The sequence below is a fragment of the Oceanobacter antarcticus genome, from assembly GCF_044962685.1.
GTDB lineage: Bacteria > Pseudomonadota > Gammaproteobacteria > Pseudomonadales > Oceanobacteraceae > Oceanobacter > Oceanobacter antarcticus.
Map to the genome: position 1 here is coordinate 115,152 of NZ_JBBKTX010000010.1, position 45,322 is coordinate 160,473.

Annotated in this window: 40 protein-coding genes (1 of these 40 running past the window's edge); 26 read left to right on the forward strand and 14 right to left on the reverse strand. The window is 52.7% G+C overall.

Annotated features, from left to right (window positions below; translation table 11 throughout):
* The 7 genes from WG929_RS09845 to fliQ all read left to right on the forward strand — a co-directional run.
* Positions 1-991: the 3' portion of a flagellar hook-length control protein FliK gene (locus WG929_RS09845; protein ID WP_416205896.1), read on the forward strand. It extends 290 nt beyond the left edge of the window; 991 of the gene's 1,281 nt are visible here — the last part of the coding sequence; its start codon lies beyond the left edge, outside the window; it ends in the stop codon at positions 989-991.
* Between the two features lie 369 nt (positions 992-1,360).
* The gene (locus WG929_RS09850) at positions 1,361-1,894 is read left to right on the forward strand and encodes a flagellar basal body-associated FliL family protein (RefSeq protein WP_416205897.1); all 534 of its coding nucleotides are present in this window, start codon (positions 1,361-1,363) and stop codon (positions 1,892-1,894) included.
* Between the two features lie 9 nt (positions 1,895-1,903).
* Complete coding sequence (fliM, locus tag WG929_RS09855) at positions 1,904-2,872, forward strand: flagellar motor switch protein FliM (RefSeq protein ID WP_416205898.1); 969 nt, start codon at positions 1,904-1,906, stop codon at positions 2,870-2,872.
* A gap of 82 nt (positions 2,873-2,954) precedes the next feature.
* Positions 2,955-3,425 (forward strand): flagellar motor switch protein FliN, encoded by a 471-nt coding sequence (fliN, locus tag WG929_RS09860; protein WP_416205899.1) that lies wholly within the window; start codon positions 2,955-2,957, stop codon positions 3,423-3,425.
* Positions 3,400-4,017 (forward strand): flagellar biosynthetic protein FliO, encoded by a 618-nt coding sequence (gene fliO / locus WG929_RS09865; RefSeq protein WP_416205900.1) that lies wholly within the window; start codon positions 3,400-3,402, stop codon positions 4,015-4,017. The genes fliN and fliO overlap by 26 nt, the downstream gene beginning before the upstream one ends.
* Positions 4,018-4,139: 122 nt before the next feature.
* Positions 4,140-4,817: a flagellar type III secretion system pore protein FliP gene (gene fliP / locus WG929_RS09870; protein WP_416205932.1), complete on the forward strand. Its 678-nt coding sequence runs from the start codon at positions 4,140-4,142 to the stop codon at positions 4,815-4,817.
* A gap of 35 nt (positions 4,818-4,852) precedes the next feature.
* Positions 4,853-5,122: a flagellar biosynthesis protein FliQ gene (fliQ, locus tag WG929_RS09875; RefSeq protein WP_416205901.1), complete on the forward strand. Its 270-nt coding sequence runs from the start codon at positions 4,853-4,855 to the stop codon at positions 5,120-5,122.
* Positions 5,123-5,327: 205 nt separating this feature from the next.
* On the opposite strand, the gene WG929_RS09880 is transcribed toward fliQ, so the two are convergent.
* Positions 5,328-6,350, reverse strand: a complete 1,023-nt coding sequence (locus WG929_RS09880) for an AraC family transcriptional regulator (RefSeq protein WP_416205902.1) — start codon at positions 6,348-6,350, stop codon at positions 5,328-5,330.
* A 185-nt stretch (positions 6,351-6,535) separates the two neighbouring features.
* Between WG929_RS09880 and bktB the strand changes: the two genes are divergently transcribed.
* The 4 genes from bktB (at position 6,536) to WG929_RS09900 (ending at position 13,966) form a co-directional block, all read left to right on the forward strand.
* Positions 6,536-7,714: a beta-ketothiolase BktB gene (bktB, locus tag WG929_RS09885; RefSeq protein WP_369857310.1), complete on the forward strand. Its 1,179-nt coding sequence runs from the start codon at positions 6,536-6,538 to the stop codon at positions 7,712-7,714.
* A 221-nt stretch (positions 7,715-7,935) separates the two neighbouring features.
* Positions 7,936-10,074, forward strand: coding sequence for a fatty acid oxidation complex subunit alpha FadB (gene fadB, locus WG929_RS09890; protein WP_416205903.1), 2,139 nt, complete (start codon positions 7,936-7,938; stop codon positions 10,072-10,074).
* An 80-nt stretch (positions 10,075-10,154) separates the two neighbouring features.
* On the forward strand, positions 10,155-11,927 hold the full coding sequence (locus WG929_RS09895) for an acyl-CoA dehydrogenase family protein (RefSeq protein ID WP_416205904.1): 1,773 nt from the start codon (positions 10,155-10,157) through the stop codon (positions 11,925-11,927).
* Between the two features lie 356 nt (positions 11,928-12,283).
* A complete protein-coding gene (locus WG929_RS09900; protein ID WP_416205905.1) occupies positions 12,284-13,966 on the forward strand; it encodes an electron transfer flavoprotein-ubiquinone oxidoreductase in 1,683 nt (560 codons plus the stop codon).
* A gap of 101 nt (positions 13,967-14,067) precedes the next feature.
* On the opposite strand, the gene WG929_RS09905 is transcribed toward WG929_RS09900, so the two are convergent.
* Positions 14,068-15,207, reverse strand: a complete 1,140-nt coding sequence (locus WG929_RS09905) for a peptidoglycan-binding domain-containing protein (protein ID WP_416205906.1) — start codon at positions 15,205-15,207, stop codon at positions 14,068-14,070.
* A gap of 785 nt (positions 15,208-15,992) precedes the next feature.
* Between WG929_RS09905 and WG929_RS09910 the strand changes: the two genes are divergently transcribed.
* A complete protein-coding gene (locus WG929_RS09910; RefSeq protein ID WP_303431885.1) occupies positions 15,993-16,199 on the forward strand; it encodes a cold-shock protein in 207 nt (68 codons plus the stop codon).
* Positions 16,200-16,357: 158 nt separating this feature from the next.
* Here WG929_RS09910 and WG929_RS09915 read toward each other — a convergent pair whose 3' ends face one another.
* Both WG929_RS09915 and WG929_RS09920 read right to left on the reverse strand, forming a co-directional pair.
* Positions 16,358-16,963 carry a mechanosensitive ion channel domain-containing protein gene (locus WG929_RS09915; RefSeq protein ID WP_416205907.1) on the reverse strand — a complete coding sequence of 202 codons (606 nt, stop codon included), beginning with the start codon at positions 16,961-16,963 and terminating at the stop codon, positions 16,358-16,360.
* 81 nt (positions 16,964-17,044) lie between these two features.
* Entirely contained in the window at positions 17,045-18,091 is a 1,047-nt protein-coding gene (locus WG929_RS09920) for a succinylglutamate desuccinylase/aspartoacylase family protein (protein WP_416205908.1), read from the reverse strand.
* 218 nt (positions 18,092-18,309) lie between these two features.
* On the opposite strand from WG929_RS09920, the gene dmeF reads away from it, so the two are divergent.
* The 6 genes from dmeF to WG929_RS09950 all read left to right on the forward strand — a co-directional run bounded on the left by dmeF (position 18,310) and on the right by WG929_RS09950 (position 23,263).
* Positions 18,310-19,275, forward strand: coding sequence for a CDF family Co(II)/Ni(II) efflux transporter DmeF (dmeF, locus tag WG929_RS09925; protein WP_416205909.1), 966 nt, complete (start codon positions 18,310-18,312; stop codon positions 19,273-19,275).
* Between the two features lie 242 nt (positions 19,276-19,517).
* On the forward strand, positions 19,518-21,317 hold the full coding sequence (locus WG929_RS09930; protein ID WP_416205910.1) for a DUF4382 domain-containing protein: 1,800 nt from the start codon (positions 19,518-19,520) through the stop codon (positions 21,315-21,317).
* Positions 21,318-21,414: 97 nt separating this feature from the next.
* Positions 21,415-21,969: an RNA polymerase sigma factor gene (locus WG929_RS09935; protein WP_416205911.1), complete on the forward strand. Its 555-nt coding sequence runs from the start codon at positions 21,415-21,417 to the stop codon at positions 21,967-21,969.
* Positions 21,947-22,459: a hypothetical protein gene (locus tag WG929_RS09940; protein WP_416205912.1), complete on the forward strand. Its 513-nt coding sequence runs from the start codon at positions 21,947-21,949 to the stop codon at positions 22,457-22,459. The genes WG929_RS09935 and WG929_RS09940 overlap by 23 nt, the downstream gene beginning before the upstream one ends.
* 1 nt (position 22,460) lies before the next feature.
* Positions 22,461-22,763 carry a hypothetical protein gene (locus tag WG929_RS09945; protein WP_416205913.1) on the forward strand — a complete coding sequence of 101 codons (303 nt, stop codon included), beginning with the start codon at positions 22,461-22,463 and terminating at the stop codon, positions 22,761-22,763.
* Positions 22,760-23,263 carry a DUF3106 domain-containing protein gene (locus WG929_RS09950; protein ID WP_369857322.1) on the forward strand — a complete coding sequence of 168 codons (504 nt, stop codon included), beginning with the start codon at positions 22,760-22,762 and terminating at the stop codon, positions 23,261-23,263. The genes WG929_RS09945 and WG929_RS09950 overlap by 4 nt, the downstream gene beginning before the upstream one ends.
* A 3-nt stretch (positions 23,264-23,266) precedes the next feature.
* On the opposite strand, the gene WG929_RS09955 is transcribed toward WG929_RS09950, so the two are convergent.
* Positions 23,267-24,199, reverse strand: coding sequence for a hypothetical protein (locus tag WG929_RS09955; RefSeq protein WP_416205914.1), 933 nt, complete (start codon positions 24,197-24,199; stop codon positions 23,267-23,269).
* A gap of 183 nt (positions 24,200-24,382) precedes the next feature.
* Between WG929_RS09955 and WG929_RS09960 the strand changes: the two genes are divergently transcribed.
* The 4 genes from WG929_RS09960 (at position 24,383) to WG929_RS09975 (ending at position 31,019) form a co-directional block, all read left to right on the forward strand.
* A complete protein-coding gene (locus WG929_RS09960; RefSeq protein WP_416205915.1) occupies positions 24,383-25,099 on the forward strand; it encodes a pseudouridine synthase in 717 nt (238 codons plus the stop codon).
* A gap of 124 nt (positions 25,100-25,223) precedes the next feature.
* Complete coding sequence (gene dnaE / locus WG929_RS09965) at positions 25,224-28,724, forward strand: DNA polymerase III subunit alpha (RefSeq protein WP_416205916.1); 3,501 nt, start codon at positions 25,224-25,226, stop codon at positions 28,722-28,724.
* Between the two features lie 8 nt (positions 28,725-28,732).
* Complete coding sequence (tilS, locus tag WG929_RS09970; protein ID WP_416205917.1) at positions 28,733-30,244, forward strand: tRNA lysidine(34) synthetase TilS; 1,512 nt, start codon at positions 28,733-28,735, stop codon at positions 30,242-30,244.
* 142 nt (positions 30,245-30,386) lie between these two features.
* Entirely contained in the window at positions 30,387-31,019 is a 633-nt protein-coding gene (locus WG929_RS09975) for a hypothetical protein (RefSeq protein WP_416205918.1), read from the forward strand.
* A 77-nt stretch (positions 31,020-31,096) separates the two neighbouring features.
* Here WG929_RS09975 and nhaD read toward each other — a convergent pair whose 3' ends face one another.
* Positions 31,097-32,353, reverse strand: a complete 1,257-nt coding sequence (gene nhaD, locus WG929_RS09980; protein ID WP_416205919.1) for a sodium:proton antiporter NhaD — start codon at positions 32,351-32,353, stop codon at positions 31,097-31,099.
* Positions 32,354-32,759: 406 nt separating this feature from the next.
* Here nhaD and WG929_RS09985 point away from each other — a divergent pair, with 406 nt between their 5' ends.
* On the forward strand, positions 32,760-32,906 hold the full coding sequence (locus WG929_RS09985) for a hypothetical protein (RefSeq protein ID WP_416205920.1): 147 nt from the start codon (positions 32,760-32,762) through the stop codon (positions 32,904-32,906).
* A 65-nt stretch (positions 32,907-32,971) separates the two neighbouring features.
* Here WG929_RS09985 and WG929_RS09990 read toward each other — a convergent pair whose 3' ends face one another.
* A complete protein-coding gene (locus tag WG929_RS09990; RefSeq protein ID WP_416205921.1) occupies positions 32,972-33,661 on the reverse strand; it encodes a cyclic nucleotide-binding domain-containing protein in 690 nt (229 codons plus the stop codon).
* A 282-nt stretch (positions 33,662-33,943) separates the two neighbouring features.
* On the opposite strand from WG929_RS09990, the gene WG929_RS09995 reads away from it, so the two are divergent.
* Complete coding sequence (locus tag WG929_RS09995; RefSeq protein ID WP_416205922.1) at positions 33,944-35,044, forward strand: zinc-binding metallopeptidase family protein; 1,101 nt, start codon at positions 33,944-33,946, stop codon at positions 35,042-35,044.
* A 56-nt stretch (positions 35,045-35,100) separates the two neighbouring features.
* Positions 35,101-35,637 (forward strand): DUF924 family protein, encoded by a 537-nt coding sequence (locus WG929_RS10000; protein ID WP_416205923.1) that lies wholly within the window; start codon positions 35,101-35,103, stop codon positions 35,635-35,637.
* A 48-nt stretch (positions 35,638-35,685) separates the two neighbouring features.
* On the opposite strand, the gene pta is transcribed toward WG929_RS10000, so the two are convergent.
* The 4 genes from pta to WG929_RS10020 form a co-directional block, all read right to left on the reverse strand.
* Entirely contained in the window at positions 35,686-37,737 is a 2,052-nt protein-coding gene (gene pta / locus WG929_RS10005; RefSeq protein ID WP_416205924.1) for a phosphate acetyltransferase, read from the reverse strand.
* Complete coding sequence (locus tag WG929_RS10010) at positions 37,734-38,915, reverse strand: acetate/propionate family kinase (protein WP_369857333.1); 1,182 nt, start codon at positions 38,913-38,915, stop codon at positions 37,734-37,736. The genes pta and WG929_RS10010 overlap by 4 nt, the downstream gene beginning before the upstream one ends.
* 120 nt (positions 38,916-39,035) lie before the next feature.
* The gene (locus WG929_RS10015) at positions 39,036-40,049 is read right to left on the reverse strand and encodes a methylated-DNA--[protein]-cysteine S-methyltransferase (RefSeq protein WP_416205925.1); all 1,014 of its coding nucleotides are present in this window, start codon (positions 40,047-40,049) and stop codon (positions 39,036-39,038) included.
* Positions 40,050-40,456: 407 nt separating this feature from the next.
* Complete coding sequence (locus tag WG929_RS10020) at positions 40,457-40,819, reverse strand: DUF4372 domain-containing protein (RefSeq protein WP_416205926.1); 363 nt, start codon at positions 40,817-40,819, stop codon at positions 40,457-40,459.
* Between the two features lie 252 nt (positions 40,820-41,071).
* On the opposite strand from WG929_RS10020, the gene WG929_RS10025 reads away from it, so the two are divergent.
* Positions 41,072-41,218 carry a hypothetical protein gene (locus WG929_RS10025; protein WP_416205927.1) on the forward strand — a complete coding sequence of 49 codons (147 nt, stop codon included), beginning with the start codon at positions 41,072-41,074 and terminating at the stop codon, positions 41,216-41,218.
* A gap of 100 nt (positions 41,219-41,318) precedes the next feature.
* On the opposite strand, the gene WG929_RS10030 is transcribed toward WG929_RS10025, so the two are convergent.
* From WG929_RS10030 to WG929_RS10040, 3 genes are all read right to left on the reverse strand, one after another.
* Positions 41,319-42,218 (reverse strand): HamA C-terminal domain-containing protein, encoded by a 900-nt coding sequence (locus tag WG929_RS10030; RefSeq protein WP_416205928.1) that lies wholly within the window; start codon positions 42,216-42,218, stop codon positions 41,319-41,321.
* A gap of 49 nt (positions 42,219-42,267) precedes the next feature.
* Positions 42,268-42,975: a hypothetical protein gene (locus WG929_RS10035; RefSeq protein WP_416205929.1), complete on the reverse strand. Its 708-nt coding sequence runs from the start codon at positions 42,973-42,975 to the stop codon at positions 42,268-42,270.
* A 603-nt stretch (positions 42,976-43,578) separates the two neighbouring features.
* Positions 43,579-45,084, reverse strand: a complete 1,506-nt coding sequence (locus tag WG929_RS10040) for an ankyrin repeat domain-containing protein (RefSeq protein ID WP_416205930.1) — start codon at positions 45,082-45,084, stop codon at positions 43,579-43,581.
* Between the last annotated feature and the right edge of the window lie 238 nt (positions 45,085-45,322).

The following is a 45,322-nucleotide window of genomic DNA, read 5'->3' on the forward strand; positions in this document are numbered from 1 at the left end:
AGAATGGCAAGACGCAACCGTATTCACCGATGGCAGCGAGCTGGAAGGCACTGTTAATGAGGATGAAACCAACCTGCTCCTGTTTCCGGATCTGGGCATGTTGCCGTTGTATCCAGGCGTTACTGCGTCAGAGCCTACAATTCGCTCCTGGTCTGGCCAGTCTGGATCTGCCATTGCGTCAGCCCTGCCTCCAGCTGCCATGGCGACCTCAGTGGATGCTTCTGGAATCGCTGGTTCGGATCTGGATAGTTCGGAGTTGGCCAAGACCCGTGTAATGGCGGTGAATGCCGGTGCCAGCAACGATATCGACCTGGCTGATGTCATGGGGGCAGAGGTTGCCAATGATACGCTGGCAGCCGCAGCAGAAAAGCCAACCTTGTCCGCTGCTCTGAGCAGTTCGCAAGCACCGTCTTCCTTGGCCGGAGCGATGGCTGGCTGGGCGACGGATGCCATGAGCAGCTCAGTGGATTCAGGCTCTGGGGAAGCATTGGATATAGGCCTGTCCGCCGATCAGACGTTGCTGGAGGGTGATCGTAGCAGTCCGGAGGCGTTGGAGTTTGGCAGTGATCGCCAGCGTTGGGGTGGGGCGTTGGGCGGACGCTTGTTAACCATGATCGCGGCAGATATTCAGGAAGCCCGCATACACCTCGATCCGCCAGAGCTGGGGGCGCTGGAAATCAAGATGACGGTAGATGCCGATGATCAGGCCCGAGTGTCTGTACAGGTGCAAAATTCTCAGGTGAAAGAGGTGTTGGAATCCCAGGCACAGCGGTTAAGAGAGGCGTTGGCCGAACAGGGCCTGACGCTGGCTGGCTTTGACGTGTCGGAACAGTCCTCAGGTCAGGGATTTTCCGGACGGGATGATGCGGAGGCTGCAAACACGCTGGCGTCAGATCTTTTGGATGATGACGATAACTTGACGGCTGATATGGCCGAGCCTCACGCCAATCTTGAAACGGATGGACTGCATTTGCTCAGTACCTACGCCTGACTTGATCGCTTGCTCCTGTTACGGGGCATGATCAGCTGCTCTTTTCCTTCCGGCCAGTGTTCACTGGCCATTCCCAATGTTGATGCTCTCTGGCCTGTACTCCCTGTCTCTGGTGTGTTCTGGCAGCGCGACTGCTGTTGGCCGCTGGCAAGCAGGTGACCTGATAGCAACTACACTGGTAATGAGTGTTTTGCTTGCTGCGCGCAGCAACTGAAAGACTTCGACTGTGATTACGTGCCGATTTTTTGACGAAAATGGCTGGCACAGCAATTGCTGAATCCTATAAAGAGCAACCTTGTGGTGCTGTGCCGGAGCGACCCGAACGATGGTGTCTGTCCACAGTTACCCACCGACCCAACGGAGCCAGTTATGGCAACAGAGCAGGATCTGAAAATTGATGAAGGTGCAGAGGCCAAGCCCAAAAGCAAACTGAAGCTCATTCTTTTTATTGTGCTGGCTTTGCTGTTACTTGGTGGGGGTGGTGCAGCGGCGTATTGGTTTTTGTTGGCCGGAACGGATGCTGCCATGATTGAAGGTGAAGCGGTTGTCGAGGAAGAAGTGGTGGAAGAACCGCCAGTTCCGGCGCAGTACATCATGCTCAAGCCCGAGTTTGTGGTGAGTTATCAGGTGGGGCCGAGGCAGCGCTTTCTGCAGGTCAGTATCGAAGTGATGAGCCGTAAACAAACCGCGATTGATGCGTTAACCCTGAACGAACCTATGGTTCGTAACGAAATATTGCGGGTTCTGGGTGAGCAGGAATTTGCTCAACTCCGGACGGATGAAGGCCGTAAAGCCTTGCAAGCCAATCTTCACGAGCGCGTATCCCAACTATTAAAACGTGAAGCCTTTATCGAGCCGGATGATATCGAGGCTGTGCTCTTCACCAACTTTGTCATGCAATAGGTATTCAGCGTGCAGGATTTATTGTCCCAGGACGAAATTGATGCCTTGCTTCACGGTGTGGATGACGGCGCGGTTGAGCCGGACGACCCCGGTGATGGCAATGGTGTTCGCAACTACGATCTGACCAGCAACGACCGCATTGTGCGTGGCCGTATGCCGACGCTGGAGATGATCAACGAACGTTTCGCCCGTTACACCCGTATCAGTATGTTCAACTTTCTGCGACGCAGTGCGGATGTCTCATCGGGCGGTGTGCAGATCATGAAATTTGGTGAGTACGTACACACCCTGTATGTGCCTACCAGCCTCAACCTGGTGAAGATGCGCCCACTGCGTGGTACGGCGTTGTTTATTCTGGATGCCAAACTGGTGTTCAAACTGGTGGATAATTTTTTTGGTGGTGACGGCCGCCACGCCAAGATTGAAGGGCGCGAATTTACCCCGACAGAAATCCGGGTTGTACAGCTGGTTCTGAGCCAGGTGTTTAACGACATGATGGAGGCTTGGTCGCCAGTCTTAAAAGTCGACTACGAATACGTTGGCTCCGAGGTGAACCCGGCCATGGCCAATATTGTCAGCCCCAGCGAAGTGGTGGTGGTCAGCACCTTCCATATCGAGCTGGATGGCGGTGGCGGCGATTTACACCTGACGATTCCCTACTCAATGATTGAACCCATTCGGGAAATTCTGGACGCCGGTGTACAGAGTGACATCGACGATGTGGATGAGCGCTGGATGCAGTCGTTACGTGAAGACATTCTCGAAGCCACCGTGCCATTACACGGCACTCTGGCAGAACGGCGGATCAGTTTGCGCGAAGTGGCAGCCTTCAAGGCTGGCGACATTATTCCGATCGAAATGCCCGAGCAGTTTATCTTGCAAGCCAATGGCGTACCGGTGCTGCGCGGTCGTATGGGGATCTCCGGAGAGAACCTGGCGGTCAAGATAACGGAACAAATCAAACCCAAACGGCGCTAGCCGAACGATCCATGGTAGCTCCATGGTAACTATCGATGGTAACGACCCATGGTCGTGATTGTGAGCCGACAGGAAGTACAACATGAGTGATGACAACGAAGAGCTCGACCCCCAGGCACTGGCCGATCAGGTGGCTGCCGGAATCGATGCCGCCGGACAGAATGATCAGGCGCTGGCCGATGAATGGGCGGCGGCGATGGAAGAATCTGGCGATGTGCCGGAGGACGAAGTCCAGGCGGTGGAGCTGGAAGAGCTGAAGGACGAAAGCAAGCGGGTAGTCGCCAACCCGGATGGCCCGGAGCTGGATGTGATTCTGGATATTCCGGTACGTATTTCCATGGAAGTAGGCAGTACTCAGATTCCTATTCGTAACCTGCTGCAACTGAATCAGGGTTCGGTGGTGGAGCTTGATCGTCTCGCCGGTGAGCCGCTGGACGTGCTGGTTAATGGCACCCTGATCGCCCATGGCGAGGTGGTGATGGTGAACGATAAATTTGGTATCCGCCTGACGGATGTGGTGAGCCAGAGTGAACGTATCCAACGCTTGCGCTAGACGGCCAATGTGGGCCAACGGTAAAAAACACTCCGGTGGTGTACTGAAGCACTTGTGTGCATTGACGCTGTTACTGGCAGCGGGATGCATGCTGCCACTGTCTGCATTGGCCTCTGATGCCGCCAGTAGCACTGCTGGTGATAGTGTCGAAAACAGTGACAGCAGCACCGGTATTAGGTTGAATCCAAACACCGATAATCGGTTAGAAATCACTCGTCCCCAGACACTGGACACCGGTAGCAGTCCCATGGCATCGGCAGGCAAGGTGGCCTTGTTTCTGGTGCTGGTGTTGGGATTGATTGTGTTATTGGCCTGGCTGGCGCAGCAAGTGAGACTGCGGAGCAATTGGGGTGGGCCAGCCCATGCAGGGCGTGGGCCGATGATTCGTACACTGGCGACCCAGTCGGTGGGTATCAAGGAAAAAATTGCAGTGGTTCAGGTCGGTGACAAACAACTGGTGCTGGGTATTACCGCGCGGCAAATAAGCCTGCTGACTGAGCTGGATACGCCGTTGGAGTCGCCGCCGGCAGCTGTGCCTGCCGCTGCCCCGATGGGATTTGCCGAGTTATTAAAAAAGGCGGCCAGAGTATGACGAACGGATATATCAGGTGGCTGACGTTGAAGCCGCTGGTCGCCGGATTGATATTGTTACTCGGCGCCAGTCAGGTACTGGCAGCGGACGGGGCGAGCGGCGGGTTACAGGCATTGAGTGGTATGGGCATTCCGGCACTGGTGTATCAGGCCAACGAGAGTGGCGGCGAGTACACGGTAACGATTCAGATTCTGGCCATCATGACGCTGTTGTCGGTGCTGCCGTCACTGCTGATTATGATGACCTCGTTCACCCGTATTGTGGTCGTCATGGCGATTTTGCGGCAGGCCATTGGCTTGCAGCAAACGCCATCCAATCAGGTCATGTTAGGGTTGTCGCTGTTCCTGACCCTGTTTGTGATGATGCCGGTCTTGCAGGTTATCAACGTGCAGGCGCTGCAGCCTTACCTGAGTGAAAAGATTACCTCGGTACAGGCGCTTGAACGGGCGGTGATACCGATCCATGAATTTATGTTGGGGCAAACCCGCGAAAATGATCTGGATCTGTTTGTACGTATCAGCGGCCGGGATGATATTGCCAGCCCGGCGGATACCCCGATTCATATATTGATTCCGGCGTTTATTACCAGCGAGTTGAAAACTGCGTTCCAGATCGGTTTTCTGATTTTTATTCCCTTTCTGATTATTGACCTGGTGGTTGCCAGTATTTTGATGGCAATGGGGATGATGATGCTGTCGCCGGTGATTATTTCGCTGCCTTTTAAAATCATGTTGTTTGTGCTGATTGATGGCTGGGCGCTGATTATGGGGACGCTGGCCAATTCGTTTGGCACGGTTTAGCCATATGGCCATGTGCCAGAACACGGAGATCAACCATGACCCCCAATGATATCGGCGATATTTTTACCAGCGCCATGTACATCGTACTGATTGTCGTCGTCGCGATTATTGTGCCCAGTCTTATTATTGGCCTGATAGTCAGTACCTTTCAGGCGGCTACCCAGATTAACGAACAGACGCTCAGCTTTTTGCCACGGCTGGTAGTGACGTTGTTGGCAATTATTGGCCTGGGTCCCTGGGCGGTGGGGATGGTGATTGATTACACCCGTGAGATTTATATGAATATTCCCTTCCTGATAGGCTAGGGGGCGTTCTCAATTATTTGCCACGGCCTGTCAGGAGGAAAGATTCCGCCAGGCAAGGTTGGACGCCGAGAAATGACGCGTCTTTTTCAAGTCCGACAACACTGCATGGCGGGATATTGACCCTGACCCAACTGGCTCTCATCAGGCTCGGTTTAATCATTGAGACCCCCCTGGGAGCGCATCTGCAAATGACCGCGTTCCTGCGTTATCCGCTTTTTCTATATTCCTTCGGTGGTATGCCCAGCCAGCTTTTGAATGCCCGTGTAAAGGCTGCCGGGTCGGAGAATCCCAGTCGCTGGGATATCTGGCTGATGGTGAGTTCTGGCTGGTTCAGTAGCTGAATGGCGAGGTCTTGTCTGACCTTGTCCTTGAGTGCCTGGAAGGACGTTTTTTCCTGAGTGAGCTTGCGTCGCAGTGTGCGGCTGGTGACGTGTAATTCCGTCGCAGCGGTCTCCATGCTGGCCTGACTCAGGGTATGTTGTGTGTGCAGGCAATGGGTCAGGTAGTTGGTGACCTTACGGGTGTAATGGGGGAAGAAGTTGGGCCGTGTTACCCATACCAGTGGAGCGTTTTCGAGGTGGTTACGCAGGGTATCTTCGGTTTGTACCAGCGGTTCGTTGAGTAATTGGCGGTCGAAGACCAGGGCAATGCGGGGTTGGTCGAAAGTGACCTCTGCTGGAAATATCAGCCGGTATTCGCGGCCGTGGGCTGGTCGTGGGTAGCTGACCTGCACCCGGATTAACGGAATAAACCGGCCGATCAACCAGCCCGGAAAGCGGTGCCACAACAGCAGAAAAAACTCGGTAAATAAGTGGTCGGTATCCAGCTGCGGGTGTGTCAGGGTCATTTCAAACCAGGCTTCGTTGCCTTCTTCTCTTAGTGTGAGCTGGAACTCTTCGGTAAACAGATCGTAAAACCGGCTGATATGGCGGTAGACACCGCGCAGGTTACGGGCATTGACGGCCTGTTTGGCCATCAAGGCAAAGGTGCCGTGTTTTCCAGGAGTGCGTGTCTGGCCGAGAAATTCATCATTGGCGCAACGCCAATAACCCAGCAACAGGGCAGCGAATTGTTCCGATGTCATGCGGGGCCCTCGTGTTGCCACCACCAGAGTCGGGTCGAGTCCAGCGTCGGCCAACAACTTTTGGTCGTCCAGACCATGGCGGCGCGCGGCGGCGGCAATGGTGCGGGCGTAGTGCATGGAAATCGAACTGCGTTCAAACGTCATGGTGGCGTCACAGAAAGAGGGCCATAGTAGTTATTCGGCACAGAGCATAACCCTGATGTCCGATAATGTTAAGAATTCGGCTGGCGCGGCAATGGGCGACATTGGCCAATATGAGGGTTAATAGCGTCATCATCAGCCACCGTTATGCGGTTGGCGCGTTCATCGTGAAACTCGGGAGAATAACAATGAAAGAAGTCGTAGTTGTCAGTGGCGTTCGCGCTGCAATCGGTACGTATGGTGGCAGTCTTAAAGATACCGCAGTCTGTGATATGGCGGCCGCGATGGTGGCAGAAGCCATCAAGCGCGCCGGTATCAGTGGCGATGAGGTTGATCAGGTGGTGTTTGGTAACGTGATTCATTCCGAACCGCGTGATATGTACGTGGCGCGAGTTGCCGCAGTGAATGGTGGTGTGCGTGAATCCGCTCCGGCACTGACGCTGAACCGCTTGTGTGGCAGCGGCTTGCAGGCGGTGATTACGGCAGCGCAGCAGGTGCAATTGGGGCTGGCAGAAACCGTGATTGCCGGTGGTGCAGAATCGATGAGCCGTGCTCCCTATCATTTGCCAACGGCCCGCTTTGGTCAACGTATGGGTGACGGTGCCATGATTGATCCGATGGTGTCGGCACTGACGTGTCCATTTAATTATATTCATATGGGTATAACGGCAGAAAACGTCGCAGAAAAATACTCGGTTTCCCGTGCTGATCAGGATGCTTATGCCGCCCAGGGTCATCAGCGTGCCCAGAATGCGATTGAAAACGGTTATTTCGAAAGCCAGATTCTGCCAATCGAGCTCAAGTCGCGTAAAGGCACGGTAGAGTTTAAACAGGACGAACACGTGCGTATGGATTGCAGCGTGGCGGATATGGAAAAGCTGCGCCCGGCGTTCAAGAAAGACGGCACGGTCACCGCTGGTAATGCTTCGGGGTTGAACGATGGCGCTGCCGCACTGGTCTTGATGGAACGTGAAGCGGCCGAAAAACGTGGCCTGCCGGTACTGGGGCGTTTGGTGGACTATGCCGTTCATGGTGTGGATCCGAAAATCATGGGCATTGGCCCGGTGCCAGTCATCCGGCAGATTCTGGAACGTCAGGGTCTGAACGCCAACGATATTGATGTGTATGAGGTGAACGAGGCCTTTGCGGCGCAAGCGCTGGCGGTAGCACGTGAATTGAAGCTGCCACAGGAGCGTTTGAACCCGAATGGCAGTGGTATCGCACTGGGGCATCCGATTGGTGCCACGGGAGCCATTATTACTGTTAAAGCCCTGTACGAATTGGAACGTATCGGCGGCAAGTATGCCATGGTGAGTTTGTGTATTGGTGGCGGTCAGGGGATTGCGGCATTGTTTGCCCGCGACTGACCGAAGCGATTATCTTTGAACGCGATATCTTGTCGCTGCGCCGTCGGGCAGGGGCAAGAATGTCATCTTGATGTATGACGATCAGGTGAAATTTGTTCAAAAGCGGTGTTGTCTCAATATTCTCTGACAATATCGACGTCACACTTCACAACGATTCGGCTTTCGGGGTTAACGTCGCTGTTAATCTTTTCCCTGCAGCCTTCACAGTAAAGGAGCTCACTATGTACGCTGGACAATCGGTTACGCTGAAAATGGCCGACTCGGGAATCGCCGAGTTGATTCTGGATGCCAATGGGGCTTCCGTTAATGTATTGAATGCTCATCTGCAGGATGAGCTGGGACAGGCCCTGGCGGCGCTGGGTACTCGTGCTGATGTGCGTGGGTTGTTGATTTACAGCGCCAAACCAGCTTTTGTGCTGGGTGCGGATATTACCGAGTTTACCGAACTGTTCGGAATGCAGGCCGCCGATATTTCCCGTTGGGCTGGCAAGGTGCATGGCTTGTTCAACACCATTGAAAAATTGCCTTACCCCACCGTTGCCGCTGTGAATGGTATGGCGCTGGGAGGTGGTCTGGAGCTGTCGCTGGCAGCCGATTTTCGTGTTGCCGACAAGGCTGCCAAACTCGGATTACCAGAGGTCACATTAGGTATTTGCCCTGGCTGGGGCGGCACCGTGCGTTTGAGCCGCCTGGTTGGTGCCGAAGCGGCATTGGGCTGGATGTTGTCAGGCAAACCGGTGAAGGCCGCCCAGGCATTGACGCAAGGGGGGCTGGATGCGGCGGTTGAAGCCGATCAGCTGCTCGACACGGCACGCACGTTATTAAAAGAAGCCATGGCAGGTGAGCGTGACTACCTTGCTAACCGTCTCCGCAAGCAGGCCGCACTCGACAATAACGCGGCCACTGCGGCGGCGATGGAAAGCCTGAAGCAAACGTTGGGCAAGGGCCTGGACGTCCGTTATCCGGCGGCTCCGGCGATTCTGGCCACCGTCACCAGCGCCATGACCGAAGATTTTCACAAGGCGCTGGCAATGGAAGCCAAAACCTTTGGTGAGCTGGCCAGTGGTGTTGAAGCAAAAAACCTCGTTGGCCTGTTCCTGAATGACCAATACCTCAAGCGCGAAACCAAGCGCTGGGCCAAACAGGCACATCCGGTTGCCAAGGCCGCTGTTCTCGGTGCCGGTATCATGGGCGGCGGTATCGGTTATCAGGCGGCGCTGAACGGCACTCCGATGCTGATGAAAGACATTAACCAGGAAGCACTGGATCTGGGCATGAGCCATGCTGGCAGTATTCTGGATCGCAGTATCAGCAAAGGACGCATGACCGAAGCCGGCAAAGAAAAAGTCCTCTCCGGTATTCACCCGACTTTGACGTATGAAGGCTTTACTGAAGTTGATTACGTGGTCGAGGCAGTGGTTGAGCGGCTGGATGTCAAACGCTCAGTATTGGCTGAGGTTGAACACAAGGTGCCCGACAGCGCCATTGTGGCAACCAACACCTCGACTATTTCTATCGATTTGCTGGCTGAGCATTTGCAGCGCCCGGATAAATTCTGCGGCATGCACTTCTTTAATCCGGTACACGCGATGCAGCTGGTGGAAGTTATTCGTGGCAGCCAGACCAGCGACGAAACCGTGGCTACCACAGTGGCCTTTGCGGCGGCGATGGGTAAAACCCCGATAGTGGTGAACGACTGTCCGGGCTTTCTGGTTAATCGTGTGCTGTTTCCGTACTTCAACGGCTTTAACCGGCTGGTGATGGACGGGGTGGATTTTGAGCGCATCGACCAGGTGATGGAACAATTTGGCTGGCCCATGGGGCCGGCGTATCTGGCCGATGTGATTGGCCTCGATACCATGGTTCACGCCGACAAGGTGCTGGAGGATGGCTTCCCTGAACGTATGGGTCATGACGATCGCCCAATCATCGAAAGTCTGCTGGAACAAGATGCATTGGGGCAGAAAAACGGCGTCGGCTTTTACGAATACGGCACTGATGAACACGGCAAGCGCTACAAACGTCGCTCTGAAAAAGTGGCCGCCATTCTGGAACAACGGGTGACTCGCAGTACTGAAATCACCGACGCCGAGATCGTTGAGCGGATGATGATTCCCATGTGTCTGGAAACCGCACGCTGCCTGGAAGAACACATCGTGGCCTCTGCCACTGAAGCCGATATGGGCCTGATTCTGGGTCTGGGCTTCCCGCGTTTCCGGGGCGGCGCGTTGCGTTATATCGACAATTTGGGCGCTAACCTGTTTGCCGCCCAGGCCGATGCCCATGCGGAATGTGGCCCACTGTATTGTCTGACCGATGACATGCGAGCCATGGCCGAAAGCGGCAAGACCTTTTACTGAGCAACTTTACTCTTTATTTATCAAGACCACTGCCGCTCGGCTGAATCAGAGAGCGGCAGGGCTAACAAGGAAATCGATTTATGAGTGATTATCAGCACCCTTATCGCGACGCGGAATTTGTACTGGAGCAGTTGGTTGGGTTTGACGCCCTGTGTGAAGCCGCTGGCCTGGAAGGCATTAACATGGAGTTGGCCAATACCGTTGTCGAGGAGGCTGGCAAGCTGGGGAGCGGCGTGTTGGCACCTTTGAACCAGGACGGTGATGAAAAAGGGGCCACCATCAACGCGCAGGGTGTGCAGCAAACACCAGGCTTCAAGGAAGCCTACCAGCAAATGACGGAAGGTGGCTGGTTGTCATTGAATGCGCCGGAAGAGTTTGGTGGTCAGGGACTGCCCAAGGTACTGAGTACTGCGGTGAATGAAATCTGGCACTCGGCCAACATGGCCTTTGCACTGTGCCCATTGCTGAGCCAGGGTGCGATCGAAGCACTGGCGCACCATGGCAGTGATGACTTGAAAAACACCTACTTGCCGAAACTGATCTCTGGCGAGTGGACCGGTACCATGAACCTGACTGAACCGGATGCCGGTTCGGATCTGGCGGCAGTAAAATCCAAAGCTGTACCGGATGGCGACGCCTATCGCATCAGTGGCACCAAGATCTTTATCACCTGGGGTGATCACCAGATGACCGAGAATATCATTCATCTGGTGCTGGCGCGTTTGCCGGATGCGCCTGCCGGTGTCAAAGGTATCTCGCTGTTTATCGTGCCCAAATTCCTGCTCGACGACAACGGCCAAACGACCACCGAACGGAACACCGCCAGCGCGCTGTCGCTGGAGCACAAACTGGGTATCCACGGCAGCCCGACTTGTGTGATGGAATTTGAAAGTTCTCTGGGTTATCTGGTCGGTGAACCGCACCAGGGCCTGAAATATATGTTCACCATGATGAACGATGCCCGTCAAGGTGTCGGCGTACAGGGCTTGTCGGTATCCGAGCGTGCCTATCAACTGGCGCGTCAGTATGCCAAAGATCGTATTCAGGGCACCCTGCGTGATGGCAGCCGTATCGCCATTATTGAACACCCGGACGTGCGTCGCATGCTGATGACCATCAAGAGCACCACCGAGGCGATGCGTGCACTGGCGTTTATGGCTTCGGCCGAGCTGGACCGTGCCCGTCTGGTCGGTGGCGACGATGCCGCTGCACATATGGCCCGTGCCGAACTGTATACCCCGATCGTTAAAGGCTGGTGCACTGAATTGTCCGTCGAGCTGACGTCATTGGCGGTACAGATCCACGGCGGGATGGGGTTTATCGAAGAAACCGGTGCCGCCCAGCACTACCGCGATGCCCGGATTCTGCCAATTTACGAAGGCACAACCGCCATTCAGGCGCTTGACCTGATCGGCCGTAAAACCTTGTCGAATGGTGGCGCAGTACTGGATGGTTTGCTGGCAGAAATGGATGCCACGGCAGCTTCTGCCCGTAACGCAACGGTTTTACCTGAGGCAGCACTGGCGCAGTTTGATGCAGCGCTGGCGACAGCCAGACAGAGTCGCGATTTTATTCTGGCGAATGCTCGTGTGGATGCTCATTTACTGGGTAGCGCTGCCGTCAACTTCATGATGCAAATGGGGTATGTCACTGGTGGCTGGCTGATGGTTCAAAGTGCCGAAAAAGCCAAAGCCTTGCTGGATGCTGGTCAGGGCGATCCTGAGTTTCTGCAGGCCAAATTGGTAACTGCACGTTTCTTCTGTGAGCACATGATGCCTCGTCATCAGGCCCATGCAACGGCCTTGTTGGCTGGTAGCGAGAGCATCATGGGGTTGACTAACGAGCAGTTCTAGTCGGTGTTGGAAGATCGATCGGGGTTGAGAGTGCGGGGTCAGAGTGAGGTGTTAAACGTGACTTGAACCGGCGTATAGAGTGCTTATAAGCTGCGCTTTGACGGTCATTTTGCCGATTACTCTCGGCCTTGAAAGTATGGTTCAACCACTGATTGATCGCCTGGTGCCAGACGAGTATTGATTTTCAGGCTCCCCCTGTCCTGAAAATCCGCTGGTAGCAATACTCCGGCTACCGGCTTGTTTCCCCTGGTCAACCCTGGTTGGGCAGGGGTTTTTTATTGGTAATACGGTGTTTGTCTTATAACGATAACAACAAACATCCCGAGCGCTGCTGCAGCGAACAGTGAGAGGTATCTATGACCCAACGTGAATCCATGGCCTACGATGTTGTTATCGTCGGTGCCGGCCCTTCTGGCCTCAGTGCGTCGATACGACTGGCTCAACTGGCTCAGGAACAGGGCCAGGAGTTAACCATTTGTGTGGTAGAAAAAGGCTCCGAAGTGGGTGCTCACATTCTTTCCGGAGCTGTCATCGAGACTCGCGCGCTGGATGAGTTGCTGCCTGACTGGCAAGCACTCGGAGCACCGCTGACGACACCGGTGATCAAAGATGAGTTGTACTTGCTGCAGGATCAACAGAAAGCCGTGCAGTTACCGGGGCTGTTGATTCCAAAAACCATGCACAACGCTCATTTGGGCGACAAGACCAACTACGTGGTCAGCCTGGGTAATCTGTGTCGTTGGCTCGGCCAGCAAGCCGAAGCCCTGGGTGTGGAGATTTATCCGGGCTTTTCTGCCGCCGAGGTGGTGTTTAACGACGATGGCGCTGTGGCCGGTGTGACTACCGGTGATATGGGTGTCGCTGCAGATGGGCAGCCGAAAGAGGGAATGTACACGCCGGGTATGAACCTGCTGGGCAAATACACCATTTTTGCCGAAGGCTGCCGTGGCAGTCTGGGTAAACAGCTGTATCAGCGGTTTGAACTGGATAAGGACGCCGATGCCCAGCACTACGGTATCGGCCTGAAAGAATTGTGGGATGTTCCGGCCGACAAGCATCAACCCGGACTGGTGTTGCACGGTGCTGGCTGGCCATTAACCGGTGCTGGCAAAGACGCTACCGGGGGCGGTTTTTTCCTCTATCACGCTGAAAACCAACAAGTGGTGGTTGGTCTGATTGTGGATCTCAACTACAGCAACCCCTGGTTGAACCCTTATGATGAATTCCAGACGCTCAAACACCATCCGGTACTGGCACAGTATCTTGAAGGTGGCAAGCGGGTGTCTTACGGTGCCCGCGCCATTGCCAAAGGCGGTTTGAATGCCTTGCCAAAAATGCACTTTCCTGGCGGTTTGCTGAGTGGTTGCAACGCCGGCACCCTGAATGCTGCCAAAATCAAGGGCACCCATACGGCGATGAAAACCGGCATGCTGGCGGCTGAAGAAGTGTTTGCAGCCATTGCCGCTGGTGACGAAGGTGGCAAGGATCTCTGTGGTTATGCCTTACGCTTTGAAGCCTCCTGGGTATACGAAGAGTTGCACGCGACCCGTAACTTTGGCCCGGCATTACACAAGTTCGGTACTCTGATCGGAGGGGCGTTTAACTTCGTTGACCAGAATATTTTTAATGGCAAATTGCCGTTCACCTTGCATGACAATCATCTTGATTTCGCCCAGATGAAACCGGTGACCGAATGCGTCAAAATAGAATACCCAAAACCGGATGGCGTGCTCAGCTTTGATAAACTGACCTCGGTGTTTCTGTCGAATACGTTTCATGAGGAAGATCAGCCTTGTCATCTGACCTTGAAAGACGCCAGTGTTCCTATGGCATCGAATTGGCCTAAGTATGCTGAACCGGCACAACGCTATTGCCCGGCAGGGGTGTATGAAGTTATCGAAAGCGATGGCGCTAACAAGCTGCAGATCAATGGCCAAAATTGCTTGCACTGCAAGACGTGCGACATCAAGGATCCAGCGCAGAACATCAATTGGGTAACACCGGAAGGCAGTGGCGGGCCGAACTACCCGAACATGTAATGGGGTGGTAGGCGTAGGGGCAGGGCGAGCAAGGCAGGGATGCGAACAACAAAGAGCTGGCCATAGGGCTAGCTCTTTTGGTTTTTACACTAACAAAAAGCTTATTCCCAGCTGGCAACGCCCAACAGGCGCAGCGTCTGGATAGTGAGCTGACCGGAAGGCAGATCGTTGTCTTTCTGGAAGCGGGTAACCGCATTCATGGTCTGCCAGCCGTAGACGCCATCAATCGGACCTGGGCTATAGCTTTTATCTTCCAGAGCTTGCTGCAGTTCTGAGACAACATCTTTTGTGGTATTGGTTTCACAAAGAATCTCACGCCATTCCATCTTGGCATCTGTCACCTTGACGGTTTGAGGAATATCTTCGTAAACCGCAGGAATTGTTTCGGCGATTTCCTTCGGCTCTTCTACCATTTTTTCAACTTCTACTGTTTCATAGATAGCCGGGTGTACGATTGTGGTGGTGTGCGCGGCAACGTCAACAACCTGCTTGGAGACAGCTTTGTATTCCGCCGGAATAACCACTTCTTCTGTACGTTCTGGTTTCACCAGGATGGTTTTGGTGATGATCTTGGATTCTTCTGGCACTTCGACCAGACACATGATTTCGCCAGTGGCTTCGTCAATTTTTTCAATCGGTCCGTTACCTTTTTTCCAAGTGGAATAGGCTGGACGAATAACGATCTTTTCTTCGACGGTTTTATATTCTGCTGGCAGTTTAACCAGCTTGGTGGATGCTTCTTTTACCATGACTTGTTCGGTGACGGTTTTATAGGTAGCAGGGATAACCACCAGTTCTTCCCATTCTTCGCTAACCAGCACCTGCTCTTCTGCCATCGCGTATTTGGCCGGTTCTACTTCCAGCTTGGACAACTCAGGAGAAACCATTACTTGCTTCATCTGGGTTTCGTATTCTTCCGGAATCACCAGGCGGGCGTAGCAGTGCCCTGGTGTGGCATTCGGAGGCATAACGGAATCAGCGGTTGGTGTCGTGGAGGTAGTGGTTGATTCAACTGTCTGCGCTGTTGCCACCTTGCCGGTAACCGCAGTCTTGCTCTTTTGCACTTCAGCCTTGAGCTGCGCATTTTCCTGCTCCAGCTCGTCGCGGGAGTCTTTCAGACGCTGGTATTCAGGAAAATCTTCCAGCGCAGCGGTGGACGCAGTGTCGCTGGATGGCTGGCTAGCACAGCCAGCCATGACAGCCAGTGTCAATGCTGAAAGAAGGTAGTTTTTTTTGTTCATCTAGTTGTGCTCCATTGCGTAAGATGTTTGAGTTGACAGACGGACGTAAGGAATTGTCAGACTACGTTCTGCTGTCTGGTGCAGTTCCAGCTGCGCTCAGCCGCACCTTCGGTAAAACCTCGATAAATCCTCCGGGTATAACCCTCTTACCCTGCGGGGCTTGCGGTCAATTTCAGCTTACTAGTTCAGCTCATTGTTGTTACACCAGAGCCTGGCCCTCATTGCGTTGCTACCAGAGAGCCTGATTCTGAGGTCTTGAACTGATTTTGTACTGAAGCCCCAGTATGCACCAAGTTATTCATTGGTTCCCTAGGGTGATCGAATATTGTTACAAAGAGGATAAAATTGCAGCGCCTCAATGGCTACTGGAGTGGTTTGCCCGCTTTGTTGTTCGCTGGTTTGGGTATCCTGAGTTTTTTGTCATTATGAAGGTGACAGTTAGCTGACATCGTGATCCAACGCTACTTATTACTACTTTATATAGACGGTCGGAAGAATTTGTAGCCTGGCGATTGTCCCGTCGGGCACCCCTGTTTGCTGGGACAATCCCGGGTCTGCTTTAACTTCGGGTAGCTAATGCAGAAATAGCGTAAATAAAGGTTGCCATGCGCCTCGCCTGAGGTATACTCGTTTTCAGCTTGAAAGCATTGCCCTTATTTATTAGTACCCTTCGAAGTAGTAGTTCTTATTCCCTCGTTTGTAGTAGATAAGCACCAATTGAGTTCCAGCGTTGGCCTGTGAATTAATCACAGCGCCTTATCTTCTATTTATTCAGGAATATCAAAATGTCCAAGACAACTGGCGTAGTTAAGTGGTTCAACGAAGCAAAAGGTTTCGGTTTTATTGAACAAGAAAATGGCCCAGACGTTTTTGCTCACTTCAGCGCTATTGCTAGCACTGGCTTCAAGACTCTGGCTGAAGGCCAGCGTGTTGAATTCACTGTTAAGCCTGGCCAGAAAGGTCCACAAGCTGAAAACATCGTTGCTATCTAATTCGCCTCTGGTGATTTGGTAGTACATAAAAAAACGGGCCGATGCCCGTTTTTTTGTGCCTGTTATTCAGGCAAGCCTGTCTTGTTCCTGTCTCGTACAAACGCCAGCGGAGATCCTTTCCGCTGCGCTGTTTATCGATCGGCGTCCTTTTGATCAGGTCAGCGGGTCGCCTCTCCTGCCATATTTGCATGCTGGTTCAGAGTGATCGCGTCGTCGGCAACATCATCCCGGAGTACCGCGCTATGTCGTTTGGGTTCTGCAGGATGAATCGACAGCCAGAGATCTCCGCGCTGCGACATGACGACGGCTTTTTGGAACACCAGAGTATTGGGAATACTTAATTCATAGCCCTCATCCGTGCGTAAAAGCAGATGAAACAGGGTGATTTCTTCTATCACGGCTTCGGGGCAATCCGCTTCCAGAATGCGTATACGGTCTCCTGGTCGATAGGGAAAGAAGAAAAAAATAATCACACTGGCGGTGACGTTGCTAAGCACAGACCACTGGGCAAACAGGGCAACGCCGAGCAAGGCGGCAGCTGATGACAGGACAAAGGTAAATTCGCTATAGCCAAACCCGACCACCAGGCCGATCAGGAGTAACAAACAGCTGAACAGGGCGATTTGCAGTGCTTTCTGTAAATAGAACACCCGGCTCAGGCTGACTTTTCTTTTTTGTCCCTGAACTTCAATAAAGGTCATCAGTATGTGATTGAGATAGGCGTAGCCTACGACGGCAAGGATAACGAGAATAATTTTAAACATGGTAATTCTGGTCTGGGCCTCTGGCTGAATTGTCGTCTGACAGCGTTGCTGCATATGGGTTGGTTTACAGATTGAAGCGCGTCAGTTTTGCAGGATAGTATCGTCCGGCAGCAGACTGTCGTGCATGTTTTCGATACTTTCGACTACGTCGTCCGGTTCGGAAAAGTAGGCGACGTTGAACATGGCATCACCTTCGTGAACCAGAGGGATATTCTGGCAGCCAATGATAATGCCGTCCTTGCGGGCGACTACCTTATCAAGCTGAGTGCCAAACGGATCACAGATAATCGCCATGACGTCGTCTTTTTCCACCTTGTCACCAAGATGCTTCAGGTTGCGTACAAAGCCACTGTCAGTAGCGCGCATCCAGCCGCTGTCACGGGCGATCAGTGGTTCGATCGGAAATTTCTTCTGGCGGCTGGGGGGCAACATACCGAGGTGACGCATCACGCGTAAAATGCCACGTTCGCCAGCACGAATACACAATTCGTCGTAGCGCAGGGCTTCGCCTGCTTCGTAAAGCAGGATCTTGACGCCCATCTCGTCGGCAGATTCCCGTAAGGAGCCGTCGCGCAGATTGGCGTTCAACAAGACTGGGACGCCGAATGCCAAAGCCATATCACGGGTTATCTCGTCGTCGAGATTGGCGCGGATCTGGGGTAAGTTGGAGCGATGAATGGCACCGGTATGCAGGTCAATACCGTAGTCGCATTTGGCCACCACTTCGTTGAGGAACATGTACGCCATTCGGCCTGCGAGAGTGCCACGGCTGGAGCCAGGGAAAGAGCGGTTAAGATCGCGGCGATCGGGCAAATAGCGACTCTGGTTGATAACACCAAAGGCATTGACAATGGGCACAGCGATCAAGGTGCCGCGCAGATTACGTAATCTGGAGCCGTGAATCAGGCGGTTGATTATTTCCACACCGTTGAGTTCATCGCCATGAATGGCGGCACTGATAAAGAGTGTGGGGCCGGGTTTGCTGCTGCGGCGAACATATACCGGCATGGTCACATTGGTACTGGTATAAAGACTGCCCAGTGGCAGGTTTAACTGGTAAGTGTTGCCTGGTTCTATGGTATGTCCGGCAATGTGCAGGGCGGGTAGAACTGGAGTGCGTCGGCTCATGATGGGGTATCCATTGAAGATCCGTGGAGTCTGCCAACAGTGTTGTCATCTGTCACTGCTTCTCTGTTTGGTAAATGAAAATCAATGCAGACTTTTGTATCCCGGGCCGTTATTCTGCGGTCAGTTGCCCTGTATCTGTTGCATGGAACGGTGGTGTCGATTGGCTCAGATCGGTGCAACGTGCGATTTTCATTCATATTTCCAGTAGCCCTGTTGTTATGACTTCATTGAATACCTGCCCATGTTATCAGCCGACCATTATTGCGGATCGGCAACAAGGGGAGACTCGTACCCTTTGGGTACTTTGGTTGACGTTCTTGACCATGGTGGTCGAAATCGTTGTCGGCAGTGCTTATGGTTCCATGGCACTGCTGGCCGATGGTTGGCACATGGGAACCCATGTTGCAGCGTTTACCATCACGTTGTTTGCCTATCGTTATGCCCGTCGTCACGCGATGGATCCTGATTTCAGTTTTGGTACTGGCAAGGTGTCGGTATTAGGTGGCTTCGCCAGTGCGGTTGCACTCGGTGTTGTGGCCTTGATGATGGTGCTGGAATCTGTGCAGCGGTTGTTTATGCCCCATGAAATAGGCTTTACGGAGTCGATTGTGGTGGCGGTGATCGGCTTGCTGGTGAATTTGGCCAGTGCCTGGTTGCTCAAGGATCATCATGGACACAGTCATGGCCATGCCCATGGGCCGGTTGATCACGATCATCACGACCATCACGACCATCACGACCATCACGATCATCACGATCATCACGATCACAATTTGCGTGCAGCCTATATGCACGTACTGGCAGATGCCCTGACATCGATACTGGCCATTGTGGCGTTGATTGCTGCCATGATGCTGGGCTGGTTATGGCTGGATGCACTGATGGGGATTGTTGGTGCTGCCATTATTTCTGTTTGGGCGCTTGGTTTGTTGAAAGACACCAGCCGGATTTTGCTGGATGCCAGTATTGATGCACCCGTGCGTCAGCAGATTATTGATGCAGTACAGACCACCGGAGCTGAAATCCGTGACATCCATATCTGGAAAGTATCTGCTGATCATTATGCTTTGGTGTTGTCGGTGGCCAGCAGTGAGAACGAGATCTCCAGCCAGATTCGTCAACATCTGGATCTCTACCAACAGCTGCAACACATCACAATCGAAGTGCATCATCCGTTTCTTTAATCTTCCGGGCTGACTTTTCTGTCTGGCTGACATGGAGGTCATAAGCCCGCTTTGCTATCAGATACACTGACACTGCTCCCGGTTATTTGTGACTCGCCGTTGGAAACCGTCGTTCTGGTGCCCTGTTTTTTCTCTGTTTGTTTTTTTGTGTCAACCGAAGCGAACCAGCTCCGTTGTATGGATGCGTGTAACAACATATCGATATTCAAACAGCAAGCAGGTGTAAACCTCAGGAGTGACACATGAAAACAACGGCATGGTGGCTGGCAATTGCATCCAGCCTGATGGTGGGTTGCGGTGGTGCGGGTTCCGGTAGTGCCAGCTCTACGGCTACCGATGAAACCGGCACCGTTCAAATTGCCTTGACCGACGCAGAAGAAGATTTTCTGACCTATCAGGTTGAGGTGCTGGGTATCACTCTGGTTCGTGAAGATGGCACCGAGGTGGATGTTCTTCCTGCCACCACGGAAGTGGATTTTGTTCAGTATCAGCAGTTAAGTGAACTGTTTATGGTCGCGGCCATACCGGCTGGCCATTACCGTAGTGTATTGGTCAACCTTGATTATGCTGACGCTGATATTGTGGTTCAGGACAGTGCTGGTGTGTCTTATAGCGCGACAGTGGTAGATTCCCATAGCACAACCATCAGTACCCTGGAAGTGTCCGTTGATCTTGGCGAGGGAGCACTGAATATTGGCCGTAATAGCGTGGCAGGTCTGACTCTGGATCTGGATCTGGCGGCTTCCAACGAAGTGCTTTCCTATGATCCGGCTGTTGTTGAAGTCGAACCTTTCCTGATGGTTGTTGCCAGTCAAGACACGGATCGGGAGCATCGCGTTCGTGGTCAGTTGATCAGTTCCGATACCGATACTGCAGAGATTACTCTGGCTATTCGCCCTATGCGACACCGCAGCGGCGAATTTGGTGATCTGGTGGTGGCTGTGACCGAAACAACGCGTTATGACATTGATGGGATTCCATACACAGGTAGTGACGGCCTGGCCTTGATTGCGGCACTGGATGCCGCTACACCGATTGTGAGCTACGGCAGTCTTGATAACACCGGTACTTTTACTGCGACAGAAATATTGACCGGTGCCAGCGTCGACTGGAGCGGTGACGATGTGGTGAAAGGCATTGTTACCGCCCGCAGCGGCAATGTATTAACCCTGAACGGAGCGGTGGTCGAACGCAGTGGTCACGACGCCAGCTTTGCCTCAATGCTGGAGGTGACACTGTCTGAAGAGACAGGGGTCACCGGTCGCTACGACGGCGACAGCACGATTGCAGATATTTCCGTCGGCCAGTCGGTGCTGGTCAGTGGTAGTGTCAGTACAGATGACATCACTAAAATGGATGCCAGTACCGGGTATGTACGTATGAAACTGAATCGGTTGAGTGGCTCGGTGACGACGACTGCCCCCTTGTCGTTGGATTTGTTAAGTATCAACAGTCGCAACAGTGAGCTGTTTGATTTCAGTGGCACGGCGGATAGCCGAGATAATGACGCCGATCCCACCACCTATGAGCTGCAAACGGCGACGCTGGATGTCACCAATCTGGCGACAGGGGACTGGGTTGCGGTGGCGGGTTATCCAACGGCATTTGGCGCTGCTATTGGCGATTTTGACGCAGTCACCGTGAATGAAATCAGCTTTGCATCCAGCCGTGCCGACTATGTTGCTCACTGGTCTGACGCTACCACGATGCCAGTGAGCATCAGTAACGATACCCTGGTACTGGATGTGACCGACGCCAGTGAACGTTTGCGTCTGCATGGTATTCCGCGAGAGCTGGTAGCCGGCCTGGAGGTGGCTGGTGTAACAGCTACCGTCGATAAGGGCCATTTTGCAGTGCAAATCAGCGCTACATCAACCGCTATCTATCTGAGCTACAGCGATTTTCTGCTGGCGTTGGCCAACGCCCTGGAAGGGACTGAGGCGGTCAGCCATTTAAGCGTGCAGGGACAGTTTGATGACAGCACCGGGATTCTGGATGCCAGCAGCATTATGGTGAGGTTTGGCGAGTCGAGCCGCCAGTAGCCTGTTGAGCCTTGGTTTTCTCTACTGCAGATTACACTCAGGAAAACAAGGCTGAAAGAAAGGAAGCGGATGTGACTGGCTTGGAGACAGACATCGTATGACCGCCAGGTTGAATGATTTCCTGATGTCGATTGAGCGTCGGGCCTTTCGGATGGTGCGATTTGCTGCCGCCAATGATGAAGATGCCCTGGATGTGGTGCAGGAAGCGATGACCCGACTGATCAGCCACTACCGCGATCGGGAAGAAGCGGAATGGCGGCCGCTGTTTTTCCGAATTTTGCAGCACTGCCTCGCCGACAGTTTGCGTCAGCAACAGAAACAGCGCCGCTGGATGTTCTGGTCGGGCAGTCAGGCGGATGTTCCAGAGACTGGCAGCGCCGATGGAATGGATGACTATGTGGGTGATTACCGCGACGAGCCGGATCAGGCCTTGGCCAGCAGTCGTCAACAGCAAGCGCTGATCAGCGCCATTGCGACCCTGCCTTTACAGCAACAGCAGTGTTTCTTATTACGCTGCTGGGAAGGGCTAAGCGTACGCGAGACGGCAGATGCGCTGAATATTTCCGAGGGCAGTGTCAAAACCCATCTGTCCAGAGCACGGCAGAAATTGAATGAGGTGGCCGAGTATCATGATATCGAAATCTGCGGATAAAACCTCGAGAGTTGGACAGGCGACGGTAACAGAGCAACAGCTTCTGGCACTGCTGGATGAGCAGGCAGAGACGTTGCCAGAATCCCTGACAGATCAACTGGCACAACGGCGGGCGGCCGCTTTCAGGCAAGCCATGGCTAACATCGATAGGCGTCGAACTTCCACGTCCGCTATCTGGTACTGGTTCACAGGGTCGCTATTACCCCTGGGGGGGGTGACAGCCTGCTTGATACTGGTCAGTGTGATCTGGTTGCTACAAGCCGAGGAGGGGGCGCCGGCAGGTACCTATCCGTCGAGCTACGATGCCAATATTACCACGCTGGCAGCATTCGAAGCACAGCAGGTCGAAGCACAGCAACGATTGGATGACATGATAGCATTGGCGGAGCTTGGTGAAGACGAATGGGATATGCTGCAGCAACTGGAATTTGCCTATTGGCTAAGCGAGTTACCGGATGCGAATCCCCCAATCCTGGATAAGGCTGGTTAATATGGCAGCGCTAATAACCCTGTCATCTTCTGCTGGCTGGATGCTGCCGCAGGTGTCTGTTCAGGCAGAACCGGAGGTGCCATCGAATCGTGAGCCGGATCGTGCGCCGGATATTGAACTGTTGCTCTATCTGGCCGATCAGATCGAGATTGATGATGAATGGATTGATCCGATGATGCTGGGGCCATCGCCTCTGATCCCGCAAGATACTGAGGTCAGTAGTCCCACATCTGTGCCACAAGCAACAGCGAATTTCCCAGACACAAACGAGCCAACCGAGACGCGGTCGGGAGGTGAGCAATGAATCGTGAGCATCCCCAGGTAATGCTGCAGAGGCAGCGGCGCATCAGTCTGACGCTACTCATGCTGATGGCACTGTTGACCGGATGGGTACTGCTATCAAAACCCGTACAGGCACAGGAATGGCGGCGTTTACCCCCCAGCACCCAGCAGTTACTGGAGGGCATATCCGAGCGTTGGGACAGTCTGGATGACGAGCGGCAGCAAGCACTTTTGCGCGGTGTTGAGCGCTGGCAGTCGATGTCCGACAGTGAACGACAGGCCGCCAGTGAGCGCTTCAGCCGCTGGCAGAGTTTGCCGGAAAGTCAGCGCCAGATACTACGGGATCGGTTGCAAACCTTGCGCGATATGACCCCGGAGCAGCGCCAGCAAGCCCGCGACGCCTGGCATGACTATCAACAGGCGACGCCGGAGCAGCGTCAGCAGCTGCGTCAGCGCTTCCAGAGTTTGTCGCCACAGCAGCGTGATGCCATGCGGCAACAACTGCGCTCAAAACGTCATTAACTGTCACCAAAACCAGTCGAAACCGATCGAAACACGCTGATCGTATGGTGTCTGCAAGGGTATGACCAGCTGGCTGGTGAGTTGCCAGTGAGTATTCAGCAAGGCAACCAACACACTGGCGCTGGCCCACTGCTGCGTGACTGCCGTTGTTCGAGCGCCAGTTTGCTGCTGGCGATAGGCGCGGCCGTTGCTGGCTGAGGTCGACAACAGTTCACCGCTCAAGGTGCGTTGGTAATCCAGCGCTATGCCGGGCGTCCATAATCGCTGGCTCTGTTGCTCTGCCAATAACCAGGTCAGACTCAACCCCGTACCCAGGTCGAGACCCGTTTGGGTATCGTATGTCTGGACGCTGGTGACATGACGCCCAGATCCCCCTGAGCCGGGTACCACGACGGCGACAGACTCGCTGCGTTCTGAGTTACCAAGGGTGCGCCCCAGTTGTACATGGCTGCTAAGCAGCCACTGGTCAGCGATCCAGACATCCCGTCCGGCGGTGGCGGTCAGGGAGCGATTGGTACGGGATTGGCGCACAATATAGCGATCTTCCAGCACGCCGAACTGAACGTCGTACTCCTCATGGAAATGAGAGCCATCCAGCCGCAGCCAGCTGTCCTGTAACAAATAACCCAGGGTGATTGACTTGCCCTGGTTCTGGTAACTCAGTCCGTCATCAGTGGCCTGCTGGCGATCCCTGCTGCCAGAGATAAACCATTGTTCATCCCAGGTTACCGTTGCCGAAACGGTGGGGCCATAATTGTCGAGTTGGTAGTGGCGGCGGCTCTCTTCCAGCGAGAGATGGGCGTATTGCCAGGTCAGCCCGGCTTGCCAGTTGATACCACCCGCGTGCAGCTGCGGGCAAGACAGCAATCCGGCAAAGATGACTGGCGGCAGCAAGCGGCGGCGGGGCGACAGAGCAAAACATCCGTGTCGAAGCATGGTATTTCTCGTACCGAGAGCAGAGACAGCAAAGCGTACTGGTCAATGTGTTGCGAATCCAGTCCCTATCAAAGGCTGGCAGGAGTGATTGTCCAAAGGCTGGCAGGAGTGATTGTCGCTGCAATTTGCGCTGGTCGACTGTTATCATGACCGGCTTTTTCGCCACCGGAGCTCCGACTGCGTATGGCAAGCTGTCGCTATCGTCTGGACCGTTTTATTGCCCAACACGCGGCGTTTTCCCGTCGCGATGTGCGTTTGCTGCTAGCGCAGCGGCGCATCACCATTGATGGAGAGGTAGCGGTTGATATTACCCAGCCGGTTGGTCCTTTCAGTCTGGTGACGCTGGATCACGTGGTCTTGCAACAACAACAGCCGTTGTACCTGGCCATGAACAAGCCGGTTGGCGTGGTCAGTGCGACCTATGATAACGAGCATACGACGGTAATCGACCAGTTACGACACAGTACTGAGTGTCCGTTAGAACCGGCGCAGCTGGAGCAGCTGCACATCGTCGGGCGTCTGGATCGGGCGTCCAGTGGCCTGCTGTTACTCACCAACGACAGTCTCTGGTCACAGCGCTTGATGGCACCAGAGCACAAAGTTGCCAAGGTGTATCATGTGACACTGGCGCATCCGGTCAACGCCGATTACATCACGGCGTTTGCTGCCGGTATGTATTTTCCCTTCGAAAATATCACCACGCGTCCGGCGTTACTGGAGATTATTGCCGAGCGGGAAGTGTTGGTAACCTTGATGGAAGGCCGCTACCACCAGATCAAACGTATGTTTGGCCGCTTTCGGAATCCGGTGCTGGGGTTACATCGACTCAGTATCGGTCAATGGCAACTGCCGCCAGACAGTTGGCCGGGACAGAGTTGGCAGCTGGCAATAAAGAGCTGACACACGCGCACGATCCGAGTCATCACCTGATTGCGGGCAGCAACTGTTGTAAACTCCGGGTTTGCTATTCCTCGTCACCACGCATCACTACGTATTACTCCACGTATTACTACGGGCCATTGTCATGTCGTCTCCAGCTGCTTTTGTTCACCTGCGCGTTCACTCTGAATATTCCCTCTACGACAGTACCGTGCGGGTGAAAAAGCTGATTGGCGCTACGGTGGCAGCGAACATGCCCGCCGTCGCCCTGACCGACCAGAGCAATATGTATGCGCTGGTGAAGTTTTACAAAAGCTGCCTGGGGGAGGGCGTCAAGCCGATTCTCGGAGCGGATTTGTGGCTCGAAAATCCGGAAGACAGCTATGCCCCGTTTCGGGTAACGGCACTGTGTATGAACCCGGAAGGTTATCTCGGCTTGCGCGAACTGGTTTCCCAGGCTTATCTGAACCAGCACCACGATAAGCCGGTGGTCAAACGTGAGTGGCTGATCGAAAAAAACAACGGCCTGATCTTGCTCTCCGGTGCCCGCGAAGGGGATGTCGGCCTGCGGGTCTTAAAAGGCAAGCTGGATGCTGCTGAGGCTCTGGTCGCTGAGTACCAGCGGATTTTTGGTGACCGCTTTTATCTCGAAATCCAGCGCACCGGTCGTACCGGTGATGAAACTCTGGTGAAAGCCAGCCTGGTTTTGGCGGGCAAGTTGCGTGTCCCGGTGGTGGCCACCAACGACGTGCGGTTTATTTACGCTGATGACTACGAAGCTCACGAAACCCGGGTCTCGATTGGTCAGGGGTACGCGCTGGATGACAAGCGCCGCCCACGCGAGTACAGCGAACAGCAGTATTTCCGCAGTGCCGAAGAAATGATCGAACTGTTCCCGGACGCGCCAACGGCGATTCAGAACACCATCGAAATTGCCAAACGCTGCTCGGTAGAAGTATTACTGGGCAAATACTTCCTGCCCGACTACCCGATTCCGGCAGGCATGAGCGAAGCGGATTTTTTCCGTAAAATTTCCCAAGTGGGCCTGGAAGAGCGGCTGGAAGTGATTCTGGCTGGTATAGCAAAAGATTCTGACGAGTACCGCGACAAGCGCCAGCCGTATGAAGACCGCCTCAAGTTCGAGCTGGATATTATTATTCAGATGGGTTTTCCCGGTTACTTCCTGATCGTGATGGACTTTATCCAGTGGGCCAAGAATCACGAGATTCCAGTAGGGCCGGGGCGAGGCTCCGGTGCTGGCTCGCTGGTGGCCTATGCGCAGAAAATTACCGATCTGGATCCGCTCGAGTATGATCTGCTGTTCGAACGCTTCCTCAACCCGGAACGGGTATCGATGCCCGATTTCGACATCGATTTCTGTATGGAAGACCGTGAGAAGGTGATTGCCTATGTGGCCGATACCTATGGCCGTCAGGCGGTCTCCCAGATCGTCACCTTCGGCACCATGGCTGCCAGGGCGGTGGTTCGTGACGTTGCCCGTGCCCAGGGCAAGTCGTTTGGTCTGGCTGATCGGCTCTCCAAGCTGATACCGGGTGATCCCGGCATGACGCTGGAAAAGGCACTGACGGCGGAAGCACCGCTGAAAGAATTTCTGGACGAAGACGAGGAAGCCCAGGAAATCTGGGAAATGGCGCTTAAGCTCGAAGGTATCGCCCGCCAGACCGGTAAACACGCTGGTGGTGTGGTGATTGCGCCGACCAAACTGACCGACTTTTCCGCCACCGCCAGTGAGCCGGACGGCAGTGGTCTGGTGACCCAGTTCGACAAGAATGACGTTGAAGAAGCCGGTCTGGTGAAATTCGACTTTTTGGGCTTGCGTACCCTGACCATTATCGATTGGGCGTTAAAAACCATTAACAGCAAGCGCGCCAAGGAAAATCTGCCCCCGGTCGAGATTGAGCATATTCCGCTTGATGATGAAGCGTCGTACACCCTGCTTAAAAAAGCCCAGACCACTGCGGTGTTCCAGCTCGAATCCCGAGGCATGAAAGACCTGATCCGCCGCCTGCAACCCGACAATATCGAAGACATGATCGCCCTGGTGGCACTGTTCCGTCCCGGCCCGCTGGAGTCCGGCATGGTGGACGACTTTATCAACCGTAAACACGGTCGTGCCAAGGTCGCCTATCCACACCCGGACTTCGAACACCCAAGCCTGAAGGAAGTCCTCGAACCGACCTATGGCGTCATCGTCTATCAGGAACAGGTGATGCAAATCGCCCAGGTACTGGCCGGTTACACCCTGGGTGGCGCGGATATGCTGCGGCGTGCCATGGGGAAGAAAAAGCCGGAAGAAATGGCCAAACAGCGGGATATTTTCCGCACCGGTGCTATTGATACCGGGGTTGACCCGGATCTGGCGATGAAAATCTTCGACCTGGTGGAAAAATTCGCCGGTTACGGTTTTAACAAATCCCACTCGGCCGCCTATGCCGTGGTGTCGTACCAAACGCTGTGGTTAAAAACGCACTACCCGGCGCCCTTTATGGCGGCGGTATTAACCTCCGACATGCAGAATACCGACAAGGTGGTGATCTTCTTTGAAGAATGCCGCGAGATGGGTATTGAGCTGGTACTGCCGGATGTTAACCAGTCGCGTTTTGGTTTTACCGTTAACGCCGACGAAGCCATTGTCTACGGCCTCGGTGCGGTAAAAGGCGTCGGAGAAGGCCCGATTGATGCCATTATCGAAGCACGTGCAGCTGGTGGGCCCTTCCAACATCTGTTTGATTTTTGCCAGCGTGTTGACGGTAAAAAAATCAACAAACGCGTTCTCGAAGCGCTGGTGCGCTGCGGTGCCTTCGACAACTTGCCGGTTACCGCACCCCGTGCGGTATTGATGGCCAGTATTGAAGATGCCATGAAAAGTGCAGGCCAAACCGCTGCTAACGAAGCCGCCGGTATGGTGGACCTGTTTGGCGAGGTGCAGGCTGAAGCTGCTGTGGGGGCTGACCCTTACGAACGTTTCCGTCGCCTGCGTGACTGGACGTTAAAAGAACGCCTGCAAGGTGAGAAGGACACCCTCGGCCTGTTTGTTAGCGGACACCCGTTCGATGAATACGAAGCTGAAGTGCGTCAGCTGGCACCAACCAAACTGGTTAACCTGCAAGACAACAAAAAACCGCAGAAGCTGGCAGGGCTGGTGGTTGATATGCGGCTGATGAAAAACAAACGTGGCGAGAACATGTGTTTCGTGACCTTGGACGATCGCTCTGGTCGCATGGAAGTGGCGCTGTTTTCTGACGTCTACGAACAAGTGCGCGAGGTGGTAGCAAAAGACAAGGTGCTAGTGGTCGAAGCCCAGATCAGCCACGACGCCTATTCGGGCGGGCTGAAGGCGATCGGTCGCTCGGCGATGGAGATCAGTCAGGCACGGCTGAACTTTGCCAAATCCATTCGTATCCAGATGAATGGCGAGCGGCTGGATGATAAATCCTGCCAATTGCTGGGGCAGCTGTTGCAGCCACTGGAAGGGGGATGCCCGATTGTGCTGGATTATCGTAACGATACTGCCCGCTGTGATATTCGTCTCGGCGACGAGTGGCGGGTCAACCCCACCGACGACCAGCTACTGCAATTGCGTTACGAATTTGGCGAGCAAGCCGTCGAACTGGTGTTCGGCTGAGAGTGGTCATGAGTATTGCTGACGCGTCAGTTACTGGCACTGAGGGCGCAGACGGCGCTCTTTTGCAACGGCTGGACGAGTTGCTGGCAACCCGAACCAACCCGGCAAGCCAGCTCTGGGTCGGCTTCAGTGGCGGTATGGACTCCTGCGTTTTGCTGCATTTGCTGGCGCTGTGGTGGCAGCAAGGAGGGGCATCGTCATGTGCCGGATTGCATGCTATTCATGTGCATCATGGCTTGATGACAGAAGCGGACGACTGGGCCGGGTTTTGTTCGCAACAGTGCCAGGCGTTGGGAATACCTCTGACCGTTGAACGGGTTCATCTTGGCCGCTGCCAGGATGGTATCGAACAGGCCGCCCGTCGTGCCCGTTACGAGGTGTTTCAGCGTTATTGCCAGTCTGACGATTGGCTGTTGCTGGGGCATCATGCTGATGATCAGGTCGAGACCCTGTTCAATCGCCTGACCCGTGGTAGTGGCCTGAGTGGCTTGGCGGGTATGCCGCAACAACGTTATCTGTCCTCGGCAAGACGACTGGTTGAGCGTTCAGACAACCGACCAGGCGAGGAGGGATCGCCCCGGCTGTTACGGCCTTTGCTGGACTGTTCGCGGCAACAGCTGCTGCAGTATGCTCAGGCGCACCGGCTACACTGGGTAGACGACCCCTCCAATCAGGATACCCGGCTGGAGCGGAATTGGTGGCGGCAGGTGCTGTTGCCGGAGTTGTACCGCCGTTTTCCTGGTCGTGAACACTCACTCAAGCGTACTGCCCGGCGTTTGGCAGCAGACAAGGCTGCGTTTGACCATTTGTTAGCACCGGTGCTTGAGTTATGCACCGACGCTGATAACTGGCCCGGCAATGCAGGTTCCAGTCTGGATATTCAACGCTGGCAGGATCAGCCCAAAGTGCTGCATGAACCGCTGCTGTATGCCTGGTTACAGCACGCCGCTGTGGAGGTTGCCAGTGAGACACGGCTGGCCGAACTGGTAGAACAGGCGTTATATGCAGCGGCGGATGCGCAGATAGTGGTTGAGTTGGGAGATGTTCAAGTACGTCGGTTTCGGGGACGCTTGTACCTGGTGCTGTCGGATCGACACTGGCCTGTCACCGTACCTGCGAGGCTTGCTCTGACCTTGCCAGACACTCAGGCAAGCGCAACGTGTTGCTTGCTGACAAGATGGTCGCTGGGCGAACTGGTCGCCGAGCATTGCCAGCCTGCGGGGACTGACTCTGCCATCGTATTGCTGTCTGGTGACTATCAGCTCACTTGCCAGGCTCACCTCGAACTGTCGCATGCGCTGCTGCTACGGCCGCCAGGGCGTCCGTCCAAATCATTGAAGCAACTGTGGCAAGAAGCCGGAATTCCGCCCTGGTTGCGGCCACATTGGCCGCTGTTACTGCAGCATGAACGGTTGGTTGCCGTTGCAGGGATAGCGGCTGATCAGTCTGTGATTGCCGGGGTGGGCCAACCGGGATATCGACTGGCGTGGCAGTCGTGTCCTGCTTCTTCGATGCTGTAATCGACGGAACCTGAAGGTCTTTACAGACTCCAAAACGACATGTGTCTTGGCCAGAATTGTCTTGTGCTGGCCTTGTTCAACGCTGGTTGATGACCCGCATTTCCTTTTTCACCGTAAAAAATTATCAATATAATGAGGGTACATGCAGCAAGGTCTGATCGCAGGGTTAGTGGTACTGGTCACGGGGGTCGCAGTGGCAGGGTATTGGCAGGTTACGCAGCTGCAATCTGTCGAAGACGCCCAATCTATGGATAACGCGCAGGGCGAGTATCCATCAGGGGACGAATCAGGGCGCGGTACGCCACTTGCTCTGCCAGGTATTGCAGCTGATGCTGCGCCTGAGAGGGTGGGGCCTGAATTGATACCCGTGGCGACTTATCAGGGTGAAGCGTTGGCTGACGAACAGGCAGGATCCGGTATTGCAGCAGTGGACGTTAAGCCATCTGGTGACGATCTTCAGCCGCCGGAACTGACGGTCGAAACGGAGGAATGGCAGCCACCGACGGAACAACAGCAAGCGCTGGAGCAACAGATGCAGCAGCAGGCTCGTCAGCCGTTAAACCTGCACCTGCCTGAGACCATCGGACAAGAGCAACTGACCTATGGAACAGCCTCGGCACTGTTACCTAATGTTTTTAATGCTCAGCCGCAAACCGGGTCGGCGCTGGATCTGTCCGGCAAATTGCACTGGGATGAATCTGAAGCGGCAGAAACCAAGCCGCTGCGGGATACTATCACCGGTGCTGAGGTTGAGCTGAGATTCAAATTACCCTGAGCTGAACACGCGTCTGGTGTTGTATGGCGCAGAGTGGAGAAGCCAGCCTCCCCACTCTGCCAACAGAGTCGATCCGCTCAGGAAATAACCATCCCCAGTCCCAGCACCGCGATATAGCCGAGGGTATAGGCCAGTAGCAAGGCCACAATAAAGCGTAGATAAGTGCCGAAGGTTAATGCCTCAATTTTGCTCATGGCAACAATCCCCGCCGCCGAACCAATAATCAGCAAAGAACCACCGACGCCGACGGCGTAAGTCAACGATAGCCATTCTGCCAGGCTCATGGTGACATCGGCTTTCAGCAACGCTGCGGTTAATGGCACGTTATCAATCAGTGCTGACAGCAAGCCCATCAGATAGTTGGCCGACCAGGCAGGCAGGTGCTCGTACAGACTGACGAATGAATCCAGCGCGTGAATTTCTTTCAGTGCGCCGACCAGTAACAAAATACCAAGGAAGAACAGTAAGGTATCGAACTCGATCTGGCGAACGTAGTTGAGGATCGGGTCGTTTTCGGTGTCTTCACCGTAGGCGCGGGCGACCAGAAACATCACCGCCAGGCCGGTCAGAAAGCTCAGTACCGGTGGGATATCGAACAGCACATTACCTGCAATAGTGGCAATGATGGTACAGATAAAGATCGCGGCAATGGCAAAATCGACCGCTTGCAGATCATGGGTTTTACGCCGAATGATGGCTGTTTCTTTGAGTGGAATCGACAGAATGGCTGCCAGCAAGAGCACTGCCATCAATGACGGCAGCGACAGTAACAGCAGGTTGGTGATGGTGACCTTGCCTTCAAGGAAAATCATCAGAGTGGTGACGTCGCCAGTGATCATGGCGACACCACCTGAGTTCACGGCAAAGACTACCAGCGTGGCAAAGCGCAGGGTTTTACGTATTGGCAAATCCAGCGACAGAATCAGGGCAATGGAAATCAGTGTCGCAGTGATGTTGTCGGCCAGGGAAGAAAATACAAAAGAGAACAGACCTGTCAGGAACAGCAATTTGCGTTCGGAGATCTGGCTGGGCAGTACCTTGTAAATCAGGCTTTCAATCAAGCCTTTTTTGTTCAGATAAACCACAAACGTCATGGCGGCGAGCAGGAATAACCAGAGGCTGGCGATTTCACCGATATTTTCCTCCAGTCCATAAATGACACTGTCGTGTTCACCTGGATTGGCAGAGCTGAATATAAACAGTAACACCCAGGACAGGGCGCCAAGAAACAGCACCGATTGTGCTTTGTTAACATGGATGATTTCTTCGAGAACGACGGATAGCAGGCCGAGAATGGCCAGACCTATTAGCAGATAATGCAGTATGTCTGTCATGCAGGCTCCAGGAATTGATGAAAAACTCATTCACCAGACATCACGGTAGCCCAGGGTAGCCGTATTGAGAGGGAAGAAGTGTTCATCACCAGTAAGTAGTAGGGGCGGCAATTCTAGAGCAGAAATTGTTGGTGTAAAAGTGGTTAATTAACGAACTCAGCAATACTTTGGTGTCGTTAATGGTACGAAAAACCTTAAAATAGTCAGAAAGAAAACCTGTTTTTATCGTAACAAAGACAGCCGTTGCGACTTGGCTCCATATTGGTTTTGGTGGGCAATGGATGGTGCGCTGTTGTCCGGGCAGTCGCGGAGACAACGTCCAGGTCGTCTCCAGTCTTGAGGGGACATCTATTTAATCCTGCACGGCTCTGCGCGAGTGTTGCCGTTGTTCAGGGCAAGGCGACGAATGCAGCGAAATGACGAGTCCTTTTCAAATTCGTCAACACCGCACTGGACGGCGGCAACCCGCGCCCTTCGGGGGCTGCCGGATGATCTCGACTTGGTGTCGCCGACTTTTGACTTGACCCGTCAGGCCTGCAAGTCGGCTTCGTGATTCGAAACCATCCGGTGGCCAAGAGTGAGCACCGGATTAAATAGATGTCCCCTTGAGCGGACAGGTCAGCCGACGGTTGTTATCGTCGTTGACGTTGCATCAGCCTGTACGGTTGCGTTGGTCAGTGCGGTTGCATCAGCCGGTGATGCGTTCCAGTCACACAGCAATTCAGCCAGCACATGGGCTTGTACGCGCAAGGCTTCCAGTTCCTCGGGAGTGTCTCGTGAGCCGGAAAACAGAGGAATTGTGCGCAGCCTGGGTACCAGAGGATGGGACGGATTGGCAAAGCGGTTTTTCTCGATGTTCCAGCGGATATTGGCCGTCAGCATACGGAAAAAGCTGAGTTTGGTGGCTAGGGTAAACATCGAAAAATCACTGATGTCGCGGAAGTGCTCGTAATCGACACCGGCGAGGATGGCATTACGGGTCTTGACTCGCAGCGAGGCAGAACGGCGGTCATCCAGCACCATCGCCATCACGCCCAGTAATTCCCCGGCGCTGATAATATTGATCGGTGTGCTGTTATCGTCTGCCAGCACCTCCAGTTCTCCTCGCAAGAGAAAATAGAGAATGTTGGCGGGCTCGTCCTTGTGCAAGAGGGTTTCGCCCTGTTCGGCAAAACCAAATTGTGTCAGGGACATCAATAGTTCGAACTGGGTCTGATCGGTGTGGATCAGCTCCTTGTAGAAGGTTACGCCAGCCAGAAGACGATGAAGTGTATCTGGAGGGCAATCCTCACGAGTTATGCGTCGCATAGACTTTCCTGCAGTTGGCAGTGTCAGAATGGCATGACTATAGCACGGCATATCGTTCTGGTTTGGGTCAAGATCAATGTGATTTTGACTTTTTTGCCGTTTCGGGTGAAAAAATTTATAAATGGTTAACTAATTAAAAATCGCTTTTTTAACAAAGAGTTAGAGAACCTGTTTGATATGATTCAGGGCATTGTCAAGCCATCGGCAGGGCAATATCGGCGACACCTTTGCAACAATCAGTGGGCAAACTGGTCTTTGATTGTTGGCTGTCAGGAATTGCTCATGAAACTGTTCCAGTGTTCTAAGTGTCAGCACGTTCTGTATTTTGAAAACACTCTGTGTGAGCGCTGTCAGAGTCCGTTGGGATACCTCCCCGAACTGGAGCAGCTGGTGCCGCTGATACGTGCTGATCAGGAATCCAGCTGGGAAGCCTCGGAGATACCAGGTGCGCGTTGGCGTTACTGTGATAACCATCAACAAAATGTCTGTAACTGGCTGGTAGCCGCAGACAGCACCGATACCTTATGTTCAGCCTGTCGTCTGAATCGTCATATTCCCAATCTTGCCCGGAGTGGCCATCAGCATGCCTGGCGAATGCTGGAAATTGCCAAACATCGGCTGGTGTACAGTTTATTTCGCTTTCGTTTGCCGCTGGCAAGCAAGCAGGATCAGCCAGACAGCGGCCTAGCGTTTGACTTTATTGATGAAGATGGAGCACTGCCGGAAGGCGTGGCCGCAACCACAGGGCATGCTGATGGCCTGGTCACGATCAATCTCAACGAAGCGGATAATGTGGAACGAGAGCAGATACGGGAAGATATGGACGAGTCCTATCGAACCCTGATCGGTCATTTTCGCCATGAGATCGGACATTATTACTGGGAATTGCTGGTGCAGCCGGATGACTCGGTACTGTCCCGCTTTCGGGAGTGTTTTGGTGATGAACGCGCCGACTATGGCGAAACGATGGCGCGTTATTACCAGCAAGGTGCTCCCTCCTCATGGCGTCAGCAATTTGTCAGCGCCTATGCTACGTCACATCCTTGGGAAGATTGGGCAGAAACCTGGGCTCACTACCTGCATCTGATTGACATGCTGGAAACCGCCTTTGCCTTTGGTTTATCGCTAGCGCCACTGTCTGGCGGTTCTCAGCTATGCACTCAGGCGGTATTTGATCCTTATCAACAGCAAGACTTTAGCGTTATTCTCGACGTCTGTTTGCCCGTCACCTATGCCGTCAACAGCCTTAATCGCAGTATGGGACAGCCGGATTTGTACCCATTTGTACTGACGGATGCCGTCGTGGCCAAACTGACCTTTATTCATGAATTGTTGTGGCAGTGGCGGCAAACGACGCCGATTGCGACGGTGACCCAAATCTGACTTTGTTTCTGCGGATAATTGCCGCCGAGATTCAACTCGCCAGGAGGTAACGCTCAATGTTTTGGGAAGTCATTGATTTCTGGTTTGAAAATAGTGAACCCAGGCAATGGTTTGCTAAAGATGCTGCATTTGATGAGCAGATCCGGCAGCAATTTGGTGACCTGCATCGACGCGCCTGTGCCGGAGAGTTATGGCAATGGCGTAATGAACCCCATGGATGCCTGGCGGAAGTGATTGTACTGGATCAGTTTTCCCGCAACCTGTTTCGCGATCACCCGCGAGCATTTGCCCAGGATGGCATGGCGCTGGTACTGGCTCAGGAGGCCGTTCGGCAGCATGCCGATCAGGAACTGAACAGCATGCAGCGAAATTTCCTCTATATGCCGTTTATGCACAGTGAATCCCGCTTGGTACATACCGAAGCGGTGCGATTGTTTGAGCAAAATGGCATCGAAAATACCCTGACCTTTGAGCATCGCCACCGGGATATTATTGAGCAGTTTGGCCGCTATCCACACCGTAATGCCATCCTGGGGCGTGAATCGACCGCTGCCGAACTCGCTTTTTTGCAGCAGCCGGGTTCGTCCTTCTGAGTGACGGCGGCGGACGTTTTTCTGACCCGTAGCCCCTGAAAGCTGCCTTTATATCGGGGTTATGCGGGTTGCCTGAATGGCGGTCAGGGCAATGGTATAGATAATATCCTCGACGCTGGCACCTCGTGACAGATCATTCACGGGTTTGGCCAAGCCTTGCAGCATGGGGCCAATACTGATGACTCGGGCACTGCGCTGAACCGCTTTGTAGGTGGTGTTGCCGGTATTCAGATCCGGGAAAATCAGCACCGTGGCCTTGCCAGCGACCGGGCTGTTGGGTGCCTTGCTATGGGCGACCGCTGGTGTGGTGGCGGCATCGTATTGTAATGGGCCATCGATCAGAATATCGCTGCGCTGCTGTTTAACCAGAGCCGTTGCCTGACGCACTTTTTCGACATCGTTCCCCGTGCCCGAGGCACCTGTGCTGTAGCTGATCATGGCGACTCTGGGCTCGATGCCCATGGCCGCAGCAGAGTCGGCACTCTGGATAGCAATATCTGCCAGCTCTTCGGCACTGGGATCCGGGTTGACGGCACAATCGCCATACACCAGCACCTGGTCGGGTAAGCCCATAAAAAATACCGATGACACCAGTTTGGCCCCCGGTGCGGTGCGAATCAGCTGCAACGCCGGACGAATGGTATTGGCAGTCGTGTGAATCGCACCGGATACCAGCCCATCGACATCGCTGCATTGCAGCATCATGGTGGCGAGCACGACGTTATCTTCCAGTTCCACGCTGGCACAGTCCCGCGTCAGTTGTTTGTGTTTGCGTAACTCGACCATGGCATCGACGTACTGAGAGCGCAGGCTTGCTGGCCGCAGTATCTGCAAACCCTCTGGCAGTTCCAGACCCCTGGCTTTTATTAACAGGCGGATTTCATCCGGGTCACCCAGCAGAATACAACGGGCAATGCCGCGTTTCTGACATTCAATCGCGGCTTCGATCGTGCGCGGTTCATTACCTTCGGGCAACACAATACATTGGTTGGCGGCGATGGCTTTTTGCACCAGTGAGTATCGAAAGGCCGCAGGGCTGAGCCGGGTAGCATGGGGGGCTCCCAGGGCATCGACCAGAGCCTGGGTGTCTATCTGGCTGGCGACACTGGCCATGATGCGCAACACCCGCTCAACATCATCGACAGGTACTTGATGGCTGAGTTGTTGCAGGCGGATGGCCACGCTGGTCAGGTCTTCCGCTGTGGTCATCACCGGCAATCCCCCGGCCCAGGCGCTGCGACAGGCTTGCTGTATCTGTTCACAGGGCTGACCCCCATCGGTCAGCAGCAGTCCGGCCAATGGTGTTCCTCCCAGACTGACCATCGAAGCCGCCAGTATCAGATCTTCCCGGTCGGAGGGTGTGACCAAGAGCGTACCTGGCTTTAACTGGGCGAGGGTGTGGCGCAGAGTGCGGGCGCCCATCAGAATGTTGGCAACCCGGCGTTGTGTTAATTCCCCTTCATTGAGCAGGCTGGCACCGATCGTTTTGCACACATCGCTGCTACGGGGCTGCGTCAGTTCCGGGTTCCAGGGCATCCGCCCCATGCACGGTGGTAAATCATCCGCCATCTCGGTTTGGTGGCTATCGTCGGCCTTGTTAATAATGTGGCCGATCACATTAACATCGGCGGCGCGGAACAGCCCGGCTTGTAATTGCAGTTCATGCTTTACCCGGATGCCGCTGTGATGGTGACCACTGAGTACCAGCAGTACATCGGCTCCCAGTGCCTTGGCCATTTCGACATTAAGGCGCGCGGTGTAAGGCTCGGTTCGGTCGGGAACGATGCCTTCAATAATGACCACATCCGGTTGTTGACGGCTGGTCTCTTCATGCAGTGCGACCACATCTTCCAGCACCCGATCCAGCTGGCCAGTATTAATACGCTGCTGTACCGCACCCAGTGCCATGGGTATCGGTGTCTGAATACCCATGACGGAACGTACCAGAGTGGTGGAACGCTCCGGTTCATTGGTTAACGCCGCCACCGGTTTCAGAAACGCGGTTTTGACACCCAAAGTATCCAGCGCATGTAACAGGCCCAGACTGATGGTGGTGAGACCGGCATCGACTCCGGTCGGAGCAATAAGCAGATGAATCATTGGCTGATCAGCGTCCGTGTATCGTTGGCAATCATGGTTTCTTCGGAGGTCGGGATGACCATCACCAGAGGAGTATCTGGCTGACTGATGCGTCCCTGTTGATCACCGTGCTGCTGGTTGAGCTGATCGTCCAGCAGGAACGGCATGCTCTGCCATTGGGCCAGAATACGCTGGCGAATATCACTGGCATGTTCGCCGATACCGCCGGTAAAGATCACTGCGTCAAGGTGAGGCAAAGAGCAGGACAGCGCTGCCAGCTCGCGCGCAATACGAAAGGTGAAGACATTGATGGCGCGTTTGGCACCTGCATGTCCTTCGGCTTCCGACTCGAGTAATACCCGCATATCGTTGCCGATACCGGATAACCCCTTCAGGCCGCTGTGTTTGTTAAGCGCCGTCATAATGTCGTCCATGCTGAGGTCGGAATGATGCAACATATGCTGGGCCAGTCCTGGATCGATATTGCCGCAGCGGGTGCCCATCACCACGCCTTCCAGCGGAGTCAGACCCATGCTGGTATCGACAGATTGCCCTGCTCTGACAGCGCAAACGCTACAGCCATTGCCCAAATGACTGATCAGTAAATTGAGGGAGGCCGCCGGTTTGGACAGCCTCTGGCTGGCCTGCTCCAGAATGTAACGGTAGCTGGTGCCATGAAAACCATAACGTCGCACACCGGCCTTTTCGTACCAATCATACGGTGTGCCATAGAGCCAGGTTTGCTCTGGAATACTCTGGTGAAAAGCCGTATCAAAAACCGCGACCTGAGGCGCAGCAGGGAACAGTTCTTTGCACAAATGAATACCGGTCAGATTCATCGGATTGTGCAGCGGTGCCAGGGGTGACAAGGTTTCCAGCTCGGCAATATTGTCGGCATCCAGCAAAATACTGTCATGGAAGCGTTCGCCACCATGCACCACCCGATGACCGACACCGGCAAGGTCGTGGAGTTTGTCCTGAGTAGCATGGATAAAGGCCCGCATGCCTTCCTTGTGGCCTGATCCTGGTGCCAGATCGATGCGTATTTCGGGGTCGCCGTGCAGGATCAGATGAGGTTCATCTTCTCCCAGGCGTTCGGCGACGCCGGTGAACGTGGTTTTGGGACAGTGATCTTCGGGAAACAGGGCAAACTTGATGGATGAGCTGCCACAGTTGATGACCAGAATGGGCTGTTTCATTCGCTCTCCTGATGGTGTTTGGCCCCGTTATAATGATCGTTAACCAAGGCGACGACGTTGATCGATCACATCCTGAACCGCATTTGTTGCACTCTTTGTTCTCTTTGTATTCTGGGTCTGTCACTTTCTTCCGCAAAAGGGAGCATCGCCAGCCTGAATTGGATTGTGACAAGACTCTCGGGCCAGCATGGCGGCCTTACGATTGACTCCCCAGCGATAACCACCGATGGCACCACTGGCCTGAATCACCCGATGACAGGGGATCAGCCAGGCCACCGGATTGGCACCGACGGCTCCCCCGACCGCACGGCTGGCGTTAGGGTTGCCCAAAGCGGCAGCCAGGGCCCCATACGTTGTGTGCGACCCACTGCCAATCTCCAGTAACGCCCGCCAGACACTGACCTGAAAATTGGTACCACGCAGCAACAGCGGGATGCGTTGCATCTGTAGCGATGAATCCCGCTTCTGCAGTGGCTGAAACAAGCGATCGAGAAGACGGCTGGCAGCGGTATTGTCTGCCACTAATTGCGCGTTTGGCCAGTTGCCCTGCAAACGTTCAAAAGCGTCGTTATCTTTATCTTTATCTTTATCGTTGCCGTTAGCGGAGGCTTTGGATTGCTTGGTCGCTGCCTGCGTCTGCTCAATAAACGTCAGCAGGCAAATGCCCCGGTCGGTCCAGGCGATAAAAGCCTCACCAAACAGAGTAAAGCCCTGGCCATAACGGATAAGCAAGTTTGCTCCCATGCGCTTGAAATCACCCGGCGTAACAGCCTCGATAGCGACAAAGTGATCGTAAAGACGGGACGGGCTGCTCAACCCCAGCGCCAGGCTGGTATCCAGCAGACTGTGATTGTCGAGCAGCAGCGGTTTAGCCTGTGCGGTGGTGAGTGTTTGTAAAAAACGTTTTGGCGACACCCCCGCCCAGCGCTGGAACAGCTTCAGACAATAGCTTGGGCTGAGCTGCAAATACGCCGCCAGCGGCTCCAGCTCCGGCTGTTCGGTCAGATGATGTTGCAGATAATCGATAGCGGCGGCAATACGCAGAAAATCACGGCACTGCTGCTCGCCAGTGTATGGCTCACAACACGGGACAGAACTCTGCGGTAATACAGAAAACGTATGCAGGTCGCTCATGGCAAATAAGTCGGGTAGGGGAATCAACCCAAAGCATACCCGGCTACCCTGGTGGCAGCGACCCGATTCTGGCACTCGACGCTGCGCTGTTAATCCGAGGTGAATATACGCAGAGCAGGCTCGCTCTCCTATCGCTAACGGCCGGGGCGGAAGCATACAGACCGGTTTTGTTGACCAGAACACCGATCGTGATAGACCACTACTGTCCGGTTAACCAAATCCCAGCCACACCCACCCCTTTCGGTGGCAGAGACTTCGTGACCTTGTAATTCATATCTTTCTTCATCCGGCCCACAAACAGACAGCCCTCATTCACGAGTTTTTCGAGCTACACCCCACCGTTATAAGCACGATCAAATACGTAAGTAGTCCCCTTAAAAACAGAGAGTTGATAGATGGCGCGGCCATCATTGACCCTGAGTCATAACTTCCCGAAGACCTTTCTGTCTGGCCAAACGGGACAGCAAGCGAAAGAACAGCATGTAATAGACCAGCGTGGAGCGCTTTTGATTGGCATCGGCCAGAGTGCTTTTGCGAACGGGCTTCAGGCCCAGATGGTACAGACGGCGGGATTGAACATCGAGCTGTTCAACCAGCCCTCGCAGAGAGGAAGCACCACTCAGCTGACCCACCAGCAAGGCCACCAATTGCCCCCAGCATGACAAGGTTCGTGTGCGTTTGTCGGCCTGGTATTGATCGACGGTTTTCTGAAATTGATGACGAGGGATGATGTTGAGTCGCTGTGCCAGTACGGTGTTAGCATGTGCCAAGCCCGGTTCCTCTGAATGATGTCTGTGAGAAGCTTCATTTTACCGGAAACGGCATGGGAACCGGGTTTCTTTCTTTTGGCGGGTCAGTTAACTGGACAATAGTGATTGAAGATAGGTTTTCTCTGTTCTGAGGCTGTATCCATTCAGCCGCATGAATCTGGAGACTTGATTGATGAAAGGGCTTTTGGGGACATCTATTTAATCCTGCACGGCTCTGCGCGAGTGTTGCCGTTGTTCAGGGCAAGGCGACGAATGCAGCGAAATGACGAGTCCTTTTCAAATTCGTCAACACTGCACTGGACGGCGGCAACCCGCGCCCTTCGGGGGCTGCCGGATGATCTCGACTCGGTGTCGCCGACGTTTGACTTGACCCGTCAGGCCTGCAAGTCGGCTTCGTGATTCGAAACCATCCGGTGGCCCAGAGTGAGCACCGGATTAAATAGATGTCCCCTAAAGCATGCTCTTCATCCGTTATATCCATTACCCGACCATCCTTTTATTAAATTTGCTTAGTAAATTTGTTTAGTATGTCATCGACATCAGCAATGGGGAAAAGCACATAATGTAATCTGGCCTCTAAATTATTAGGTATTTTTTTCTTCAATGCCGTAAGGTTAATTCTAGATGCCGCAGACCTTATGCTTTCTAACGAACTATCATTTAGTTCTTGTTGGTTTTTTCCGCTCACTGCTTCATCGTTTCTATAAGCAACTAAGCACACTAGATTTACTTCAATATTATCCGACTTTCCTTCAAGGTAACTACGAACAATATCCTCTAGCTTTTCAGGAATAAAATCCTCAAATGTGTATAAATTCAACTCATTTCGATGCCCAAGATAGTGCTCAATCATATCCTCTACTGAATCGTGCAGGGCATTATTGAAGTTTTTTCCTTTGGCATCATAGGTTTTGCACTCTGCAAGATAGAGCTTATATCCCCCATCATCAGCAGATACATGTATCGCGTCAGCCCCATTCCTCTCAAGAGCTGGATTTGTTGTTATTTTCATCTTTCTTAAGACCGGAACGGCTTTAAAATGATACTGTAGAAGATAGAATATAAGAAGTTCTGAAAACTGGCCTTTTAGATTACTTTTTCGAAACTTGTTGTGGGAGCGACGCCGCAATTCGCTGTATGCACTGGGTAGATCTCTACCTTCTTCCATTAATTGCTCTACAATTTTCTCTTCTTTCTCTTTGGAATAAACAAACCTGATAATTCCGTTTGTAAGTTCATTTACAAATTCATCATGCAGCTCGATTAAATCACTAAATCTTATGGCAGTGCCGACATGGCTATTTTTAGGGGTAAGACCATAGTCTTCGCGAAGATAGATCATTTTTGATATTAACGATCTAGTGTTGGCCAAGAGGCTATCGGTATCTATCACTTCCACAGTTTACTATTCCCAAGTTTTTATTGTTATCCACTCTTACTACTGAAGACTATTCTTCCTCTCCCTCAAATAAGTCCCCAATGGTATCCGCTACTATTTCAGTTGCCCCATCAATTATAGGGCTCAAATAATTACTAATATTTTCTGCTAGTTGCTCACCTGAATCGCTAGCCACTTTCTTTGCCACAGCTTTGATAGTGCCTTTTAAAACACCTGAAAATGAGCCATCTGGAGCTCCAGCTGCTACTAATGCAGCCTTTACGGCTCTTTTATCACTTCTTGTTAATATTTTTTCAATTAATGCAGTTGCTGCCGGCAAGGAAATTTTTACAAGGCTTGGAGAAAATGACCCATCTGATGCGTGCCCTAGGTTTTTCAACTCAGAACGGAGATGGTCAATTACCAAAGGGTTTTCTATTTCTAATACGAAGAGATCTCCTTGCTTCTGCAAAACAGGACTTTTAAGTGCTGTTTTTACTGCATTATCAAGCTGATCTTTGTCCATACGCCTCAATTCTTGATTGTAAATTAAATTTCTTGCTTTGGTTTTCGTGATTTTTAGTTGGGATATTAGATCATATTGCGATTTAGATTCAGGAATAAAATCGACCTTTTCGAGAGCTTCCAAAACGATTAATTCCACTTCCTTGGATGGCAAAGCTCCAAATGCTGGAGACAAATACTTATTTAGCATTTCGGTGAGCACTCTTTTGCAGAGCGCATCATCCACACCTATCATATGCCTATCAATACTCATGCTTGATCTCCTAGATATAGTTCATCAATGTCCGCTTTGGGTCGAAATGAGCCAAAACCTAACCAGCTATATCAATACAAGATAACCACATAAACCACTACGGGCAACCACAATCATTGATGCAGCTTAAGGTTTATCTGAATAACGCAGATATTGCCGTGATCGTCCTCCACTGGCGAAACAGTGGTCGAGGTTAAGCGTCGAAACGCTTACGTACATCCAATCCGCGTAGGGTTGGTTCAGGTTTCCAAAGGGCTGGAATACGCTCTTTGGTTTCCATGAAATGGTCATGGGGTATCGGGGAGCAGGAACGCTCCATGATTGGTGATTGAACGAACAATTGTTCATGCATGGTTGGGTGCAGGATGGAGAGGCATATCTCCAAGCCCCTGCGAGTGGTGAAACGGCGATACGTTTTTTGATACCGAAAAGCTCAATGCTGTATCGGTATCAGGCCGGAGGGATGCAACGGGAACACGCCAGTGGGTTCCCTTGCCAAGATTCCCTTTGTAATCAATTGCTTGCATTTGTATTACACAGGGACATCTTGCAGTGCGCACGACGATAAGTTCCACCACAAACTCATAGCTTTCATCCGCTGGGTTAAACTTCGCTTTCAGAATGAAGTGTTATTAAGCTAGCTATATCAGTAAAGTTGTTGTTTAAAGCTAGCTCACAAGCACTATCGCCATCTGAATTTACTTCTTTCAATCTAGCACCATTCTTGATCAATAATTCGACAATGTCGTAATGTCCACTATAGCTAGCAATCATAATTGGAGTATCTTTGCGGTCATTTGTTTTATCTATATCAGCGCTTTTTGCTAACAGCATTTCTGCTGCTATCACATTTCCCACTCTGCAAGAAAGCATAAGCTCTGTGAAAGACTTATTATTTGGCTCGTCAATTTCGATTTCGTGCTCAAGGAGGTAGAGAGTAATATTTTCATGCTCGTGCAGTAACGACAACATTAAAGGACTGTAGCCGTCACTGTCCCTAATATTATAATTGGCTCCTTTATTCACCAAGCTCTTAACTATTTCAATGTCGCCAAGCTCGCAGGCCAGTAGAAGTGGTGTATATTGAGCGCTTCCAATATTCCCCTCCAATTCATAACGATTCATATATTGAAGAAGAAAATCAACCGCCTCAGGATTGCCTGAGATAATGGCGCAAATTAGAGGCGAAAGGCCTGCATTCTGTAGGTAGTCACTTTTAGTATCTTTCTGATATTTAATGATGCTGTCCAATATATTATCTGCACCATCGAGAGACGAAACCGCCCTTAGCCATAATTCATCGTTATAAAATATTTGATCACCAAATGTTTTATTGATTACTCTTGAAGGAATATTGAATTTTAAATACTGATAGCGAGAACTTTTCTTGTATTTGTTGTAAGCATTGACTGGTGCTGAATTCAAAACGCAATTAGTGATTAATTCAGGATAATCGAAATGATTATAATCATGCTTATTCTTTTTTGAATAACTATCGAGAGTGTCAATAATAAATACGATAAACTGCTGCGGGGTGAAAAAGTAGCAGTCGTATTTATTAAAGTAGGGAGGATGTAAAAAATAGTTGTATGAACTTATAAATCCCTCATCATTACTCATACAGATAAGGTTCATTAATGCCATGCTTGCAGCGAATTTATACTTCTTATTGCCTTTAAGGGATATACTTCTCAAGAACTCAGCTAAGTTACCTCTGCTTTTATTGAAAAATTGACTGTCGTGGTTATCATTCATCATATTTCTAATGAGTCTGATTAGAAATTCAAAAAACTCAACGTAATCGTCATCGTTTTCTGATAGTTCATGGAATAATAACCCTTCAAGTGAGGCCCTCATCCACTTGATGTCATCCATTCTGTTTATGAATAGTAAGAAAAAACTTTCCCCTAGCAAATCTGGAGTAATCGGAAATATATATTCACTTTTACTCGATGGAGATATCTTTTTACATAATTTAATGACTTTCAAAATATCATCAGGAATAGCCTCTTTAGGGAAACTGTTTTGAACTTTTTTAAATGTTGAAGATGACACCCCGCCTTTAACCGTGGCTGTCACAACAAGGGAGGATGCCCAGATTTTATGCAAATCAAAATCTCCCTCCCAGAGTAGGCTTTCAGATTTGATACCTAGAGAGCTTGTGATCAAATCACGTCGATCAAGATTAGAGAAGTCTCTTCCGCATTTGATAGAATCTCCAGCTAGTGTCCCTTAACAAAAATAAATAGAATTTATATGAGTGGTTATAGTCTACTTTGAGGAGTGCATTTTCAGGCAGAGGCAAACCATGGGACGACCAGTCAAAGTGCTCGACATCACTGACGAT

What these genes read in the sequence shown, in the direction of transcription:
- WG929_RS09950 (WP_369857322.1), top strand. Translation starts at nt 22,760, where the DNA reads ATGAATCGTGAGCATCCCCAGGTAATGCTGCAGAGGCAGCGGCGCATC.
- WG929_RS10015 (WP_416205925.1), bottom strand. Translation starts at nt 40,049, where the DNA reads ATGAGCGACCTGCATACGTTTTCTGTATTACCGCAGAGTTCTGTCCCG.
- WG929_RS09880 (WP_416205902.1), bottom strand. Translation starts at nt 6,350, where the DNA reads ATGACGTTTGAACGCAGTTCGATTTCCATGCACTACGCCCGCACCATT.
- WG929_RS10000 (WP_416205923.1), top strand. Translation starts at nt 35,101, where the DNA reads ATGTTTTGGGAAGTCATTGATTTCTGGTTTGAAAATAGTGAACCCAGG.
- WG929_RS09895 (WP_416205904.1), top strand. Translation starts at nt 10,155, where the DNA reads ATGAGTGATTATCAGCACCCTTATCGCGACGCGGAATTTGTACTGGAG.
- WG929_RS09900 (WP_416205905.1), top strand. Translation starts at nt 12,284, where the DNA reads ATGACCCAACGTGAATCCATGGCCTACGATGTTGTTATCGTCGGTGCC.
- fadB (WP_416205903.1), top strand. Translation starts at nt 7,936, where the DNA reads ATGTACGCTGGACAATCGGTTACGCTGAAAATGGCCGACTCGGGAATC.
- WG929_RS09975 (WP_416205918.1), top strand. Translation starts at nt 30,387, where the DNA reads ATGCAGCAAGGTCTGATCGCAGGGTTAGTGGTACTGGTCACGGGGGTC.
- nhaD (WP_416205919.1), bottom strand. Translation starts at nt 32,353, where the DNA reads ATGACAGACATACTGCATTATCTGCTAATAGGTCTGGCCATTCTCGGC.
- pta (WP_416205924.1), bottom strand. Translation starts at nt 37,737, where the DNA reads ATGATTCATCTGCTTATTGCTCCGACCGGAGTCGATGCCGGTCTCACC.
- WG929_RS09850 (WP_416205897.1), top strand. Translation starts at nt 1,361, where the DNA reads ATGGCAACAGAGCAGGATCTGAAAATTGATGAAGGTGCAGAGGCCAAG.
- WG929_RS10010 (WP_369857333.1), bottom strand. Translation starts at nt 38,915, where the DNA reads ATGAAACAGCCCATTCTGGTCATCAACTGTGGCAGCTCATCCATCAAG.
- WG929_RS09940 (WP_416205912.1), top strand. Translation starts at nt 21,947, where the DNA reads ATGATATCGAAATCTGCGGATAAAACCTCGAGAGTTGGACAGGCGACG.
- WG929_RS09930 (WP_416205910.1), top strand. Translation starts at nt 19,518, where the DNA reads ATGAAAACAACGGCATGGTGGCTGGCAATTGCATCCAGCCTGATGGTG.
- WG929_RS09935 (WP_416205911.1), top strand. Translation starts at nt 21,415, where the DNA reads ATGACCGCCAGGTTGAATGATTTCCTGATGTCGATTGAGCGTCGGGCC.
- WG929_RS09960 (WP_416205915.1), top strand. Translation starts at nt 24,383, where the DNA reads ATGGCAAGCTGTCGCTATCGTCTGGACCGTTTTATTGCCCAACACGCG.
- fliP (WP_416205932.1), top strand. Translation starts at nt 4,140, where the DNA reads ATGGGCATTCCGGCACTGGTGTATCAGGCCAACGAGAGTGGCGGCGAG.
- WG929_RS09920 (WP_416205908.1), bottom strand. Translation starts at nt 18,091, where the DNA reads ATGAGCCGACGCACTCCAGTTCTACCCGCCCTGCACATTGCCGGACAT.
- WG929_RS10035 (WP_416205929.1), bottom strand. Translation starts at nt 42,975, where the DNA reads ATGAGTATTGATAGGCATATGATAGGTGTGGATGATGCGCTCTGCAAA.
- fliN (WP_416205899.1), top strand. Translation starts at nt 2,955, where the DNA reads ATGAGTGATGACAACGAAGAGCTCGACCCCCAGGCACTGGCCGATCAG.
- WG929_RS09910 (WP_303431885.1), top strand. Translation starts at nt 15,993, where the DNA reads ATGTCCAAGACAACTGGCGTAGTTAAGTGGTTCAACGAAGCAAAAGGT.
- dnaE (WP_416205916.1), top strand. Translation starts at nt 25,224, where the DNA reads ATGTCGTCTCCAGCTGCTTTTGTTCACCTGCGCGTTCACTCTGAATAT.
- WG929_RS09905 (WP_416205906.1), bottom strand. Translation starts at nt 15,207, where the DNA reads ATGAACAAAAAAAACTACCTTCTTTCAGCATTGACACTGGCTGTCATG.
- WG929_RS10025 (WP_416205927.1), top strand. Translation starts at nt 41,072, where the DNA reads ATGCAGCGAAATGACGAGTCCTTTTCAAATTCGTCAACACTGCACTGG.
- WG929_RS09985 (WP_416205920.1), top strand. Translation starts at nt 32,760, where the DNA reads ATGCAGCGAAATGACGAGTCCTTTTCAAATTCGTCAACACCGCACTGG.
- WG929_RS09915 (WP_416205907.1), bottom strand. Translation starts at nt 16,963, where the DNA reads ATGTTTAAAATTATTCTCGTTATCCTTGCCGTCGTAGGCTACGCCTAT.
- bktB (WP_369857310.1), top strand. Translation starts at nt 6,536, where the DNA reads ATGAAAGAAGTCGTAGTTGTCAGTGGCGTTCGCGCTGCAATCGGTACG.
- dmeF (WP_416205909.1), top strand. Translation starts at nt 18,310, where the DNA reads ATGACTTCATTGAATACCTGCCCATGTTATCAGCCGACCATTATTGCG.
- WG929_RS09945 (WP_416205913.1), top strand. Translation starts at nt 22,461, where the DNA reads ATGGCAGCGCTAATAACCCTGTCATCTTCTGCTGGCTGGATGCTGCCG.
- fliQ (WP_416205901.1), top strand. Translation starts at nt 4,853, where the DNA reads ATGACCCCCAATGATATCGGCGATATTTTTACCAGCGCCATGTACATC.
- WG929_RS09990 (WP_416205921.1), bottom strand. Translation starts at nt 33,661, where the DNA reads ATGCGACGCATAACTCGTGAGGATTGCCCTCCAGATACACTTCATCGT.
- WG929_RS09955 (WP_416205914.1), bottom strand. Translation starts at nt 24,199, where the DNA reads ATGCTTCGACACGGATGTTTTGCTCTGTCGCCCCGCCGCCGCTTGCTG.
- tilS (WP_416205917.1), top strand. Translation starts at nt 28,733, where the DNA reads ATGAGTATTGCTGACGCGTCAGTTACTGGCACTGAGGGCGCAGACGGC.
- WG929_RS09995 (WP_416205922.1), top strand. Translation starts at nt 33,944, where the DNA reads ATGAAACTGTTCCAGTGTTCTAAGTGTCAGCACGTTCTGTATTTTGAA.